Raw genomic sequence first — 57,671 nt, forward strand, 5'->3', positions numbered from 1 at the left:
TCATTTAACGATGGTATGCCTCCCGTTGTGGCTGAGGAAAATCTTAAATTACTGTCCGGTATTAGTTGACCACTACAATTATATGCTGCTTATCTGCCGGTTCTTGGCGTGGTTTCAGCCACTCACTGCATCGCCAACCTGGTCCTTGGCTTGGGTCAGGTTGTTTTTGATTATCTTGATGGCACTTCCAACACTTAAAAGGAGTATACCATGGCGCGTTTTGACAACAGAATTGGTCTTATTACTGGGTCTGCCAGCGGCATCGGCAAGGAAATTGCCATTCGTTTTGCTGCCGAGGGTGGTACTCCTATCATCGCTGATCTCAACCTGGATGCCGCCAAGGCCACTGCCGAAGAGATCAAGGCCTCGGGCGCCGATGCGTTTGCGGTGGCAATGAACGTCACCGACGAAGCGCAAGTCGAAAAGGCGGTCAATGAGGTCATTGCCAAGTACGGCAAGATTGACGTCCTGGTCAGTAACGCAGGTATCCAGACCGTGCATCCGCTGGTCGACTTTCCGTTTGAGGACTGGAAAAAGCTGCTGTCCATTCATCTTGACGGCGCATTCCTTACTACGCGAGCCTGTTTAAAGCACATGTACGCCGCCAATTATGGCCGTGTAATTTATATGGGCTCGGTCCACTCCAAAGAGGCCTCTAAGCTCAAGGCGCCCTATGTCACCGCCAAGCATGGCCTGATCGGCCTTAGCAAGGTGCTGGCCAAGGAAGGAGCAGAGTACAACGTGACGTCCAACGTGGTATGTCCAGGTTTTGTGCGCACACCCTTGGTAGACAAACAGATCCCTGAGCAAGCAAAAGAGCTGGGTATCACTGAAGAGGAAGTGATCAAGAACGTCATGCTTAAAGACACCGTGGATGGGCAATTCACTACCACTGACGATGTGGCCGATGCCGTACTGTTCTTTGCGGGCGCCGAGAGCAATGTGATGACCGGTCAGTCGTTGGTAGTAAGCCACGGCTGGTTTATGCAGTAACTGCTAGTCTGCTGAAAGCGGCTTGGTGGCTGAGGCCAGGTGGGTAAGAGAGTAAAAAGCTGTGCCAATCATGCTACAAGAATGCGCCAAAGCCACCGCGCTTGCACATTCTGGACACAATGAAAGACCGGTGCATTCTATAGAGGAGGTATTGGGACAAAAATGCAGAGCTTAGAATCGAAAAAAGCCTCTGAAGAATCAGGGGCTTTTCGAGATAAGTGGCGGAGGGACAGGGACTTTCTGATAAATCACATAACTAATTGTTTTATATATAATATAAGAAGGTATTTAACCTTTTGGTTAGAACTATTGGTTAGAAATTGACTATTTTTTGAGCTAAAATATCCTGACTCAATCAGGGAATCATGAAATGGCTGACCATCTAGTTCAGAAAAACGGAATGTATCACGTAAGGCTTGACATACCCGAAGATGTAAGGAAAGCCTTCGGTGGTCGCAAAGCATTGACGAAGACCTTAAAAACTGGGAGCAAGAGAGAAGCCAACGAGAGAAAGTTGCCAATTCTCCATGCATGGCGGAAGCAGATTCGAAATGCCCGCCAAGGTCAGCCCTTGGCCGAAGCCGAGCGGAGCCAGTGGCCGAAAGCTCAGCAGAAGTACAGCACAAAGCTACCTTTCACTCCTAAACAACTTGAAAAGTTTGAGAAATATCAGAAGGAAATCAAGGAAATATCAACAAAGACCATCGATACTCAAATATCCAAAATTAAACAAATGGATGCTTATTTTAAAGAGAATGGCGACGACCTGACGTTTGGAGCAGTCCATAGGTTCTTAGAAACCCTGGAAGTCACCCCGAAAACAAAGAAGCAATATCTCTATGCTGGAAATAGTTTCCACAAATGGATGTATAAGTATAGTCGTGAGTATCGCACGAAATACAAGCAGAAGTCCCCGCCCTTTGAAGGTCACGACCTGCCATCTATCAAGAAAGGCAAGAAGAAAGAAGAAAAGCGACTCCCCTTTCCTATTGAAGATCTGCCCAAGCTTCACAGCGAAGCAGTAGCAAAAGGAAAGCTAGCACTTGCCGATATGATAAAGATAGCAAGCTATACTGGATGCCGTATTGAAGAAATATGCAAGCTTAAAAATGAGCATATCATCGAAGAAAAAGGTATAAAGTGCCTTTTCATTGAAGAAGGCAAAAATGATTCCAGCATCAGAAAAATACCAATTCATCCTAAAATCAAAAGGTTGATTGATGAGCTGGCGACCAAATCCAGCGACGGCTACTTAATAAAGAGTTCTGGCGGTAATAAGTATGGCATTCGCTCAGACTCCCACAGTAAGGCTTTTGGGAGGCTTAAAACGGGAATGGGCTATGATGCCCGCTATGTCTTCCATAGCATCAGGAAGACGGTCATAACAGCTTTACAGCACATTGATACCCCACCGCTTATCATAGCCTCCATAGTCGGTCATGAAACCGGAACCGTGACGTTTGATATTTACAGTGAAGGAGCAAGTGCTGAACAGATGTTTAAATCTCTAAAAAAGTTAAACATTCCACCCTTCAATACCTAGGTGGCGAAGCCACCGCATAGGATTAAAAACAAAATAATGCCGAAGGCTTAACGTCGTTTTCAACAAAAAATTGAGCTATTGAGTAGACCAGCAGAAAGAAGCAAAGATTTTATGTCATATATAAAGCACTTTTGCTTTATAAAAAAAATCATGGTTGAGTATTTGCTCAACTATAGTTGACCATAAGCTCAACTCTTTGAGTATATGGTCAACTTTTATGCCAAAGATTGAATATCTCTAGCTTTATTTGAAAGAAACCCCACCTTTCATCAGTGGATTATCGCTCTATCAAAATATTTTACCTTAGCCCAAACACTTCTACGTAAACTTGTCCATCCTCCGTATGCTGAGCAGTATAATCGATATTCACGCTTTCATTGTTTCGCCCTTGCAGAGATGCCCCACAAGAAATCTGACCAGTATCTTCATTTCTAGAATTAAGTCTTATATTGGCTAGGTTAAAAGCTGAAACAGTAGCCTCAGTTTCTGACACAACTCTGGCTTGAACCTCATTTGGTTCCATAGACTTATACTCATCATAAGTCATGTTGGCAGCAATCTTTGGCAATCCACCGAGCTCACTATAAAGATAAACTTTAAAAAGCTGTTCTCTTAGCTCTGAAACTGTAATATTCATAACTGTTTCTGTGATATTTTGATCACTACATGAAACATCTGCTTTTGCAGAACATCCCACCAGGAAAGACGCAGCACCAACACAAAACAATTTGGCTATATTCATACTTTTTCCCTTTTGTTTTTACAAACCTCATAAATAGCAGTATGGATGTTTTCCACCTGCTCGTTGTTAATATTTTGGCTATCTGATAAAGAAGCCTCAAGTAACTTAAAAAGAACAGGAAGAACGAGAAAATCCGGCTCTGCATACCAAAGTGAATTACCGCCTTGCGAAGGGTAGCCTATATCACTTCCTTGGCCATTCCAACGTACTCCAAGCCTTCTTAAGGCAGAGCCATCAAAGCTTCCCCATATAGCTGAGTATATTCCATCATCATATAAATCCAATATTCTAGACCACTTGGCAGGCCTGACATCTTTTCCTTTAGGCACTTAAGTTCCCTCCTGCATAAGCATAAAAAAGTTAACAAGATGAAACTTTAAGTTTCTTATTTGCTAACTTTATGTTATAATTAACATTTGCTGTATTTAATATTTTAATTTTAAAGCATATAAACAAGAGGACATTATACCATGAAGAAAAAGAAAATCAAAGTTTACTCAGCCAGCTTTTTATCTAGCTTGGAGGAACCGGGCGGGTTCAAAGGGCTGTTTAATAAGGTTATCAATCTACATGACGATATTGATAGAAAGATAAGAAATCTCAAAGGAGAAGGAATGAATGCAGAAAATAAATCACTCTATAACAAGTTAGGAAAAATGAAACTAGGTGGTTCTGATTATCTGGTCTTTTTATGCTTACTTGGGCACCTGGATTATTACAATAGGGTCACAGTAAGGCAAAAAGATATTGCAGAATTATGCCGAATGTCTCGCCCTCAAGTAAGCAGATCAATAAAAAAACTAAAAGAAATGGGTGTCTTAGAAGACACTAAAGACCTCATTGTTCACTTTGACTTGTTATTTAGAGGCCCAAGTGAAGAGTATGAAGTTAAAAAATCTGAAATACAGATGAAAAAATCCCCGTTCAACCGGATAGTAAGAGGTGATAACTGGGGAGGAGATATAACCGAAAAATACAGAGAGGAAGAGAGAAAGAAGGCAATTCAAGAATTAGACGAAGAGGAAAAAGTTAAAAAAGAATATCTGGAAAAAATTGGAGAAGGGGAATATTTATGAATCATGATGAGACGAGAAATCTAAAAATTAAAGTTTTTATAAAGAAGCTGAGTTCAAAGAGGAAATGAGAAAAACTGTATAATCCAGGTCTGCTTGCACCTTATCAAGGTGGACTCACTCCACCTAGCAAGCTAGGTCGCACTCTGTGCGATGAGCCCGCTTCGCGGGAGGGACCAATGGATGGTCCTAAAAATAACAAATAATATAGGAGGGCCAAGGAATGGCTAATTATGCAATACTAAGAACGAAAAAATTAAAGACAATTCAAGATGTAGCGGGAAGCGGGTCGCATACATTCAGGCTTCGAGATACCCCCAATGCAGACCCCTCGAGACTAAACCTCAACCAAGTTCTAGTTGGTGGTAAAACTAACCTTCTGCACCGTATGGTGGCTGACAGGATTGAGGCAGGAGCCTTCAATGCAAGAGTTCGTAAAGACAGTGTGCGAGCTATTGAGTTCATACTTACGGCTTCTCCTGAATGGTTTGAAAAAGCCACACAAGACCAGTTTAATAAGTGGCAAGAGGAAAATATTAAATGGCTTACAGAAAAGTATGGAGAAGCCAACTTAGCCAGTGCAGTTTTACATATGGATGAGTCCTCCCCCCACATACATGCTCATGTGGTTCCAATAACAAAAGATGGAAGACTTTCTGCTAAAGATTTAATTGGGGGAGACAGAAAAAATCATTCAATACTTCAAACCGATTATGCAAAAGCAATGACACAATTTGGGCTAGTTAGGGGCGAAGAAAAAAGTGTAGCAAAACATCAAGACATAAAGACCTATTACCAAGCCGTAAACGAATCTAAGCAAGAAAAGCTTAAGCTTCCAAAAATAGAAAAACCGCCATTGTTTGGCAGAGATGAATACGTCAAAAAGACAAGGGAAAGAGTAAGAAAGATGGCAAAGTCTGCCAAAATATGGAAGTTTGAATGCCAAAGGCTGAGGAAAGGATCTCAGGTTAAAGCTACGGAAGAAGCTGAGAAAAAAGCCAAAATTGCTAATGAGAAAGTTAGAAGGCTACAAGACAGAAACCAAGAGTTATTGAGGTTTAGAAATCGCATTCATGAAGAGTATGAGCGATACAAGCATGAAAAAGAAAAGGAAAATAACTTTCTCAAAAGTGAAAACGAAAGACTCTTGACAAAAAACCGAAAGTATGCAAAAGAAAATCGCAGATTAAAAGAGGGTAAGACCAAAACGTTTAGCATGAGATGACCAAAGCACTGGCTTCCCTTCTCAATCGCTCCAAAACGGCTTTGAGAGGCTTTTCTGGACAGGAGCAAGGGCTAGGCCTTGCCTAACTGAAAAAACCGGCATATGCCTGAATAGAGCCATACAGTTTTGGTTAGAAACTGTGGTTAGAATACAAAAAAACAAAGCCCGTAAGTCATTGACTTTACGGGCTTTTTAAAAAATGGCGGAGGGACAGGGATTCGAACCCTGGATAGGCTATTAACCTATGCCGGTTTTCAAGACCGGTGCATTCAACCGCTCTGCCATCCCTCCGGCTTATGGGTGCGTATAATAGCAGTATTCCCTTGGAAGTCAATACCTTCTAGCCCAATTAATACAATCGCAGGCCTACACGGGTAATCGTGCCCTTTTCCATTTCGCTGACGACCCAGTGAATACCATGCCAATCCACATCATCACCCACTACAGGATGCCCACCCACGCGCAGTGCGACGAACTCGGCGAGGGTCATACTATGCTCCCCCGGGCTTAGCGTTAAGCCATATGCTTGAGCAACGTCCTGCATAAGTGCGTCGCCCTCTAGCGTGAAAGTACCAAAGAACGCACGCTCATGCTTGAGGCCAGCGTCGCCATTGAATAAGCGGTTTAGCGCAGAAAGATCTTCTGTGCGTCCTATCACGCAGATGACATCGTCTAATTTCAGCCGGGTACTGCCCTTGGGATGCAGCATGGTGTGATTACGAAACAGCGCTGAAATCAACGCACCCGATGGGAAGCGCAGCAGCCGGATGGGCACATCTTCTAGGTCCCGATTTTCGACCACGTAAACAAACATCTCAAAATCGTTATCTGGCAAAATCCCCAGCGGCCCACGGCGGTTAGGCGTTGTGCCTACTGGCACCTCCACTTTTAATAATCGGGCTGCCAACGTGAGCGAGCCGCCTTGTATCAATAGAGACAACAACACAACCGCAAAGGCGACGTTAAAGTAAAGTGACGCATTTTCTACCCCACCAATGACGGGGAAAATGGCCAGCACAATGGGCACTGCTCCCCTTAAGCCTACCCAAGCGATAAAAAAGGTTTCACGCCAGCGAAATTTAAAAAATGGCTTAATGGTAATTAATACCGCCAAAGGGCGCGCAATGAAGATCAGTGCCAGCGCAACCAGGCTTGCGGGTAATGCAACGTCCCACAGCTGGCTGGGTGTTACCAGAAGCCCCAGCACCAGGAAAAGGCCAATCTGGCTTAACCACGCCAGGCCATCGTGCACGGGAAGAATAAAGTTGAGGTGTCGGCCAGGCTGATTGCCGATCATCAGGCCTGCCAGGTAAATCGCCAGAAAGCCACTGCCTCCCAGCACACTGGTAAGCCCGAAAACGCTAAAGCCCAGCGCCAATGCCAGCATGGCATAAAGGCCAGGCGCTAAATCCAGCCAGCGGAGCAGCTTGGCGCTTAGCCAACCACCGCCAATGCCGACAATCAAGCCAATACCAAATTGAGAAACAAAGAAGGTCAGAGTCTCAAATACCCCGCCCATATCACCGACCAAAAGCTCTACCAGCATTAAGGTCAGAAAAATCGCCATTGGGTCGTTGGTGCCCGATTCGATCTCAAGCGTTGCCCCTACCCGCTCGTTGAGGTTCACGCCACGACCGCTAAGCATTGAGAAAACGGCGGCAGCATCGGTGGAACCCACAATAGCGCCCACCAATAACCCTTGCACCAGCGTTAAATCAAACACCCACATAGCGATCATACCCACGACCGCACTGGTGATAAAAACCCCGAAAGTCGCCAGCGAAAGTGCCGGCTTAAAACCTACCCGGAACGTTTTAAGGCGCGTACGTAAACCGCCATCAAGCAGAATCATGGCAAGCGCGAGGTGGCCAATTGTGAACGCCATTGAGTAGTCGTCAAAGGCAACGCCAAGAACGCCTTCCTCCCCTGCCAGCATACCTAGCCCCAGGAAGATGAGCAGAAGTGGCACACCAACCATTGACGAGAGTCGGCTCGCCAAAATGCTCAGTGCCATTAGAGAACCACCAATTAAAAAGAAGGTGTAAATTCCGTCCATGTCTCTCCGTCTCTACATCAATGCCACACTATTATTGCATGCTACCGGTAAATTTACTGTGCGAACTCAGCAGACCAACACGTTCAAGGCTAGTCACGCACCGTTTGTCAGGGATAAACTCCGCATCTCGATATCAGGAGTTATGATTATGTCATGCTGCCTTTCTGGTTATAGGCACTTACGCTTTTTGATGGTGATTTTTTGTTTATTTTTCGCATATTCATTAGCTTATGCAGAACAAGACACGCCGAAGGAGGATCAGACACCGCTTTCTCTTGAAAGTGACATTATGATTCCTGACATGCTGTGGCTATCCGTTGACAGTGATGCTGTTGATGAAGTGCCCACTACGGCGCTAACACCTCCGGCTCCGCTTGAGCCGCCGCCATTGAAAAGCGTGCGTTTAATGCTGGACTGGTATCTTAGTCCTCAGCATGCGGCCTTGGTCGTTGCGCAAACGAGAGACCTGTTTAGCGCACAGGGGTTGGAAGTGGAGCTTCAAACACCGGCGGACCCTGCGATCGCCATAAAGCTGCTGACAGCGGGAGAAGTGGATTTAGCGTTAACGCGCCAGCCATTGCTGCATCTACTTGCCCACGAAGATGCTCCCATCACGCGCATTGCGACACTGATTGAAACGCCGCTTAACGCCGTCATTGTCACTGGCGACGCTCAACCGGAAAATGCGACGCACCTGGCCGGGCTTCATTATGGCTACAACACCCGAGAAGGTGCCAACTTGCTGGTTCCCAAGCTCGTGCCGCGCTCCGTACGCCAAACCGATACATTTTTAGCGCCCCAAAGCGTTCATTTTAATGTGGTCAATGCGTTTACTGAAGAGAGCATAGATGCCATTGCTGACGGCTTTTATCATTTTCTGCCCGAGCAATTAGCCTCAAACGGCATTGCCACGCACACCGTGCGCTATAACGAGCTGGGCATTCCACGCCATGATGGGCTAATTGTAGTGGCCAATAGCAACTCATTAGCCAAAAAAGCCGATACGTGGTCGCGTTTTTTGGTGGCGTTAGAAGAAGCCAGCAACTGGATGGTGGAAAATCCGGAGTCCGCTTGGGAAACGCTGATTGGTGCTCACCCCATTCTTGATAACGCAACCAATGCCAACGCCTGGCCGGATATTCTACGCCGGATCGCATTAAGCCCTGCTACCTTGAACGCACGCCGTTATGCAACGTTTGAAACGTATCTTTTACAGCAAGGGCTAATAGACGCTGAACTGCCCACATCACGTTTGGCCATTGACCCTTACACTCTTTAATCCGGGAGCGCTGATTGTTCAGGAGAAACTCGTAGCGGGGGCTTATCATTAAGACCTGTTAAGTGCAGGCACTGTTTTCAAGCAGCCTAGCGCTCATGGTGTTCCAAAAAGGCCTCAACGGCTTGCTGAAACGCCTCAGGCTGCTCTGCGTGAAGCCAGTGACCTGCGTTTTTAAGCGTTACTACGCGCGCCTGGGGCATCATCTCACGCAAGGCAGGCAGCATATCGTCCGTCACATAGTGCGACTGGGCGCCGCGAAGCACGAGCGTCGGGCCTTCGTAAGGGGCTTCTCCCGCAGGCAAGTCCATAATATCGTCATACCCTCGCTGAATCTCATCCAGCCCTATGCGTAGCCCCAACTCGCCTTCTTCAGTACGCGCTAAGTTGGTCGCCAGAAATAGCCGTGTAGATCGCGAATCAACGTGTTCAGCCAGCAGCTCATCGGCTTCACGACGATTTTTTGGCCGGCCTTCTCTAACACGCTTAAGGGCCGCAAAAACATCATCATGGCCATGCTCATAAACGACCGGGGCGATATCGCCTATTGTCAACGTCACTACGCGCTGGGGCGCCAGCCTTGCAAGGCTGATAGCAACTTTACCGCCCATGGAGTGGCCAAGCACATGCGCCTGAGTAATAGAGAGACTATCGAGCAGTGCAATGACGTCCTGGGCCATCGTGGCATAACGCATATCATCGCTATGCGGTGAACGACCATGGTTACGTAAATCCACGGCAATGACGCGGCGCGAACGCTGCCAGACTTTCAAATGGGAGCGCCAGTTGTCGGCACTACCCATTAAGCCATGAATCACCACAAGCGGTGTCGCATCGGGAGTTCCTTCACTCTCCATGTCCAGATAGTGAAGGTCCACCGTGGCAGCATCAGTCATGTAAACTCCCTAAGCGTTGATTAATCAGGTGATTGTCAACAAGGCCGTCATTGTTAAGCAACAACGATTAGCCGTACATTATTAAACCGTACGCGGAGATAGGTCGGTATGCCCCGTCCAAACCACTAAACGGCGCGTCAACCAGGCAAGCAGCAAGCCGTATAAGGGTAAAAAGAACAGCAGGCTGATGGCGAGCTTTATGGCATAGTCCACCGCAGCAATTTCTAGCCAGTTTGCGGCCATAAAGGCGTCAGGGCTGTTATAGAATGCGGTGGAGAAGAACGCGTAAGTGTCAGCAAGATTGCCAAGCACCGTCGAGCATACCGGCGCTACCCACCAGGCCAATTGACGCAAGCGATCAAATACCTGCACGTCCAGTAACTGCCCTATGACATACGCAAGAAAGCTTGCCAGCGCAATGCGCGCCACAAACACATTCCACTCGCCAAGTGCTTCAAACCCGGCAAAACTGCCTCGCGGAAATACGACCGACACAACATACGACACGACCAGAGCGGGCAACATCACGCGCAAGATGATGGCGCGTGCAGCATTTTTGCCGAAAAGGCGGACCGTTAAGTCAGTGGCCAGAAAGATAAATGGAAAACTAAACGCTCCCCAAGTGGTATGGAACCCAAAGAGCGTAAACGGCAGCTGAACAAGGTAGTTACTGGCAGCAATAATGCCGATATGGAAGGCGACCATTACCACGAGGCAACGGCGGTACTGCGTATCACTTAGTGCAAACATGCAAAATGACCTTTTTTTACAAGCCAAGAGGGGTTAGGGAACCCTCATAAGAAAGCGCATAGCGCTGCTGGCCGCGCATTATACGCGTTCTTAACTACATTAAAAGTCGCCACCCTGCCTGTCAGCACTTAATTGACTCAATCACTCGGCGTTGCTTTATCGGCATCGCCGATAGCGCGTTCACACATGGCGATACGCACATCCTCCAGGCTTGCCGGGTCATCAATGGTGGAGGGGATCCCAAACGCCTTCCCATCTGCAATCGTGCGCAATAGCTTTCGCAATATTTTTCCAGAGCGGGTTTTCGGCAAACGGTTGACCACCAGCACCTGCTTAAAACATGCGATAGGACCAATATACTCACGGACACGCGCGATCAGCTCATTTTCAAGCGCTATTTCATCGCCGTTAAATCCATCCTTGGGAATCACCAGGCCAAGGGGGATTTGTCCTTTCAGCATATCGTGGATGCCAATCACCGCACATTCAGCCACCGCAGGGTGCGCCCCCACCACCTCCTCCATTTCTCCGGTGGAGAGCCGATGCCCTGCCACATTGATCACGTCATCGGTGCGCCCCATAATGAACAGATAACCCTCTTCATCGAAGTAGCCGCCGTCGCCAGTTAAGTAGTAACCCGGAAACGCCGCCATATAAGCGCTGTGAAAACGCTGGGGGTCATGCCAAATGCCCACCAGGCACCCAGGCGGCATCGGTTGCTTGATAACCACACTCCCCTGCTCCATGGGTGCTGCGGGTTCGCCGTCGCGGCCTAACACCTGTACATTAAATCCAGGCACCGGCAAGGTCGCCGACCCCGCTTTAATAGGCATGGTTGCCAGGCCTGGTTGGTTAGCAGCAATCGGCCAGCCTGTCTCGGTTTGCCACCAGTGATCAATCACCGGCACATCCAGCAGATCATCCAGCCAATGAAATGTAGGCGGGTCAAGTCGCTCACCCGCTACAAACACGTACTTCAAGCTACTGATATCGTACCGGGAAAACAGCGCGGCATCCGGATCCGCTTTTTTAATTGCCCGAAAAGCCGTGGGCGCGGTAAAGAAGCTTTTGACGTTGTATTCCTCAATAATGCGCCAGAAGCTACCCGCATCGGGTGTATTGACCGGTTTGCCTTCATAAACAACGCTGGTACAGCCTCGCAGTAGCGGGGCGTAAACAATATAGGAGTGGCCTACCACCCACCCCACATCTGAGGCAGTAAAAAATACGTCGCCAGGCTCCAGGGCGTAAATTGCCTCCATCGAGTACTCAAGCGCCACCGCATAACCGCCAGTATCCCGTACCACACCTTTGGGTTTTCCCGTCGTGCCTGAGGTGTACAAGATATACAGGGGATCGGTCCCTTTTACGGGAACACATTCGGCAAAGGCGGCGCTGGCCACTAAATCCTTCCAGTCATAATCACGCTCGCCCAAGGTAGCCGGTGCTATGTCACGCTGATAAATCACACAGGCATTCGGCTGGTGAGTACTTAATGCCAGCGCCTGGTCAATGATTGGCTTATAGGGAATGACCTTATCTACCTCAACACCACAGGAGGCAGCAACCACCACGCTGGGTTCAGCATCCTCGATTCTTGCCGCAAGCTCATGAGGCGCAAAACCGCCAAAAACGACGGAATGGACGGCCCCAAGCCGCGCACAGGCATACATCGCGACCAAGGCTTCAGGAATCATGGGCATATAAATCACCACTCGATCCCCTTTTTTTACGCCAAGTTCGGAAAGCGCACCGGCAAAGTAGGCTACCTGATCACGCAGTTGCCGGTAGGTTAACGTTGCCTTGGCATGCGTTACGGGTGAATCCCAGTAAATAGCAGGCTGTTCCGCTCGGCCCTGCTCAACATGGTGGTCGAGCGCGGCATAGCAGATGTTGATCTCACCATCGCTAAACCAGCGAGCATGCTGCTGGTCATCATAGGTAAGAATCCGTGTAGGTGGCGTAAACCAGGGCAGGCGTTTGGCCTGCTCAGCCCAGAAGTGTTCGGGCTGACTGTTCGCTTGCAGGTAGGATTCTTGGTAGCGGCTCATAATGACCCTGTCTTTATTGTATTATCGAAGTAGCATTGAATAGCTCCTACTCTATAAAGTAATTGCCGTACTCACCCTCATACTATCGGCTAAAGACGGACAATGGGCCAGGGAAGACGTTAAAGAGCCAGCGTTATCATTGATTAACCGTTAAATGAAGATTTGGACAAAACTCACTAAATTACCGATTATTAAATTAATCATCGTTGCACTGCGGCGATGGCATAACAATTGATAAAAATGCATGTATAAACACTAAAAATGACCGCTTCCCGTCCAGTGTAGGCAAGGAGATTATGATGTCTGCGTCCTCAAGCGCCGCTGCATGTCTGCTCGAAAATAACTGCCAAAACCTTGTATCAGCTACGAATTTATTAAAAGCCTTGGCGAATGAAAAACGCCTACAAATACTCTGCTTACTGGCCGAGGAGGAGCTTTCGGTCACGCAGATTAATCAGCAGCTTTCACTGAGCCAATCGGCGCTTTCGCAGCATCTGGCTATTTTACGCAGGGATGAGCTGGTCAATACACGACGTGAGTCACAAACCATTTATTACTCCTTGCGTAGCGACAGCGCCAAGGCAATTTTAGACACCCTGGCGCAGCACTATACAACGTAAAAAACGCACTGTTTTTAGGGACTACCGACGCTGCCAGCCGGAGGCCTCCAGCATGCTGAGAGCCTTTAGCGCGGCGTTTTCTACACCCGCCGAGACCGCCAAGCCTATTTTGCGGCTGATAGTTTTCGGCGCTTCAAGGCGCACATGGTATACATTGGCGTCGGCCATTCGTTCAACCAGATACGCCTCACTGGTGCCCAGGCTATCGATCAACTGATTGACAACGGCTTCGCTGCCGTACCAAATTTCCCCTGTTGCCAGGGTATCGATATCCATTTCAGGGCGGTGGCTACTCACGTAGTCCTTAAACAGGCGATGAGTATTTTCCAGGTTTTCTACAAATTTTTCACGGCCTTCCTGGGTATTCTCACCAATCACCGTTAGCGTGCGCTTGTACTTACCCGCCGTAAGTAGCTCAACGTCAATATCATGACGTTTAAGAAGGCGGTGAATGTTCGGCACCTGAGCGACCACACCAATTGAGCCAATTACCGCAAACGGCGCAGCTTTAATATGCTGAGCCGTACAGGCCATCATATATCCGCCGCTGGCCGCCACCTTATCGACACACACGGTGGTAGTAAGGCCCGCGCTTTGCAGCCTATCCAGTTGTGCGGCAGCCAATCCATAGGCATGCACAAGCCCCCCAGCAGACTCCAAACGTACCACTACTTCGTCATTGGGCTCAGCGACATCAATAATGGCCGATACTTCCTGAGCGAAAAGCTCCGTTTGAGAAGCTTTGATATCACCGTGAAAATCCAGCACCCATACTCTGTTCTTTGATCGAGTAGCCTCTTTGCTTTTCGCTGTTTTTTGACGACTCTTGTCTTCCTGGCGAAACCCCTTAAGCAGCTTTTTACGCGCGCCCTGCTCAGTGGCAGCCATGCGAAGACGGCGATTACGCGACTGACGCTGCTCATTGAGTGGCTCAATATGCAACCGAAGATCACTTTCTTGAGTTGCTTTGCTGCGCAAGATCAGCAAGGCGACGCCTCCCAGCAATCCAACAACCATCGTCGCTTGCACCAGAAAGGTGCCCATTCCTGCTATCCATTCACTCACGTATACGCTCCTGCCAAGGTTTAGCACTATCGTTCAATATCCGTTCGCACGGCTTGAACTAAACGATTGTTTAAAATACTCTCATTCACATTCATCGGGTCATTGATGACCCATTTATATATTTTACCGCCTTTGGAGAGATAGTTATGTCAAACAGCACGCTTGATAAGTTGAAAGCACGCTTTAATCCGGATGCGGCTGAGGGTATGGACGAAGTATTTCAATTTCACTTTGAAGATGCGGGTGATCACTACCTTGTTATCAAGGATCGCGCTCTGGATGTTCAGGAAGGCGAACATGATGATCCTTCGGTCAGCTTGAGCATGGGCACAGATACCCTCAAGGGTATTATGACAGGTGATATCAATGGCATGACCGCCTTTATGACTGGCAAGTTAAAAGCAACCGGCAACGTAATGCTGGCCACCAAACTCACCAGCCTGTTTCCCAACTAAACGCTCGCCGTGAACTTTTTAAGCCAGGGTGTTAGTGGCTTACTCACGCCATTTAGCCAAATGCGTTTCAATCAGTTCACGTGAAATGGAGTACGGCGGCGGCAACGAAGGTAGTTGCCGCGGCGAAAACCAGGCCGCATCGCTAATCTCTACCCCATCGATATTAATACGCCGCGTGGTCGCTTCAGCAAAAAAACCAAACATCAGTGAATGGGGGAATGGCCATGCCTGACTTTGGTGGTAGCGCAGCTTATCAACATGTACACCCACTTCCTCGAACACTTCACGATGGACAGCCTCTTCGGCTGACTCACCCGGTTCAATAAAGCCTGCCAGGGTCGAGTAACGTCCTGGCGGGAAACGTGGGCTTCGTGCTAACAGCATCGCTTCACCGCTGGTGACCAGAGTGATAATACACGGTGAAATACGTGGGTAGTTGCGATGCCCACACGCATTACAGTGCATGGCGAATTCAGCTTCAAGCCTCGTGGCCGCAGCGCCACAACGTCCGCAAAAACGGTGATTCTCAAGCCATGCGCCAACCTGAAGCGCGGTAGAAATCAAGCTAAACCACCCGCTGGGAAGATCCGCCATCCATTGGCGCCCATCAATCCAGTCATCACCCGGCTCTTTATCAACCCATAGCGCTACTGGCTCGTCATTCCAGTAACACAACGGCTGCATTTGTTCAGTCCAAGGTTGATAAGGCTGAAGCGGCGTCAGCTCCTGGTCGCCCGATAGAGGGGCTGGCGCCAGTTGGCTGCGCGATAGACGAACAACGCGCCCTTCACGTACATGGTGGGGAATCTCACGCCTAAGCATTGTGATCACGTTCCTCAAACCAATTCAGCTTATGTGCCTGGCATTTTGCCTGATGAGCGGCGTGCTCTTGTGCGCTTGGACGGATGACACGCAACTGACCGGGTGTAAGCGTTAGCCGCTGAACCGATAGGCCTTCATTTGACGAATCGGCCTGCTGCTCTTCTGAAGACGTGGCAGCATCCAGCGTCAATGCCGTTTGCCCTCCCGTCATGGCCAGATAAACGTCGGCCAGAATCTCGGAGTCGAGCAACGCCCCGTGGAGCACACGGTGGCCGTTATCAATGTCATAACGCTTACACAGGGCATCCAGGCTATTACGCTGACCTGGATGCAGCTCCCGGGCCATTGTGAGCGTATCCAGAACGCGGCAGTGCTCACGCACCGGACCTAATGGCGCTCCACTGCGCTGCTTATTTAACCGGCCAAATTCATGATCCATAAAACCCACATCGAAGGGGGCATTATGAATAACCAGCTCTGCGCCTTCGATAAAAGCCCAGAACTCGTCCGCTATTTGAGCAAACACTGGCTCGTTTGCGACCTTTTCATCGTCAATGCCGTGAATTGCCACGACTTCTGCGTCGATATGCCGCTCAGGGTTGATATATTGATGATAGGTACGCCCAGTAAAACGGCGATTCACCATTTCAACGGCGCCAATCTCTACAATGCGATGGCCATCCTTGGGGTCGATACCGGTCGTTTCGGTATCCATGATAATTTGGCGCATCACGCTCTCCTCTGCTGGTGCTCATCAATGGCTTCATTGGCGAGCGCATCAGCGCGCTCATTACCTGGATGCCCGCTATGCCCTTTTACCCAGTGCCACTCTACCTTGTGTCGATGGGTCTCTTCGTGCAGCGCTTTCCACAGCTCGGCGTTCTTGACTGGCTGCTTGGCGGCGGTTTTCCAGCCGCGTTTAACCCAGTTGTGAATCCACTGAGTAATGCCTTGGCGAACATACTGAGAGTCGGTCCATAGCGCGATCTCACACGGCTTATTGAGCGTGCGCAGCGCCATAATGGCAGCCATTAATTCCATCCGGTTATTAGTGGTGTCAGCTTCATAACCTTTTAAGGTCTTTTCATGCTCGCCGCTAGACAGCACCACCCCCCAACCGCCAGGGCCAGGATTTCCCCGACATGCACCATCGGTATATACCGTGACCTGCGGTAGCTGCTCGGCCGCTTGATTACTCAATCTTTCCATCCTTTATTAACAGGTATTGGCGCTACGTATCCTGATGAGACTGGTTATGCGCCGGTTTACCTCTGCGTGTAGCACCGAGCGATGAAGAGGAAACAGGGCGTTGTAGCGCAAACTTAATGCGTTTGACGTAAGCCGACTGCTGGCGGCGATGTGCCTGGATCATGTAACTTTCCCCCCAAGGCAAATTATGCCGACGCCCCAGCGCCTCTCGCCCTTCGGGGCAAGACGCATTCAGCAAGCCTCTAAAACAGCAATAGTCTACGCGTTCGACCTCAAAATCGACAAATGCTAGCCAGTCACGCAGTCGCCCAAGCTTGTGCCACTGCCCGTTCCAAGGGAATTCGGGCCGGCGTTTACGCCACTGATGTGCCAGGCCTTTAACGCTCAGAGGATTAAAACCAAAGAGCACCAGCATTCCGTTGTCCGCCGTCACTCGTGCCGCTTCTTGTAGGGTGTGGTGAGGGTTTTCCAATTGCTCTAGCCAGTGGTGGATGATAACTACATCCATACAACGATCAGGCAACGCCAAACGGTCAGGTGGGCAAACCAGCGTTGATGGGCTGGTGGCGAACTCAAGCGTTGGAACCCAGCGGACCGCGTGCGGTATCGACGACATGGTCATCAAAGAAGGCCCCATGCTTATCTCCAGGCTATGCCTGCCCGCCCGGCTTTCAACCACGGGCCCTAGGCAAGCACGTTGCACGTCCCACAGTGATCGACCAGTATCCGTTTTCCAGTAGGCTTGGCTATTTACCAAGCGGCTGGTCATCGCCTTATCGGCCGTTGTCGAATTTGACATGGACAGCGCTTCCCTCCAAAGTAACGGCTTTTTAACGCTTTCTATGTGTCTTTTCAACGTACTTATCAGCGTAATGACAGCAGGTTTGCAACCCTTAAAAGGATCTCGCCCATGATGAGCGTGACACCGATTCCCGCCCTTAGCGACAACTATATTTGGCTATTGAGACAAGATACCAGTCAAAGCGTTTGCGTGGTGGACCCCGGTGAGGCCGATCCTGTCATCAAGCTGTTAGAGCGTGAATCGCTGACGCTGGACACCATTCTGATTACGCATCATCACCATGATCATACGGGAGGCTTGGCAACGCTCATCAAGCGCTACTCTCCCCATGTCATTGGTCCAGCGAATCCGGATATTCAGGGTATTAATCAGCATGTCGGTGACGGCGACACCGTGCGTGTGATGGGACGCCAATTTGATGTCATGGCAACCCCTGGGCACACGCTTGATCACATTAGCTTTTATACGCCGGGTATTCCGGCACTACTGTTTTGTGGAGATACGCTGTTTTGTGCAGGCTGTGGCCGTTTATTTGAAGGCACACCCGAACAAATGCACACGTCATTGAACAAACTCGCGGAACTACCTGCCGATACACTGGTCTTTGCTGCTCATGAATACACACAGGCGAATCTTGTATTTGCCCACGCAGCTGACCCAGAGAATGACGATGTGACTTATGCCTTAAGTGAGTGTGAAAAGGCTCGGGCATTAAATCGCCCCACCTTACCCAGCACAATAGGACGCGAGCTGAAAATTAATCCCTACCTGCGCGTCGGTACCCAAAGCGTACGCCAAGCGGCAGGAGAACAGGGAGCTAATGACAACGACCTCGCGACGTTCGCCACTCTACGTGAGTGGAAGAACCGATTTTAAGAACGCTCCAGAAACCAAATGAATTAAACTATGACCTATCGAACGATGCGACAGCGCTTGGTATTAAGCGCTGGCAGTACGGTAATTATGGGCTTGTTATTGGCCGCTGCCGCTAACTCACAAGCCTCAGCACTCTCATATAGCCCTTCTAATAGCGCTACTTCCTACACAGAGCACACGTCTTCAGCGCAGGCGGCTTCGACGTCTTTTCACACCAGTTTTTGGGAAGACCTGGAGCTTCAGCATCAGGATGCCTGGACAGCGCTGCGTCAAACGTTTCAGTGGCAGGAGCTAACACTGCCCCCCAGCGCTCAGGCCCGCGTTGATGAGTGGATCGAATATTATCGCGCCAGCCCCGAAAACATAGCCACAATTACTGAGCGCGCCACGCCCTGGCTTGCCTGGATCACTCAGCAGGTGAGTGATCGCGGCCTACCCGGCGAAATCGCCTTGATTCCGTTTGTCGAAAGCTCCTTCGACCCCAGCGCGCGCAGCCATCGTGGCGCAGCGGGGCTCTGGCAGTTCATGCCCAACACAGGTGATGCGTTGGGTCTGGTTCGTAACGGCAATTATGACGGGCGCCTGGACGTACTCACTTCCACCGCAGCGGCGCTTGATTACCTTGAGATGCAGGCGGATCAGTGGTATGAGGGCGGCATCATGCTTTCGTTGGCGGCTTACAACGCCGGAGCGGGCACCGTTAATCGCGCTCTACGCAAGGCACAAAATCAGGGGCTGGCGGGTGACTACTGGAATCTATCGTTACCGCATGAAACCATGCAGTACATTCCCAAACTAAAAGCGATCGCGACCATCATTAATGATCCGGAACGCTTTGATATTAACCTGCCAGACATTCACATGGACCCGGCCTTTGCCAAAGTAAAACTGGAGCAACCCTTAAGTATCGCTCAAGCCTCACAGCTTTTAGATGTAAGCCAATCAGCGCTAGCGGAGCTAAACCCTGGGCTGCTTAACGGCAGCATCGACCCCCGCAATGTACAAACGCTTTTAGTACCTGAGGAAGCCGATACACAGGTATTAGCTCAGCTTTCGCAAACCACGTCTAGCGAGCTTGCCTCGACACAAGCGCCCAACGTTCATCGTGTTGAACGTGGAGACAACCTATCCGCCATTGCCAGCCGCTACCAGGTTAACCAAAATGACTTGATACGCTGGAATGCGCTTGATCGACCTAATGCTTTACAACCAGGCCAACTCCTGACACTTTCAGGGCAATGAGTTGACAAGATCTGCTCACATGGGACGTAACCAATGCCACGTGGTGTGTTTGTAAAGACGCTGCTAATCGTTAGCTGCTTCATCATGAGTATGTCAGCCTTTGCAGAACCGACAGAGGCTGAATCTCAACCGCAGATCATGGCTGGCAATAGCCTAACGCCTGCAGATAACGTCGCAAGCAACAATACCTCTATTCAAACGGTGCATGGGCTGTCACTTTACGATAGCCCTGAGTTACCTGCCGACTTTGCCTATTTCCCTCATGTTAATCCACTGGCTCCCAAGGGCGGCACCATCACCCACACCGCCGTGGGCAGCAGCTTTGATTCCACCAACCCCTTTATCATTCGTGGCACGCCGGCCACCGGCGTAGGCCAGATATACGATACGTTAATGACCAGCAATCCAGGCGAGCCCTTCAGCGTGTATGGATTACTGGCGGAAGGCGTCCGCTTGGACCCTGAACGGGAGTGGATTGAGTTTGACCTCCGCCCCGAAGCACGTTTTCAAGATGGCGAGCCGGTAACCGCGTACGATGTGGTGTTCTCCTTTAACCTGCTGCGTGAAGAGGGTAATCCTTTTTACGCCAGTTACTATGCCGATGTTGATAACGCCATTGCGCTAAATGAACACCAGGTTCGCTTCGAATTTAGCAGTACGGAGTCTCGTGAATTACCATTAATCGTCACACAGTTACCGATCCTCCCCCGCCACTACTGGGAACCCCGTGACTTTACCGCTCCGACACTGGCAGCACACCCAGGCTCCGGCCCTTATCGCATCAGTGACGTCGACCCAGGCCGGCGCATCGTATATCAGCGGGACGACGACTACTGGGGTAAAGACCTGCCCGTTAATGTCGGCCGCTACAATATTGATCGCGTGGTTTACGACTATTACCGAGACAGGGATATTGCCTGGGAGGCATTCAAGGCGGGCTTAACCGACTTCAGGACCGATGCCCGTGCGGCGACCTGGGCCATTGGCTACGATTTCCCGGCGTATCGCGAAGGGTTGGTGAAACGCATCACGGTGCCTGATGTAAATCCTTCACTCATGCAGGCATTCGTATTCAATCTTCGTAAGGAGAAGTTCCAGGACCCGCGCGTACGCGAAGCGCTCAGCCTGGCATTCGACTTTCCCTGGCTGAATACCAATATTTTTTATAACGCCTATCAGCGTACCGAAAGTTATTTCCAGAACTCAGAGATGCAAGCTGATGGCCTGCCGTCAGAGGAAGAACTCGCCCTGCTTGAGCCTTATCGAGAGGAGCTTTTAGCCTCTCATCGCTCTGAGCGAATATTTACCGATGCACTCCCTATCGACCAGCCGACGGACCTGCGCGAACGCTTACGCCGGGCGCTCGAATTGCTGAACGAAGCGGGCTACCAGGTGGAAGACGGCGTACTGGTTCATACTGAAACAGGCAAGCCCTTACAGTTAGAAGTGCTGCTTTACGATGCGAGTCTTGAGCGTGTGGTACAGCCTATGCTGCGCAATATGGCGCGTCTCGGTGTACAGACCACCATGCGGATCGTGGACATTAACCAATATCTTAATCGCCAGCGTAGTTACGATTACGATATTGTGATCAGCCATTTCCCCCAATCCAATAACCCCGGTAACGAACAGCGCGACTTCTGGAGTAGTGAGGCCGCCAAAGCGCCGCAAAGCCGTAACCGAATGGCGCTCGCTCACCCGGCAGTGGATGCATTAATCGAGGACATTATTAGCGCAAAGAGCCGGGAGAAACTGGATACGGCGACGCGCGCACTCGACCGGGTGCTGCGCTGGGGTTTTTACACCATCCCCCACTATCACTCCGGCGAAACGCGTATTGCAGTATGGGACAAGTTCGGCTATCAAGAGCCTTTCCCGAAATACGCGATGGATTTAGATGCCTGGTGGGTCGATACCGACCGTGAAGCAGAATTACAGCGACGCCACCGGCGTCGCTGAAGGGCTAAATAATAACGATTGGAGTGCACTCTGTGGCACGTTACACCCTACGCCGACTGCTACTGATGATACCGACGCTACTCGGCATCATGCTGCTTAACTTCATGATCGTTCAAGCCGCGCCCGGCGGCCCCATTGATCAGATGCTAGCACGTTTTGAAGGCGCCAACGCCATGGCCAGCACACGTTTAGACATGGGCGGCGCAGATGTTCAAGTAAGCGATGATTCGCGGGGCGCACGGGGTATTGATCCCCGCTTTATCGAACAGCTGGAACAGCAGTTTGGGTTCGACAAGCCAGCCCATGAACGCTTTATCGGCATGATGACCGATTATCTTACGCTCGACTTCGGGACCAGCTTTTTCCGCGACCGCCCGGTGGTCGAGCTGATAATTGAGCGCCTGCCGGTATCCATTTCTCTGGGCTTGTGGACCACCCTGCTGGTCTATGTGATTTCCATTCCACTAGGTATTCGTAAAGCCTTGCGCCACGGCTCACGTTTTGATGTGTGGACCTCAGGGCTGGTGGTTGTCGGCTATGCGATACCGGGCTTTCTATTCGCCATCCTGTTGATTGTGCTGTTTGCGGGCGGCACCTATTGGGACTGGTTTCCCCTCAGAGGGCTAACCTCTCCAGATTTTGCGGACCTTTCGCTAGGCGGCAAAATAAAAGACTACTTCTGGCATATCACCTTGCCCGTCACGGCGGCCGCTATCGGCAGCTTTGCCACGCTTACCATGCTGACCAAGAACAGCTTTTTAGACGAAATTCATAAACAGTACGTGCTCACCGCTCGCGCCAAAGGGGCTAACGAACAGCGCATTTTGTACGGTCATGTTTTTCGTAACGCCATGCTCATCATTATTGCGGGATTGCCGGCCGCGATGATTGGGATTTTCTTTACCGGCGCTCTACTGATTGAGGTGATTTTCTCGCTTGATGGGCTGGGCCTTCTAGGGTTTGAAGCCGTTATGCAGCGGGATTATCCGGTCATCTTCGGCACCCTGTTTTTGTACACGGTCATCGGGCTTGTGCTAAAGCTGATATCCGATTTGACCTATGTGTGGGTTGACCCACGCATCGACTTTGCAACGAGGGAGTCGTGAAAATGAGCGGTTTTACATCACGACTATCACCCATTACGCAGCGCCGTTTAGCCGCCTTTAAAGCAAATCGTCGCGCGCGGATATCGCTTTGGTTGTTTGGCGTGCTGTTCATTATTAGCCTGTTTGCCGAGCTGATTGCCAATGACAAGCCGCTTATCCTGAACTACGACGGGCAGTGGTATACACCTTTACTGGTGGATTATCCGGAAACAGATTTCGGGGGTTTTCTTCCCACCCGTACTGACTATTTGGACCCGTTTATTCAACAGCAAATTAGCGACAACGGCTGGGCCATATGGCCGCTTATTCCGTTCTCCTATCAAACGCTGGACATGCAGATGCAGCAACCCTCGCCAGCCCCCCCGGATAGCCGCCACTGGCTGGGCACGGATGACCAAGGGCGCGATGTGCTGGCCCGCGTGATCTACGGTTTTCGGCTCTCTGTCTTTTTTGCGTTAGTGCTTACGACAGGGTCGCTGGCGTTAGGCGTTCTAGCGGGCGGTGTGCAGGGGTATTTTGGCGGCAAGGTGGACCTTATAGGCCAACGGGTCACTGAAATATGGTCGGGGCTACCGGTACTGTTTTTGCTGATTATCTTAGCAAGCTTCGTGCAACCCGGTTTTTGGTGGCTGCTGGGCATTATGCTGCTGTTTTCATGGCTAGGCCTGGTCGATATTGTGCGGGCCGAGTTTTTACGAGCACGCAATTTGGAATACGTGCGAGCAGCAAAAGCCATGGGATTGCCGTCTCGGCTGATTATGTGGCGCCATGTCCTGCCGAATGCCATGGTGGCTACTCTAACGTTTATCCCCTTTCTGTTTACTGGGGCGATTGGTACGTTAACAGCACTCGACTTTTTGGGCTTTGGCCTGCCGCCAGGTTCCCCATCCCTGGGGGAGCTTGCCGCTCAGGGTAAAAATAATCTGCACGCGCCATGGCTGGGTATTACCGCCTTCATGACGCTTGCCGTGATGCTCTCCTTGCTTGTCTTTATTGGTGAAGGGCTGCGCGATGCCTTCGACCCACGCCACATTAATCAGCGCCAAACGCCTGCGCAGGACACCCAACATGCCTAAACCACTACTTCGGCTAACGGATTTCACGATTGCCTTTGATGATAATGTAGTGGTAGATGCGCTTTCATTAACGGTCAATGCAGGCGAAACTCTGGCGATTGTGGGTGAATCCGGCTCGGGCAAGTCCGTTTCAGCACTGGGGGCTATCAACCTTTTACCCCGTAATGCCATGATAAGCGGCGAGCGCTGGCTAGAGGAGACTGACCTCAATCAACTTGGCAAGCGCGATTGGAACAGCGTGCGTGGCAACCGCGTAGGGTTTGTGTTTCAAGAACCCATGACATCACTCAACCCTTTACACCGTATCAGTAAGCAAATTGGGGAAACCCTGCGCCTGCATCAAGGGTTAAGTGGGCAAGCGGCGCGAGCGCGGGCCAGAGAACTGCTTGAACAAGTGAAACTGCCCCGCGTTGATGAGCTGTTGGATGCCTGGCCTCATCAACTCTCCGGTGGTCAGCGTCAGCGCGTCATGATTGCCATGGCCATTGCCAATAACCCAGCACTACTAATCGCCGATGAGCCGACGACCGCGCTGGATGTCACCGTCCAGCAAAACATACTCGGCCTTTTAAAAGAGCTTCGCGATCAGCATGGCATGGGCATGCTGTTTATCAGCCACGACTTGAATCTTGTAAGCCGCTATGCCGAGCGGGTTTGTGTGATGTATCGCGGTAAGATTCAGGAAATGGGGCCAGTTGAAGAGGTTTTTCAAAACCCACAAAGTGATTACACCAAAGCACTGTTAGCAGCGGAGCCGGAAGGCCGCCCGGCAGCGCCGGCCAATACGGCGCCCTTATTAACCGCTCGCCAGCTAAGCGTTAGTTTTCAGCGCCCCAAAACCGGGCTATTCAAACGCCAGCCTCTCCCCTTTGAAGCGCTTAAAGCAACCGACTTGAGTATTTCGCCCGGTGAAACGCTGGGCATTGTCGGCGAATCAGGCTCAGGTAAAACGACGCTGGCATCCGCGATTATGCGCTTGGTGCACAGTCAGGGAGACGTTATCTTGGGTGATGCTACCTTGAGCCAGCTTACGGGCAATGCGCTACGGCACCAGCGTCATCGATTACAAATGGTATTTCAGGACCCATACGGTGCGCTTTCACCGCGTATGCCGGTGTTTGATATCGTGAGTGAGGGGCTACGTTTTCACTATCCCGCGCTTTCACTCGATGAAGTTACCCGGCGTGTGCAACAAACGCTGCTTGAGGTGGGGTTACCTGAAGGCTGTGCGGCACGCTATCCCCATGAGTTCTCCGGCGGACAGCGCCAGCGAATAGCCGTGGCCCGAGCCATTATTTTAGAGCCTGAACTTCTCGTGTTGGACGAGCCTACCTCAGCGCTGGACCGTACCGTACAAAAGCAGCTTGTGACGCTACTTCGTCAGTTACAGGAGCGTCGTCAGCTTAGCTATCTATTTATTAGCCACGACTTAGCCGTAGTACGTGCCATGGCGCACCGTATTATGGTGCTAAAGGATGGTGAAGTGGTCGAACAGGGCCCCTGCCTTGACGTGCTGTCCTCGCCTCAGCATGCATATACTCAATCGCTGATTGCCGCCGCCCATTTGCCACGTTTTTCTGCCTAGCGTTTCTTTGAAAAATGTAAGCAGATGACTCTGATAGTAGGCGTTGTTTAAAGAAGCAAGATAACGGTATAAGTCGAGTATTGAATACGCACTTGACCTACTGCCGTTTGGCCAAGTGCGCTTAGCGGCTGAGTTTAGAAGCTGTCGATTTCTTCCTGCGTTAACTCGCGCCACTCCCCGGGGCCCAAATCATCCGTTAATACAACATCACCAATAGATTGACGGTGCAGCGCGTTAACATGGTTACCCAACGCGGCAAACATACGCTTAACCTGATGATAGCGCCCTTCAGTCAGGGTAAGCTCCGCTTGTAGAGGCGTTATAAACCGGAGTAACGCAGGCTGCGTTGGCGTCTCTTCATCATCCAGCAGAATGCCCTGGGCTACCTGATTGATTGCCCACTCCGCATCGTTGCCTTCCATAGGCTCAGCCAAGTCGGCGATATAGACCTTGGCGCAACGATGACGCGGTGAAGTAACACGATGTGACCACTGGCCATCATCAGTCATCAGTATAAGGCCAGTGGTATCAACATCCAGCCGCCCTACTGGTTGAAGACGCTCTACTTTGGGCAAATCAATCAAATCAATTACCCGTGGGTACAGCCCGCGCCTGGCAGTGCACTCAACATCCGTTGGCTTGTGCATGATTACATAGCGAAGCCCGACCAGCGAAAGCGTTTCGCCGTTGAATTTCACCTCATCCTGCTCGGTATCAATCTGGGTGGCTGACTGCTTAATAGGCTCACCATTAAGCGTGACGTCGCCATTTTTAAGCGCTCGTTTTGCCAAACTACGCGTTAGCGGTGTGGTTTCACTTAAAAATCGATCAAGGCGCATTATTGGCCCACTCCTGGCAGTAACGAAAAGTGGTCGGCATCTTGCCAGGCAGGAAATTTTTCACGAAAAGCATTTAACTCCGTTTTATCAAGCGTCCCCGTTTCAATAAACGGCGTATTTTCAGGGTGGTCGATGAGCGGTTCGCCCTTGAAATCGACCAGCATGGAGTCGCCACTGTAAGCAAGACCCTTGGCATCTTCACCAACGCGATTAACCCCCACGACATACGCAAGGTTTTCCACCGCCCGAGCCTGAAGCAGTGTTCGCCAAGGCTGCCGACGCGGTGCTGGCCAGTTGGCAACACACAGTAGCGCATCATACTCGAAGTGCTCTTGCGCTGCTGGCTGTTGACGCAACCAAACAGGAAAACGCAGGTCATAGCAAACGCTTAACAGTAGCTTAAACCCCTTGAGCTCGACTATTTCACGCTGGCTGCCCATACCATAGCGTTCATGCTCGCCCGCCATACGAAACAAGTGGCGTTTATCGTAATGGCGGATATCACCCTCGGGCGTGGCCCATATCATACGGTTGTAATACTGGCCGTCATCAACGATGGCCACACTCCCGGTTATGACACAGTTACGCGCTTTAGCTTGCGCTTGCAGCCAGGCGACGCTTTGACTTTGCGCCATGGGCTGGGCCATTTCGCGCGAGTTCATGGTAAAACCCGTTGCAAACATCTCGGGTAATACGATGAGATCGGTGTCACGGCTGTCCAGATCGCCCAGCAAACGGACTAAATGATCATGGTTGGCCTGTGGGTCTTCCCAGCGCAAATCGCACTGTACCAGGCTCGTTCTTAGCTGACTCATGTCACGTCTCCTTTGCCAGTATGTTTTCGCAATTATGTGGTAGATTAGCATTTTTAAATAATGAGGCTGCTATGCATTCCCCTCCAGCGCGTGATCCACAGGCCATCAAAGGCGTCACATTTGGGTTAGCAGCCTATATAATGTGGGGGTGTTTCCCGCTTTTTTTCGCGCTGTTTGACGGTATTCCAGCGTTTGAAATTCTTATCCACCGCATAGTGTGGTCGTGTGTTTTTCTTGTGGTACTCATCACGATGTTAAGCCGTTGGTCCCCCGTGATAACGGCGTTGAGCCAGCCTCGCCGTTTAGGCCGTGTACTGATTTGCGCCGTGTTAATCGGCTTCAATTGGGGGCTTTATATTTACGCGGTGGAAAGCAATCAGGTGTTGCAAGCAAGCCTTGGCTATTTTTTAACGCCACTCGTTAACGTGGCACTGGGCGTGCTGGTGCTGCGTGAAGTGATGGCACGTCTTCAGTTAGTGGCGTTAGGCCTTGCAGGCTTGGCCATTGCCATCCAATTTGCACTACTGGGTGAATTGCCCTGGATCAGCCTGATGCTAGCACTCAGCTTTGGTAGCTATGGGCTTTTTCGAAAGCAGGTGCCGCTGGACGGTTTATCAGGACTGTTTGTAGAAACTCTCCTGCTGTTCCCGCTGGCTCTGCTCGCCCTGACATGGCTTAGCTGGCAGGGTAATTCACACTTCATGATTGATGTACCAACGAGCGTTTTACTGGCGGTAAGCGGCGTAATAACCGCTTTACCGCTGATGGCTTTCGCGGGTGCGGCTCGACGCTTACGGCTCTCGACGTTGGGCTTTTTGATGTACATCAACCCTACAATTCAGTTTTTGATCGCCTTAACCATTTTTGGTGAACCGCTGGGCACCATACAGCTCGCCACTTTTATTATGATCTGGTTTGGGCTTGCGCTCTATTCCTGGTCATCCTGGCAATCACGCCCGCACTAGGCCGCTATCCGCTAACGCTTCTTGCCCTGAATGCGATAATGTCAGGGCAGAGCTCGCCTCTTCTACCCCCTCTGGCTGATAGCCAACCCGGAAACCACCCCAGTGTTTGCCATGGATAAAAATCGGTACCGATAGATCATGCATGATCTCGCCCGTATCGCGTTTATAGGTTTGAAGCAATAATGGGTGTTGATGAGCACCACATCGACTTCCCGTCGCGTCATCAAAAATACGCTTGCTGCGGCAGTACTTTAAATCATGTTCCATATCGCCCGTGGGCTGTCGGCTAACCGCCTCATTGTGAGTAGGCACATAGCCATCACGATTACAGGCAATCGCATAGCTCAAGCTATATTCCGTCAGCAGAGGCTCTTGCACACTTGGTAAATATTGATCGGTAAAGTTGTCGAACCCTGTGCGATAGAGCGTTGGCCGAGTGTCCGGAAGTGCCTGATAATCTGGCTGAAAAAGGGCTGATTCTACGAGCTCTCCGCGGGAAATGGCCTTTTCCAATAGCTTGCCAATGCGGTCAGCCGTTTGGCGAGCCGCTTTAAATACCTGTTGATGCCGCCCCTGAAGGCGCTGCTGAGCCAGCTCACCATCCACCCCTTCAGCCGCTTCCATTAACGAACGCGCCTGCGCAGCCAAATCATGCATATTGTGATTACCTTCATCTACGTCGCTCTCTAATTGACGCAGACTCTCGGCAACGGTCTGGCTATGGGTTTTGGTGCTCTCCATGGCGGTGGCGACGCTTGTGGTCTCATGCTGAACCTGATCAAACTCTTGGGTAATGGTGGCCAGACGTTTGCCTACCTGTTGCAGCCCTTCGGAGCGCTCTCGAATACGCACCATTATCGCGCCCATCGTAGAGACAACTCCCTGGCCGCTTTGATGCATATCCTTAACCAGCGTTTCTACGTTCTGCGTCGCGGTTGAGGTCTTAAGCGCCAAGCTCCGTACCTCTTCGGCCACCACGGCAAACCCACTGCCATGCTCACCCGCCCGGGCCGCTTCAATCGACGCATTAAGTGATAACAAATGGGTTTGCTCGGCAATGCCTTCAATCATTTCGGTGACATTGCGTACCCGCTCTATTTTGTCATTAAGCGCAGTCAACATTTCTAACGCCTGATCTGAGCGCTCGGCCACATGGCTCATATCGCTGACAATATCCGTCAGCTCGTCATGATTCTGATGGCTGGCATCGCGCGCCTTTTCTGCCAATGTGGCCACGTGAGTCGCGCTCGTACTTACTTGCAAAATAGCGGTATTGATTTCGTTCATGCTTGAGGATGCTTCATGCGCCATCGCTTCCTGCCTGATAAGACGTTGGTCCATAAGATCGGCATAGTGAGAGACCTCCGCCGAAGCAATGGCCGTTTTGCTTGCCCGTTTCATTAAGCGATACGCCATCGCACGAAGCGACGCGTAATCCTTGAGCGGTTTTGGCCCACGAACAGGCTGGGCAAGACGCTGCTGGTCGGCCATAAAAACACTGAGCAGCGCATTAGCGACCAGCCCCGCCCCCGCTAACGCGGCGCAAATAAGTGCCAGGTATTTAAAGGTACCCGCTAGGGCAACCAACCAAACCGATAATCCGAGCAATATCAATGGTGTCAGCACACGAAGTAGGCGCATAGAGGGACTCTTTTGTAATTAAGGTTATCGAGCTGCGTTTGTCGGCGTTTTTGTGGACAGCGGTAAGCAAAACGCCAAGAGGCGCCCAATTTTCTTAACGAGCTTAACGGGTTATGCTGATGAAATAAGTAACACTTTGGGGGAAGAGAGGTGGCTTATTTAAGAAGCCGAGCCGTAATTACTGGCATAACGCGTTAATATAAGGATTAATAAAAGAACCAACGGTTCTTAAAAACCATTGATGCCTGATGGCCCGGAGCCCATGTTTAAGCGTTATTTACCTATTCTCACTTGGCTGCCGCACTATCATAGACGCCTGCTGGGTGCTGATGTGCTTGCTGGGATCATTGTGACCATCATGGTCATTCCGCAATCGCTTGCTTATGCATTACTAGCGGGACTGCCAGCCGTTGTCGGATTATATGCCAGTATCCTGCCGCAGCTTCTATACACCCTAATGGGGACAAGCCGTACGCTCGCCGTAGGCCCCGTTGCCATTATCGCGCTGATGACTGGCGCAGCGCTCGCTTCCGTAGCGCAGCCAGGCACTGATGCCTACTTACAGGCAGCCTTGGTACTTTCATTACTTTCTGGCGCTATATTAGTCGCGATGGGCGCGCTACGGATGGGCTTTTTAAGTAACTTTTTAAGTCATCCGGTCATTTCTGGCTTTTTAACCGCTTCAGGAATACTCATTGCAGCAAGCCAGTTAGGGAGTCTCTTAGGCGTCTCCAGTAGCGGCTTCACGCTAACTGAGCGTGTGATGACGCTACTCCCCAACCTGCCTCAATTTAACCCCTACACATTTGCGATTGGCGCAGGCACGTTGGTATTTCTTATTGCCATGCGTCGCTATGGGAAGCAAACGCTTAGCGCACTGGGCCTTCCTGCCGCGCTTGCTGACTTAATCACCAAGGCGGGGCCTGTTTTTGCCGTCGTTACAACTACGTTTATTACCTGGCATTGGCAACTCACAGAGGCAGGCGTTAAGGTCGTAGGCGCTATTCCAAGCGGCTTGCCAGCGCTTAGCTTTCCGTGGGAGGACGCCTCCTTATGGCGAGCATTGTTAATTCCGGCGCTGCTGATTAGCCTGGTAGGTTTTGTCGAGTCCGTGTCCATGGGCCAAATGCTGGCGGCAAAACGGCGCCAGCGCATCTCACCGAACCAGGAACTGATCGGCTTGGGAGCCGCCAATCTGGCAGCGGGTGTTACCAGCGGAATGCCGGTAACAGGGGGGCTTTCAAGGACGGTGATCAACTATGACGCCGGAGCCCAAACCCCAGCGGCCGGGGCGTTTGCGGCTCTGGGCATTGCACTTATCACCTTATCATTTACCGGCTGGCTTTATTACCTGCCGATTGCCACCCTGGCCGCCACCATTACGGTGGCTATTTTAACGCTGGTAGATATTTCCATGCTGCGTCAAACCTGGTGTTATTCGCGCAGCGATTTTGCCGCAATGGCCGTGACCATTTTATTGACGCTGGTCGAGGGAGTTGAAGCCGGTATTATGAGCGGTGTTGCATTATCGATAGCGCTATTTCTTTACCGTACCAGTCGCCCACACAGTGCACTGGTTGGCCGGGTACCGGATACCGAACATTTTCGTAATACCCACCGCCATAATGTAGAAACCATTAGCCATGTGGCACTGCTACGTATCGATGAAAGCCTCTACTTTGCCAATGCTCGCTACCTGGAAGATACTGTTTATAATCTGGTGGCCAGTCATCCTGAACTTGAGCATGTGGTACTGATTTGTTCAGCGGTTAACCTAATTGATGCCTCTGCGCTGGAAAGCCTTGATGCCATCAATGCGCGACTCAAAGATTCCAACGTCAAACTTCATTTATCGGAAGTGAAAGGTCCTGTCATGGACAAGCTTAAAAAGAGCGCCTTTCTGGACGCTCTAACAGGTCGGGTTTTTTTGAGCACTTATGCAGCTTGGCGAGATTTTTCGTAGATAAGATGGATAACATGCGTATAACTGGCTACTCTAAACGGCGATTAATCAGCTACAGTATAATTACGAAGGAGTAAGTAATACGTTGTTTTGAGAGGGCTTCTCTAGATGGTTCGATTAAAGTAATGTGAATATTTTAGCGAGCCAACGGCGTTTAGGAGCAAAAATGCCAAGTGAGTGGATTATAAAGCGGGACGAAAAATTAGTATTACAGGGCGAATGGACGCTTTCTAATTACAAGCAGCTAAAAAATGCGGCTCAAAACTATTCCCAACCAAACGATATATCCCTTACCGGTATTGAGCGACTGGATACCGCAGGAGCCGCTGTCATTGTTGGCATGATCGGTATTGAAAAGTCTCGCGCAATAAGCGATTGGGCAGGCGAGCTCCCTCTGGAACAACAAGCGCTTTTAAAGCGTATCGCTGAAGCGATGGATGCCCCGATCGAAGCAGTGCAGCATAGTTCCAACCGTCTCACGGATGCGCTGGCAAGTATCGGGGAGCACATGGCGGGGTTATGGTCGCAGCAACGCCAGTTGCTGGCCTTCATCGGACTCGTCATCGCAACACTGGTACAGGTCGCTTTTAAACCAAAACGTTGGCGAATAACGGCCACCGTCGCCCAAATACAGCAAAGCGGCCTTAATGCCGTTCCCATTGTTGCTTTGTTAACCTTCATGGTGGGTGCGGTCGTTGCGTTTCTGGGCGCCACTGTTCTCGAACAATTTGGCGCGACTGTTTACACCATTGACCTGGTGGCATTTTCATTTCTACGTGAATTTGGCGTTTTGTTGGCAGCAATTTTATTGGCAGGCCGAACTGCCAGTGCATTTACGGCTCAGTTGGGGTCGATGAAATCCAATGAAGAAATTGACGCGCTACAGACGCAGGGGCTAGATCCTATTGAGTTATTAGTGCTGCCACGGATCATAGCGCTTCTCGTTAGTCTGCCTCTACTTACCTTTATAGGAATGATGTGTGGCTTAATGGGAGGCGCGCTTGTCGCAGTGCTCTCTTTGGATATATCAACGGGGCAATTTCTTTACATACTGCAAAAAGATGTTGCGTTGAATAATTTCCTGGTAGGGATGAGCAAGGCCCCCATATTCGCCTTTGTTATTGCCGTCATTGGCTGTCTGGAAGGCTTCAAGGTTAGTGGTAGTGCACAATCAGTAGGTTCTCATACCACATCCAGTGTCGTGCAATGCATTTTCATGGTTATTTTGATTGATGCACTTGCCGCTCTGTTCTTTATGGAGATGGGCTGGTGAGCGAATCTACTGACTCCTCAAACCAATCACCCAGCCACTCGTCTGGACGACCGGTGATTGAAGTTCGCGGCCTAGAAAACCGCTTTGGTAACCACATCGTTCATGAATCGCTGGACCTTGATCTACTCGACGGTGAGATTCTCGGAATCGTGGGCGGATCAGGTACGGGGAAATCTGTTCTTTTGCGCAGTATCGTGGGGTTAAAACGCCCCAATGCAGGCAAAATTAATGTGTTGGGTAATGATCTTAACCAGCTAAGCAGCAAGGAGCGCAGCCAAGTTGAGCGACGCTTTGGCGTGCTTTTTCAACAAGGCGCCCTGTTTAGCTCGCTTAGCTTACAAGAGAATGTGGCGCTACCCATTATTGAGCATGCCAAATTACCACGAGAAGATGCGGAATATCTGGCGCGGGTAAAACTCTCGCTGGTGGGGCTTGAGCCCGAAGCTGCATTGCAGTATCCAGAGTCGCTCTCTGGGGGCATGATTAAGCGTGCCGCCTTGGCTCGCGCACTAGCGTTAGACCCTGACATTCTGTTTCTTGATGAACCTACTGCAGGCTTGGACCCTATTGGCGCCGCTGCGTTTGACCAATTGCTGGTCACGTTGCGTAATGCGCTCGGCTTTAGCGTTTTCCTGGTAACACACGACTTGGATACACTTTATGCCGCTTGCGATAGAGTGGCCGTACTTTCTCAGAAACGTGTTTTAGTAACGGATACCATTCAAAATGTTGCCCGGACGGATGATGAATGGGTCCAGAACTACTTTAACGGGCCTCGTGGCAGAGCCGCCAACAAGACCGCCCACTCAAATGATCGTCAGCTAAGGAGTGAGTAGCACATGGAAACACGCGCTCATCACGTTCTAATTGGTTTATTTACAGTAATAACGGCGGCAGCGGCTCTGCTATTTACGCTCTGGATCAGCCATGCAGCGGGTCAGCGCGACTATCAAACGTACCGTGTCTTGTTTGAACGCAGCGTTAGCGGGCTGACAGTAGGAAGTGCAGTGCAATATAACGGCATCAGAGTAGGCGATGTAACAACGCTGAATCTCAACCCTGCAGATCCTCGTCAGGTTATTGCCAAAATTCGTGTCGAAAAAGATACCCCCGTCAAAGAAGATACCCACGCGCAGCTAGCGTTTGCGAGTATTACTGGCAGCATGTCGATACAGCTCTACGGTGGAACACCGGATAGTCCTGCATTAATTGACCATGCGGGTGATGAAATACCTGTTATTCATGCAGACCCCTCCCCGCTCTCCACTTTTTTAGAAGAGGGTAAAGAAGTGGTTGATAACATTAACTCAATTTTGGCCAATGTGAATAACCTCTTCGATGATAGTAATCGTCAGAATGCAAGTAACGTACTGACGAATATAGAACAAATTACCGAAATGATAGCGTCACAGCGTGAAGCATTTGAAGAAAACTTAGCCCTATTAGGCACTGCATCACGCCAAGCGACCACCACGATGGCCAGTATTAATGTACTGAGCGAGCAAGTTACCCAGCTGCTCGAACAAGATGGACAAAACGTTATGCAAAATGCTGCCAATGCCAGCCAGGATATCGCCCGCGCAGCGCAGCGGATGGAGCAGCTAATAGAGCAAAATGCTGGCGCAGTTGATAGTACGTTGCAAGGCACTCGCGATATTGGTCCTGCGCTTTCTTCATTGCGTTCAACGCTTAACTCATTGGATCGTATCGCCCGTGAGCTGGATGAAAATCCAATTGAATTCTTGTTGGGCCGGGACCAGATAAAGGAATTTAGCCCATGAACTTACGCCCTGTTTTTGCCGTACTCACTGTATCCGTACTCTTGTTGAGCGCTGGGTGCTCCATCGTCCCTAAAAACGACCCGGCGACGCTTTATCGCCTACCCTCCACTAACGTGCCTGACATAAACATGCCCTCCAATGCGGCGACTGAAACATTGGGCATTGCTACGCCAGAAGCCGGATATCTGCTGAGCGGTAATCGCATAGTGGTCTATCCGGAAAAAAATATCGTTAATGTGTATGAAGGCGCTCGCTGGTATGAAGATACCCCCGCTCTCGTTCAATCACGGTTAATAGAAGGTTTGCAGCAAAGTCAGCTCTTTGGCAATGTCGGGACCGATCAACTGCCCTCTCAGCTGCAGCTACTTAGCTCACTGCGTAGTTTTCAAAGTGAGTATGAAAATGGGCGCCCTAATGCCGTTATTCAGCTCGATGTCCAGCTTGTAAACACCCATGACCGAATGCCTATTGCTTACCGCACGTTTACCACGACCAGCCAGGCAACCGATGTTGATATATCTTCAGTGGTCGACGCCTTTGGCCGCGCAAGCGACACACTGGTTGAACAGCTGATCACATGGCTGCAAGCCAACAGGTCTTCTTTTTAGACCACTGTCTGACGCCACTTTATGCCTGCTGATGTCTATCCGTAAGAGATCAGCAGGCTTTTATGTTTTTAACGTGTTCTCGTGGATTTTGTGGGTAGTAGCGCTCGGGCTGCCGCTCCAGATGGGTAAAAAAGCGGGTGTCTTTATAGGGCATCTTCATAAAACCAGAAACGCCCAACCCCTGGATCTGGTTAACCGCGCTTAAAATATGGGTAAGCAATGTTTGAAACTCGCGCTCCCTTGCGGGGTCAAGCAGTCGGTAATAACTGTGTATTTTAAGATGCTGAGGGAGCGCCTCGAAAATAATCATTCCGGTATGATGAATATCGTTAAGTTGCTGCAGGATCGTCATAATCTCGGCGGGCAATATCAACAGCTCTTCCGGATCGGGCCCATCTTCAAAATAACTATGCTGGCGGCTCCGATCCTCCAGCTCTGGCACCGCGCTCATTTCGTAGTTAATCGCCATATCAGGCTGGCAGTAAAACGGCTCACGCTCCGTTTCCCGCTCTATATGCAGCGTTTGGCGCGCATTAAATAAGCAGCTTTTGAAAACACCTTGGCGATGAATGGCACGCGCCAAGTGAACCGTATTATTAACAGCTTCAATAAAGGCGGGCTTCACGTCAGAGTCATGCAAGTTGAGGGAAGAATCAATATATACCCCTTCGCGCTCCCAACGTACGGCCAGCCCTCCTACTACCGGATATTTACCCAGCCGACTTACCGAGGCTAAAAACGCTTTTTCTGTCTCCCCCATCCCCTGCATAAACTGCTTATAGTAACGGTCCAGCTGTACATCGTTAACCTCGTTGAGCGTTTCCTCAACGCTGGCTTCTCGCAGAAACGCCTTGCGAGAGCTATACACCACGGTATCAATTTCCTGCTGCACAGGGCGAACCCATACGGGCACAAGAGGCGCCTCGGGGCTGGGGGGAAAATCAAGCATTACCACGTTTGCCATGCGCGTCATTGTGTCGATAAAGTAACTGCCGGCGGTAAGGCGAACCTGCGGGTCGGGGTCCAGCATACCATCCAATGTACGGGCAAATTCCATAGGCAACCCCAGGGAGCTTGCGGGAATAGCGCGATGGCCAAACCGGCACGACTGTGCTGATGCCAGCGCATACAACGTGCCCGCCACGCCCTGTTCATCAAAACGTGGCGAAGAGAGCGCACCGTTTAGCTGCTCTTCACCAATAAAATAGACGTCACCCAAACGTGCATTGGTTTGCTGCAGGTTATCGGACATCAGCTCCATCACATTCGCCCCAACGAACTGTAGTTGAGCATCCAATTGAGCAAAAACAGACGATCCCCAATCAATCAGTGCAATAGACTCCGTGTCAGGGTCGAAGACCAGGTTGGAGGGTTTGATATCGCCATGTACCACTGGCCGGCCATGGGGCCCAGCGTCGCGGCGAAGCGCGATTAAAATATCAACAAGTTGACGCGCTATACGCATAATCAAGCGTGGTGACAAACGTCCTCTTTTGAGGGATATCTGCTCCAGATTCCAACCGGGTGCGCGCTCCATGACTAAAATCGACTGACCTCTTGCGCGCTGGTAGGTGATTAACTTGGGAATGCGAGCATGGGACACTTGATCCAGCATAAACGCCTCTTCTTCGAGACGTTCCTGTAAGTGTGTAGGCAGCGTAATGCGAGAAAATTTAAACACGTAGTGCGCCAGCGTATCGCCACTGGGCACGCTGCCAGAAAACACAAAACCGTAGGCGCCTTTGCCAATCAGCTCAATTCCTTGATACCCAAGCTGACTAAGCTGGGCCTGGCAGAGCGCTACCCAGTCTTTAAGCTTTTGCGCATCATTATGGCTCAGCAGATAGACCGACTGCTCTTCAGGTATATAAAATTGCTGTAACGGCGCCTGCGGCATCTTGTGTCCTAAGCGTGCGTTTATCCCAAATAAAGCAGCATGGTTTCAGGCGCTTCCAAAAAGCCTTTCCATGTATTACAAAAGCGCGCAATGGTGCCGCCATCAATGAACCGATGATCTCCTGCCCAGGTAATTGTCATAATGGCGCGGCGCTGAACGGCGCCTTGCTCATCAAAACGCGGCAGCCACTGCGTTTTGCCTATCGCAACAATAGCCGCTTCAGGGGCATTAATAATAGGCGTAGCATAAGTCCCCCCTAGGGCACCGATATTGGAAATACTGATCGTCCCTCCCTTTAGGTCAGCCTGGTCGACACGGCCTTCACGTGCAGCAACGGTCAAGCGGCCCACTTCACGAGCGATACCAAGCAACGTCAAACGCTCAACGCCTTTAACATTGGGCACTAATAATCCGGTTTTGCTATCTACCGCCATACCAATATTGCACTGAGGATAGTAGTGAAGCTCGTCACCGGCTTCATTGAGTTGCGCATTAAGTATCGGCGTTTCGGCCAAGGCGAGTGCTAACGCCTTCATAAAAAAGGGCATCAGCGTAAGGCGCTGCCCTTGAGCATCTGCCTGAGGCTTCAGCCGCTCGCGTAGCGCCAATAGCTCAGTAACATCAAGCTCTTCGCCATAGTGAAAATGCGGAATAGTCGTTGCAGAGGCAACCATGCGTTTTGCCATCACGGCACGCACGCCGCGTAAGGGCTCTATACGTGGCGCGTCCTGCTCTGGGTTGTGCGCCTCGTTGATAGTAGGCGCTGGCTTGGCTATCGATGGCTCTACCTCGTTGTGGTGAATATGCGCCAGCACGTCTTCCTTAAGCACTCGACCCTCTTTGCCACTACCAGCCACCTCGGTAATTGTTAACCCATGCTCTCGTACTAGCCGCCTTACCGCGGGGCTCGCGGGCACTTTGCCATAAGCTCCCTGTGCAGTTGGGTTACTGGGCGGCGTAGCGACGGGTAACTCAACAGCGTCATCCGGCAGCTTGCTTATTGACGATGCATGATGCGAAACAGAGCGGCCTCCTTCCCCTTCGTTCTCATCCAAGCCCTGGTAGGCGTAGAGTGGAGCATGCACTTTGGCAATTTGCCCTTGTGGCACATAAAGCCGTGTTACCACACCCGCTTCAGGGGCGGTGATTTCCACCAGCGCCTTGTCGGTCATTACCTCAACGATGGGCTGGTCTTCCTCGATATGATCACCTTCCGCAACCCGCCACTCCACGACTTCACACTCAACGATGCCTTCGCCAATATCTGGCAATTTAAAATCGCTCATTGCTCTTCTCCTTGGGCGCTAGAAATTAACGCTTTCACGAATCGCTTCAAAAATCTTCAAATGATCGGGAAAATACTCTTTTTCCAGCACCAAAGGGAAAGGAGTATCCAGCCCGGTCACCCGCTTTATCGGCGATTCGAGATAGAGAAAACAACGCTCTTGAATGGTCGCCGCTATTTCGCCGGCAAAACCTCCGGTTAGCGGTGCTTCATGGCTGACGACGAGCCGACCTGTTTTTAGTACAGACTCAGCAACGGTATCGGCATCCCAGGGAAGCAGGGAGCGCAGGTCAATCACTTCGCAGGCAATGCCTTGCGCTTCAGCAAGCTCTACTGCTTTCTCAATTACCTCCATCTGAGCGCCCCATCCTACCAGGGTAATATCGCTGCCCTCTTTGATGATGTCTGCTTCACCTATCTGCAGCTGATAATCCTCTTCCGGCACCTCGCCCACTGAAGCGCGGTAAAGACGCTTGGGTTCTAAAAAAAGCACCGGATCTGGATCGCGGATGGAAGCCAGCAACAGGCCTTTTGCCTGGTAGGGATTACGCGGCACCACCACTTTTATCCCAGGCGTATGGGTAAAGTAGGCTTCTGGAGACTGAGAGTGATAAAGCCCACCGGATATCCCCCCACCGTACGGGGTACGAATCGTTAGTCCGCCGACGTTAAACAAGTCGCCTGAACGATAACGATACTTGGCCGTTTCGTTAACAATCTGGTCAAACGCGGGAAAGATATAGTCGGCAAACTGGATTTCGGCGACAGGCACCGAACCCTGTGCTGCCAAACCGTTGGCAAAGCCAATAATGCCTTGCTCTACCAGGGGCGTATTAAAACACCGCGCTTTACCGTATTTTTCCTGTAGATGGCTGGTGGCGCGAAACACACCACCGAAAATGCCGACGTCCTCGCCAAAGCAAATGACCTTTTCATCCTCCGCCATGGCAATATCCAGCGCATTGTTAATGGCCTGCAACATGTTCATCGTGGGCATGTTACGCCTCCCCTTTAGAGTCAGTGGGCGCCTGCACGGTCAAGTCTAACGACCGAGCGCCTTGGGGGTACGCCTCAGGGTAGCGACGAATATGGCTTTTAAGTTGGTCGAATTGACGTTGAAGCGCTGGGGTTACATCGGCATAAACATCACTTACCAGGCTATCCAATGAGGGTGGAGGCCGCTTTTCAGCACGCTTCATGGTTTCAAGCACATCACGGCGCAGTGATTCCTGCTGCTGGGTTTCCTCCTCTTCGCTCCACCAACCTTTTTTCAACATCCATTTTTGCATTCGCAGCACGGGGTCCTTGAGGCGCCATGTCTCTTCTTCGCTTTTTAAGCGATAGCCAGAAGGATCATCAGAGGATGAGTGGGCGGCAAGGCGATACGTCATCGCCTCAATCAGCACCGGGTGATTATGCTCAACCGCCAGCTTGCGCGCTTGCCGAGTGGCTTCGTATACGGCAAGTACATCGTTGCCATCTACACGAATAACGTGCATGTGATAACCAAACGCACGTGGTGCAATGCCATCCGCGGCAAACTGCTCAACGGCAGGAGTGGAAATGGCATAGCCATTATTACGGCAGAAAAAGATGACAGGCACTTTATGGACAGAGGCCATATTAAGCGCCGCATGAAAGTCACCCTCTGACGCTGCGCCTTCGCCAAAAAAGGTCAACGTACACTGCTCATCGCCTGCGAGTTTTTGACCGTAGGCATAGCCGGTTGCCTGGGGGATTTGGGTAGCCAAGGGTGACGAAATCGTCATGTAGTGAAGTTTACGCGAACCGTAGTGAACCGGCATTTGGCGGCCCTTGCCATAATCCAGCTCATTGCCGAATAGCTGGTTCATAAACTCATCAATAGAAAAACCGCGATACATCAGCGCACCCTGCTCACGGTATTGCGCCATGATCATATCCGCATCGTCCAGGGCGGCGGTGGCGCCCACCACCGCCGCTTCTTCTCCTACGCACTGCATGTAGAAGCTAAGCCGCCCCTGGCGCTGTGCGGCCATCATACGTTCGTCAAGAATACGAGTGGATAGCATGGCCTGGTAGAGCCTGCGTGCATGTTCACGCTCTAGCGCAGGCGCTTCGGCACCGCTATAAAGTTCGCCTTCAGGGTCGAGCAAGCTGAAGGTGGAGATGGAAAGCTCATCGCCCGTCAGAAACGTCGGCTGGTGTACGTAGCGAATCATCATTATTGTCCTTGTTATGCCTCTTTTGAAGGCAGTATTGTCGGAGATGACTGTTTATGCCAGTGGATTTATCTGGTTTCAGTCAACGCAACGACTACGACAGTAACGCAGCACAAGGACTTTAGGCATACCACTTAAGACGAAGAGACCAACGACGACAAGATATTCTGGAGCGGTTCAAGGAGATGGCGGTTTAGAAGCAAGGCGTTAGGAAGAAGAGAGTCGTAAGCGCAGCCTGGTTTGAAGTGCATCAAACATGCTATCAACCGTAAGCGCCAGAAGCGCAATCACCAAGGCACCCTGAAGGACGTAAGCCATATTGTTATTAATAATGCCGGCAATGATCGGGTCCCCCAGGTTACTGGCGCCCACCGTGGCACCGAGTGCAGCGGTCGCAATATTGATAGTCACCGAGGTACGAATACCCGCCAATATGACGGGCGCAGCCAAGGGCAGCTCTACCTGGTAAAGCACCTGGAGGGGTGTTAGCCCCACCGCACGGGCTGCGGTTTTAATATCTTTATCAACATCCTGAAGCCCTGCCAGGGTATTGCGTACAATCGGCAGCAGGCCATAAAGCATCAACGCTACAATAATGGGCAAGGTGCCAAAACCCAGTACCGGCACGGCTAATGCCAATACCGCCACGGGGGGAAACGTTTGTCCAAGTGATGCAAGTTGCGACACTAACGGTAAAAAATCCTGCCCTTTTCGACGCGTTACCGCAATACCTGCGCCAACCCCCAGGCTAATAGTGACAATCGCGGCAACTCCAACGACCAGCACATGGCGCTCAAGCAACACATAAAAAGGTGTACGTTGATAGATAACCTGCCGAACATCCGGCTCTATCCATTGAAAGATACCTTGGGCGTGCGGTATTCCCACGATACAGACAGCCAACAGCGTGCCCCATAAGAATGGCCACAACCAGACCGTCTTTGCGGTGACTTGGGTCGAACGCATCACACGCTTCACATCAGGCTTCACGCATGCTTCCTTTTTCCAACTGGGCCTCTTTTACTATCTTGCGCAGAGAAAGCTCGCCAATTGGAACATCCTGCTGATCGACTACAGCAAGACGATCCGTATGGTCGCGCAGCATCATGGAAAGCGCTTGGCGCAACGAAAAGTCAGCGGGTATACGAAATTGCGAGGGTAATGTTGGACCCATCGAAGACATGTGGTCCTTGACTCGCGTTAAGGCCGCTTGCTTTAAACCACGCTCAAGCCCACCCAAAAGCGATTCAACAAAAGGGTCCTTGGGGTGCTGTAATAGTGAAAGCGGTGTCCCCTGCTGCACGATATGGCCATCGCGCATAACGACAAGATGATTAGCCAACTTAAGCGCTTCATCCATATCATGTGTGACAAACACAACGGTTTTATGTAACCGCGCCTGAAGGCCTGCCAGCTCATCCTGCAACTTGACGCGCGTGATAGGATCCAGCGCGCCAAAAGGCTCATCCATTAATAAAATATCCGGATCAGCCGCCAGGGCGCGAGCAACACCTACGCGCTGAGCCTGCCCACCAGAAAGCTGATGCGGATATTTATGTGCGAACTCAGCAACCGGCAAGCCAAGCAAGCCCATTAGCTCCTCAACCCGCGCCTGAATATCTTTCGCAGGCCATTTCAGTAGGCGTGGTACCAGCCCAATATTGCGAGCAACCGTCCAGTGAGGGAATAGGCCCGTGCTTTGAATCACATATCCGATCCGGCGGCGCAGCTTGACCGGGTCATACGCTTCAATGGCCTGGCCATCCAGAGTAATCTCACCATCACTTTTTTCGATTAAGCGATTGATCATGCGCAACGTGGTCGATTTGCCACAGCCAGAGGTACCTACCAGCGCACAAAACTGGCCTTTTTCCACTTTTAGATTAATGGCATCAACTGCCGTTTCAGCACCGAAACGCTTTGAGACGTGTGAAAGTTTGATCATTGGACGCCTCCTGGGCGCAGTGCTTCTGCCAAGGCACCCAGGCCCGCATCCACTAACAAAGCTAATATCAAAATGGGCAGTGCACCCAGCAGCACCATGTCCATGGCGGCCTGGCCTAGCCCTTGAAAGATGAAGGTACCTAAGCCCCCTGCGCCAATCAAAGCCGCTACTGCCGTGAGCCCAATGGCTTGAACCGTCGTAATACGCACACCCTCCAACAGCACAGGCAGAGCCAAGGGCAGGCGAACCTGCCAAAACCGCTGAATACGGTGCATGCCCATGGCGCTTGCGGCTTCCAGAGTATCCGGACTGACCTCTTCCAAGGCAGTGTAGGTATTACGCACCATGGGCAGCAGGCTATAAGCCACCAGCGCAATCAGCGCGGGCGTATTACCAATTCCACTCACCCCAACCTTAGCCAGGAAAGGCACATTGGCGGCAAGCCACGCCAGCGGCGCCAGCAAAAGGCCAAAGAGTGCCAGGCTAGGGATGGTTTGGAGGAAATTAAGCAGCGCAAAAGCAACCTTTTGCAGCCTGGCAAAGCGACGCATCAACAGGGCAAGCAGCGTGCCCATTACCACACTCATACTCACAGCGGTGCTCACCAGGAAAATATGCTGCCTGATCGCCTGTATAAATTGATGATCCCGCGCTTTAAATTCCTGAACCAGAGCCAAGTCGCTTAACCAGAGCCACGCGCAAAGCCACCAAATCAGTCCAACGCCTGACAATATGAGAACCGGCCATAAACGTTTTAAACCAAGCCGCAGGCGTAGTTCAACGATACCTAACAATGAGATAAACAAGACAACCCAATAACCGCCCCCGATGCCTAATCGCGCTTGAGGAAGCTCTGGGTCTATTAAAAAGTGGCTGGCGACCATTAATCCAAACGGCATCAGCGTCAGTAGTAATACCACTACGCCCAAGGCCGCCCAATAGTGGGTACGGCTGGGCTGATACGCCAGGCTTCCCAACGCAATGACCAGTAATGAGACAAGCACAGCACCGGGCCAGCCGAAGGCGCCCTGAACGTTAACACTCTCTCCTTGCACAATTCGGTTAGGTGCAACGCTGACGGTATCCACCCCCCAAACCGCTGCCAGCATCACCACACTTAAACTGATTAAAACAGCATTAGGGTAACCACCACGCCCCAAACGAGGCGTGGGCAGCGCATCCAAAAGCGACATTTATTAGTTATCCAAACGGTCGAGATAGTCGTTAGCGACCTGACTTGCCGATAAACCGTTAACGGCTACATCCGCGTTAAGCGCTTGCAGCGTTACCTCGTCCAGGGTTGTAAATACATCATGAAGCAGCGGCTCGATATCCGGATAGGCTTCAAGAATACTTTCTCGTACGACCGGTGCGGGCTGATAGACAGGTTGAACGCCTTTCGAATCTTCCAATACCACCAGGCCCAGGGCACTTAAGCCGCCATCCGTTCCATAGGTCATCGCTGCGTTAACGCCACTGGTTTGTTGAGCCGCGGCACGCATTGTAGCCGCTGTATTACCGCCTGAAAGCACCAGCAGTTGTTCATCCGTTAACTCAAATCCGTACGCCTCTTGAAAAGCGGGTAACGCCTGAGCGGATTCAACGAACTCTGCACTAGCCGCAAATTTGAAATCGCCGCCATCGGCAATATAAGCAGTAAGATCATCCAGTGTTTTCAAATTATGCTCATCTGCAACATCCTGACGAATACTCATGGCCCAGGTATTATTCGCGCTCGCAGGCGTTAGCCATACCAACCCATTTTGCGCATCCAATTCACGTACGGTTTGATGTGCCTGGTCAGCATCTTTCCATACATCGCTATCCGCCATATCGAAAAAGAAAGCACCGTTTCCGGTGTATTCAGGATATAGATCAATTTCTCCAGCAGTTAGCGCGGTACGCACCACATTCGTAGCACCCAGTTGAAGGCGGTCTTGCGTTGGTATGCCGTTGCGCTCTAGCGTCTGAATGATTAACTCACCCAGCACCGCCCCTTCCGTGTCGATTTTGGAGGCAACGACAACGGGCTCATTGGCATTCGCTTGGCTTAATGTTGTCAACGACAGGGCAGCGACAGATAGCAGAGATTTGATAGTAAAGCGCATCTTGGCAATCCTTTAGTAGACGTCTTTTAGTGAGGGGAGGCATTACTAGTATAAGTGGCATTTGAGTGGCTGCCAGACGCCGCTATAGCGACGCCTGGCACACCGGCTCTTGCTAAGGAGATTCAATGACCCACGTAGTTCCTTCACGTGAGTCTTTTAACACGATACCTAGCGCCGCCAACTCATCACGAACGGCATCTGCCTGAGCAAAATCCTTGCTCGCTTTCGCTGCCTGACGCTGGGCAATTTTTTCCTGGATAGCCGTTTCGCTAAGCGCTACCCCTTGCGACTGAGAGCCTTTTAAAAACGCGGCAGGCGTTTGCGTGAGAAGCCCCAACACACCAGCGAGCTGTTTTAATTCACCAGCCAGCCCCACGGCCTTTTCAGGTGTATCGCTTTTGGCACGATTAACCTCTCGCGCCAACTCAAATAGTACAGCGAGCGCCTCCGGGGTATTGAAGTCATCGTCCATGACCTGGGTGAAGCGGTCACGATAAGGACTAGCGGCTTCATCCATTTGGGCCGCAGTGTCGACGCCATCCAGCGCGGTATAAAGGCGCGTTAACGATTTACGCGCCTCTACGAGGGAATCAACCGAGTAGTTAATCGCACTCCGGTAATGGCTGGCGACCAACAGGTAACGCACCACTTCCGGATCATGCTCGGCCAATACGTCTCGGATGGTGAAGAAGTTGCCTAGCGACTTCGACATTTTTTCCTGATCCACACGGACAGCGCCCGCATGCATCCAGGTGTTAACGTAAGTTTTCCCCGTCGCGGCTTCTGACTGAGCAATTTCGTTTTCGTGGTGCGGGAAGGTCAAATCGGGCCCGCCACCGTGAATATCAAAGGTATCCCCCAAACAGCAGGTCGACATGGCCGAGCACTCGATATGCCAGCCAGGACGGCCATCGCCCCAAGGTGATGACCAGTGCGCCTCACCCGGTTTTGCCGCTTTCCAAAGCACAAAATCAAGCGGATCTTCTTTATGAACATCCACATCAACCCGCGCACCTGAACGCATATCGTCTAGCTGACGGTTATTGAGCTTGCCGTACGTGGCGAATTTGCGCACCCGGTAATACACATCGCCATTTCCGGCAGGATAGGCAAAACCTTTTCCGATCAACGTTTCGATCATGCCGACGATATCCCCAATATGCCCCGTTGCACGAGGCTCTTGGCTGGGTGGCAGCACGTTCAGCCGCGCTTCGTCTTCATGCATGGCATCAATCATGCGCTCGGTTAGCGCCGTAATGCTTTCACCATTCTCCTCAGCACGCTTAAGGATTTTATCGTCGATATCGGTGATGTTACGCACGTAGGTAACGTCATAGCCACGGTGGCGCAAATAGCGAGTAATGACATCAAATGCGACCATGACGCGGGCGTGGCCAAGGTGACAATAGTCATACACCGTCATGCCGCAGACATACATGCTTACCTTACCCGCGACCAGCGGCGTAAATGGCTCCTTGCGACGCGTCAGCGTATTGTAAATTTGCATATGACGATCCTTAACCTTTCTGTTTGATTTTCGCCCAGCTATCTTTCAACCCTACGGTACGGTTAAACACCAGTTGCCCCGGCTTGGAGAGATGACGGTCAGCGCAGAAGTAACCCATGCGTTCAAACTGGAAACGATCTTCCGGCACGGCTTTGGCCAGACTTGGCTCGCCGATTGCCTGGCAGATGACCAATGATTCTGGGTTCAGGTGCTCAAGGAAATCGACATCCTTGTCACGGTCCGGTTGCTCGACCATGAACAGATTGTCATACAGACGCACTTCCATGGGCACACCGTGAGTGGCGCTGACCCAGTGAACCACGCCTTTCACCTTGCGCCCTTCCGGATTTTTGCCGAGCGTGTCGAAGTCCACCGAACAGCGCAACTCAACCACTTCACCGGCGTCGTTCTTGATCACCTCGTCACACCGGATGACGTAGCTGTTGCGCAAGCGAACTTCCTTGCCTGGCGCCAAGCGGAAGAACTTCTTGGGTGCATCTTCCATGAAGTCATCCTGGTCGATGTACAGCTCGCGACCAAACGGTACCTTACGCGTCGGCATGTCGTCACGCGCGGGGTGCCCCGGCACGTCGTACACTTCCTCGTGGTTTTCTGCCACATTAGTCAGTACGACCTTGAGCGGTTTCAGCACGCACATGGCACGCGGCGCGTTATCTTCAAGGTCCGAGCGAATAGCGTGGGTCAGCATGGCGATATCGACAAGCCCGCCATCGGCACGCGTCACGCCGATCATTTCGCAGAATTTACGAATAGAGGCGGCGGTATAACCACGGCGGCGCATGCCGGAAATCGTCGGCATCCGTGGGTCATCCCAGCCGTCTACGATCTGCTCGTCCACTAACAGCTTCAATTTGCGTTTAGAGGTCAGCGTATAATCCAGGTTTAAGCGCGCAAACTCAATCTGACGTGGTTGGGCGGGAACCGGGAGATTATTCAGGAACCACTCATATAGCGGACGGTGGTCTTCAAATTCCAGCGTACAGATTGAGTGAGTGATGCCTTCGATCGCATCCGACTGCCCATGAGTGAAGTCGTAGGAAGGATAAATCTTCCATTTATCGCCGGTTTGGTGATGATTCGCATGACGAATGCGATACAAGATGGGATCGCGCAAGTTGATGTTAGGCGATGCCATATCGATTTTGGCACGTAGCACTTTTTCACTTTCACCGAATTCGCCAACACGCATACGCTCGAGTAAATCCAGGTTCTCCTCAACGCTACGTTCGCGGTAAGGGCTTGGCTTGCCAGGAGCGGTTAGCGTACCGCGATACTCACGGATCTCATCGGGCGAGAGATCATCCACGTAGGCTTTGCCTTCGCGAATTAAATGCTGTGCCCAGGCATAAAGCTGGTCAAAGTAGTCAGAAGCAAAGCGAACCGGGCCCGCCCAGCTAAAACCTAACCAACTGACGTCTTCTTTGATGGCGTCAATATAAGCCTGCTCTTCTTTCGCCGGGTTGGTGTCGTCAAAACGCAGATGACACTCACCACCCATTTGCTCCGCCAATCCGAAATTTAAGCAGATCGACTTTGCGTGGCCGATGTGCAGAAAACCGTTCGGCTCTGGGGGAAAACGCGTCACGATTTTTGTGACCTGGCCGCCCTCGATCTCGTCGCGTACTTGGTTGCGAATGAAGTTCGGCGCTGGGGTGGTCTCGTTGGTCATGGTGGTGTTGAAAACCTCGTGGTGGATGGCGTGCCAGGCAACCTCTGCCTACGCTATTAGGTTAGCGCTTCGCGGTGCCAAGCAAAACCGCTATTATAGCGTGACGCCGATGCACAGCGCCAAGGCGAACGTCTTCATTGAACAGGAATTTATTCATGATCGTATTACAGACAAACCACGGTGACATCACTATCGCGCTTAATCATGAAAAAGCGCCGGTAACAGCGGCTAACTTCGAGCAGTATGTTCGTGATGGATTTTACGATGGCACACTGTTTCACCGCGTCATTGACGAGTTTATGGTGCAAGGCGGTGGCTTTGATCAGGATTTCAACCAGAAGCCGACACGTGATTCGATCGAGAATGAAGCGGATAATGGCTTAAAGAACACTATCGGCACGCTTGCCATGGCTCGAACGCAAGACCCCCATTCGGCGACTGGCCAGTTTTTCATTAATGTTGGCGACAACGGCTTTTTGGATCACAGCGGAAAAAGCCTTCAAGGTTGGGGTTACGCCGTTTTTGGTGAAGTAGTTGATGGTATGGACGTGGTCAACGCCATTAAGGGTGTGAGCACAACACGCCGTGGCATGCATGCGGATGTGCCTGCGGAAGATGTGATCATTGAGCGTGCTTATGTAAAAGAAGCAGAATAACTCTTCGGGAGCATCATGCGCACACTGCTTGTAGCTGACATGCACTTAAGCAGCGACACCCCTGAGATCAATCAGGGGTTTTATCGCTATCTGGAACAAACGGCCCAGGGCGCAAGCGCCCTTTATATTTTGGGTGATCTTTTTGATGCGTGGATGGGTGATGACTTACTCGACACTCAGCATCCCCTTGGCGCCGTGGCGCTTAAAGTCATCCAGCGCTTACGCAAGCTGAGCGATGACGGTACGGCTATTTATCTGTCTCATGGCAACCGTGACTTTCTGCTGGGCGAACGGTTTGTTAATGCCTGCCAGGCAACACTGCTCTCCGATGTGCAGGAAGTGGAGTTGGAGGGCGTGCCGCTTGTGCTGCTGCATGGCGACAGCCTGTGCACCCAGGATGAAGCCTATATGGCGTTCAGGCAGCAGTCGCGCAATCCTGAATGGCAAGCACAGATTCTAGCGCTGCCTCTTGAGCAGCGCCTGGAGCTTGCCAAAAGCCTACGCATGCAATCAGGCGATGCCAACGCAAACAAGGCAGAAGCGATTATGGACGTGACCCATGCTGAAGTCGTACAACTGATGGAGCGTTATGGCGTTGCCACCATGATCCATGGCCATACACACCGCCCTAAGGTTCATGATCTTACGGTGGAAGACGTACCTGCTAAACGCTTTGTACTGGGTGACTGGGATGACCAGCACGGCTGGGACGTGATTATCGAGGAGTCTGACCGCCCTGAACCCAGGCTGCGTCAATTCTCCTTGGCCACGCCGCCCGCGGCGTAACTGCCTTCAGCAAACACAAAAAAGCCGATCAATCGATGATCGGCTTTTTTATTCATACCTGACAACGTTAGCGCTTGATATCCGCATCCTGATACAGGGTGTCAATCAAGCCCTGGATCACCGCTTGGGCTCTTAACTGCTCAGCCATTTGCGCGACAAAACCCGCTATTTGATCATTATCTTCGCCTGCCGATACGTCATCCAACGCGATAACCGCAACATCTTGCGACAGCGTAACAGCCCGGTACTGGCTTTCACCTTCATCCGGATTCGGCATACGGAAGACTTCCGACACCAATCCTTGAGGTAAAGAACTATTCTGCTGACGATTAACGTTAGTGGCTTCAAGCCAATTGACGTCGAGCGTCTCACCCGCATTAAGCGAAGCTGTCATTGCTTGAGCCTGCTCAAGCATGGCTTGTTGACGCTGTTGGGCGGCAACGGACTGCTCTACCTCATCGCGAACGTCATCCAGGCTTATCAGCGTCGCTTCACGGTGTTCGGCCACACGCAAGACCAAGCGTCGATCATCGTCGAGCTCAATCACTTCACTGTTATAGCCATCCGTCAGCACCTCTTCGCTGAAGGCTTCATCCAGCACGCCCGGCTCCGAAAGAACGCCTTCGCCTTCACCACGCGCGAGCCAATCGGTTTGCGTCAACGTTAAACCAATATCATCAGCGACGCTTTGCAAATCGTCCGCAGCAAAGCTCTGGTCAATCAGTTGCTGGACGTTAGCGTTAAACGTATCGTTAACTTCTCCTAACGCCACGTTTTGACGCAGAGTGTCGCGCTGCTCTTCAAACGAGGGGGCATCAACATCGGTCACTCGCAGAATGTGGAAGGCACCATCAACTTCAACGACCTGCGACGTTTCGCCTTCAGCAAGAGAGAATGCAGCCTCATCAAATGCATTGCCGAAAATACCGCGCGAAATCGTACCTAGATCGCCTCCTTCCTCGGCACTTGCTGTGTCATCAGAGTAGCGGAGTACCGTATCAGCAAAGGATTCGCCATCTTCCAGGTCATCATAAGCAGTGTCAGCAATGCTGCGTGCTTCTTCACGGGAACGTTCATCACCAAAGGTCACCATGATATGTGAAATGCGTCGATCCGCATTTTGATTCTGTTCACGCCACGCCTGGCGAAGCGTCTCTTCATCAATTTCACTTTCAGCGGCCATGGCTTGGCGATCAATCAGCACATACTCAACGCGTACCTGCTCAGGCCGCTCGAAACGCTCCTGATGGGCATCATAGTAAGCCTGTACCTGCTCGTCGGTGACATTGATATCAACATCTACGTCGTCGTTGTTCATCAGCACATAACGAAAACTGCGCTGCTGATTTTGTAACTCGGCCAAACGAGCCTGTTCGCTGGGCAGGCTAAAATCGCTGAATGCCAAGCCTTGCTGCAAATGCTGACGCTTAATGTCGACGCGCAAGTCCTGACGAAACGAGACAGGTGAATAACCTGCACCCGCTAGCCGGTTACGGAAAATGTCGGCCGAGAAATGACCATTTTGATCATGAAACTCGGGGAGGCCTACAATAATTTGGTCTAACTGTGCATCGGAGACGTAGAACCCACCGTCATCAGCGTACTGAGTAAGCAGTTGCTGGGTGATCAACTGGTCCAGCATATCATTGCGCAACGCACGCTCTTGTTCCGGCGGGACCTGGCCTGACCGAAGCGCTCGTTGCACCTCCAGCTCAACCTGCTGACGCATGATGGGCTGGCCATTGACACTTGCGACTTCATTGGGATCGCTGCCAAACACACTAAACAGTGATTCCACCCCAAACAGCGCCATGGCAGCCACCATGAGACCGATAATAATTTTGGCGCCCCAGCTTCTGGAGCCATTTCGAATACTTTGCAGCATGCTAGCCTCAGATAAACACAGCCATATAAATAAACCTTCACGTTGCCCGAAATCGTTTTCGGATAACCCCTTAAATACCAGGCCAAAAAATAACATGGGCGCATCGCGGATGCGATGCGCCCATTAGATTACATAAACACAGAACAATTAATTAACGGCGTCTTTCAGCGCCTTGCCTGCTTTGAAGCCAGGTACTTTCGCCGCTTTAATTTCGATAGGCTGGCCCGTCTGCGGGTTACGGCCAGTACGTGCAGCACGCTCTTTAATAGCGAAGGTACCAAAACCTACCAGTGAAACGCTTTCACCTTTTTTGAGGCTATCGGTGACAGACTCCACCATGGCATCCAATGCGCGGGTTGCCGCTGCTTTAGGAATATCGGCAGACGCGGCAATGGCTTCAATCAGCTCGGACTTATTCACACTTCACCCCTTAACTGTTTCAAAAAAATGGCTCTGTACGGCATGGCCACCAGAAGGTACAACCTCAAAGCATAGCTGCGTTTTATAGCAATGCCTTGAAACACCTGTCAAGCAAACACACCGTGGTATGCCCGCTGCACAAGGCTTTGGGCAAATTCTTTAAGTAAACATTAAAGACCAATGGCTTTAATATTAGTGTGTATTGGCTACGGTGGAGGAAGTAAACGATGTTTTAGCACCCTTTTCAGCACTTTTTAAAGACGTGCCCTCATCGTTTTCATCGCTCACTAGCGCCACCGCCAATACATCATCTATCCAGCGTACCGGACGAATATCAAGTGCACCCTTGATATTTTCCGGTACTTCCTTGAGATCACGACGATTTTCTTCAGGAATCAAGACGGTCTTTATACCACCGCGACGGGCTGCCAGCAATTTCTCCTTCAGGCCGCCTATCGGCAACACCTCGCCCCGAAGGTTAACTTCACCGGTCATCGCTACATCACAGCGCACTGCACGCTGCGTATAAGCCGACACCATAGCCGTTACCATCGCGACACCAGCGCTGGGGCCATCTTTAGGCGTAGCCCCTTCTGGCACATGGATATGCAGGTCTTCATTCTCAAAACGCGCAGGGTCAATACCGAACCCGTGAGCACGCGCCTTCACAACGGTTTGTGCGGCACTAACGGACTCTTTCATTACATCGCCGAGCGAGCCCGTTTTGTTAATTCGCCCTTTACCTGGCGTCACCACAGACTCAATGCTGAGAAGCTCTCCACCGACTGATGTCCAAGCAAGCCCTGTTACACGGCCAATCTGGTCGTCCTGCTCAGCCAGCCCGTAGCTGTAACGTCGTACGCCGGCATAGGCTTCAATTTGCTCAGCAGAAAGGGTTTGCGTCTCTTCGAGGTCTTTACGCTCCAAGCGCTCGCGAAGCACTTTACGGCAGACTTTAGCAATCTGGCGTTCAAGTTCACGCACCCCCGCTTCACGCGAGTAGTAGCGAATAAGCTCCAGCAGCGCATCATCCTGAAGTGCCAGCTCATCTGTCTTCAGTCCATTGGCAGCGAGCTGCTTCGGCAACAGATAACGCTTGGCGATCGCCAGCTTTTCATCTTCGGTATAGCCTGGCAGACGAATAATTTCCATACGGTCCAAAAGCGGGCCAGGAATATTCATCGAATTGGCCGTACAGATGAACAGCGTCTCTGAAAGGTCGTAATCCAGTTCCAGATAGTGATCGCTGAAGCTGTTGTTTTGCTCAGGATCCAACACTTCCAAAAGCGCTGAGGCTGGGTCGCCACGATGATCCATGCCGAGCTTATCCACTTCATCCAGCAGGAACAGTGGATTCTTGACACCTGCACGGCTCATGCGCTGCATTAGCTTACCGGGCAATGAACCAATATAAGTGCGTCGATGGCCACGAATCTCCGACTCATCCCGCACTCCGCCCAATGCCAAGCGTACATACTTACGATTGGTCGCCCGCGCGATGGACTGACCCAGCGAGGTCTTACCCACCCCAGGTGGGCCTACCAGGCACAGCACAGGGCCTTTCATCTTGCGTACGCGCTTTTGTACAGCCAAGTACTCAAGGATACGTGCTTTTACCTCTTCGAGGCCGTAATGGTCCTCATCAAGCACTTCTTGCGCTTTCACAAGATCATGCTTCACGCGCGTACGCTTTTTCCAAGGGACCGCTATCAGCCAATCCAGATAGGAGCGCACGACGGTCGATTCTGCAGAGTTAGCAGCCATCATTTTCAGCTTGTTCAGCTCTTGAGTCGCTTTATCGGCAGCCTCTTGTGGCATGCCCGACTCTTTGATCGCTTTCTCGTACTTTTCGGCTTCATTTGGTACGTTGTCGAGCTCGCCCATCTCTTTCTGAATGGCTTTCATCTGCTCGTTTAAGTAGTACTCGCGCTGGGTCTTTTCCATCTGCTCTTTAACACGTGAGCGGATGCGCTTTTCTACTTGAAGCAGATCAATTTCAGATTCGATTAAGGCCATCAGGTGCTCAATACGATCGCGCACCCTATCCATCTCTAAAAGCTCCTGTTTATCGCCAATTTTTAGCGATAAATGAGCACAGATGGTGTCCACTAGCCGGCTTGGATCTTCAATCCCGGAAAGCGAGTTAAGCACCTCATTGGGCACTTTTTTCGACAGTTTAACGTACTGCTCGAACTGATTAAGCAGCACGCGTACCAGCGCTTCCTGTTCGCGGCTGGTTAAGGGCTCGCTCTCTCGAGGAGAAAGATGGGCTTGCGTATAGCCCGCTTCGTTCTCTTCGATGTCCAGTACATCCGCGCGAAAGCTGCCTTCAATCAACACTTTTACAGTGCCATCGGGAAGCTTGAGCAGCTGCATAATGTCCGCCACTGTGCCCATGGCATAGAGGTCGGCATTGTCCGGCTCATCCTGGGCTGCTTCTCGCTGAGCCACTAGCAATACGCGCTTATCAGCTTCCATCGCAGCTTCAAGCGCCTGAATCGACTTTTCACGCCCTACAAACAGAGGGATAACCATTTGCGGATACACGACGACGTCCCGCAACGGCAATAAAGGTAGACATTGAGTCTGTTCGGCGTTCTGCTGCATCGCAGACGTTCCTCAACAAATCGGAAGAGTACTTGATGGAACACCAAGGCAAGTACATCACTGTATGAAAAGTACTACGCAGTGTAGAGCAAACTACGCAGTGACACCCATGAACAACAAGGGGCCGCCTAGGCGACCCCTTGGTTTAGCGCAAGCGGCTGAAGTCACGCCGTTGGCCTATTACTAGCCATCCGTGCCATCAACGCGAGCATCTTCCTGCTTTGAATACATCAAGAGCGGCTCGCTTTCACCTGCGATTACCGATGCATCGATAACCACCTTGCTGACATTTTCCAGTGATGGAATTTCATACATGGTGTCAAGCAATACCGACTCAAGGATAGAGCGCAGGCCGCGTGCACCTGTCTTCCGCTCCATCGCCTTCGCAGCAACCGCTCGTAACGCTTCGTCTCTAAACTCAAGCGTCACGCCTTCCATTTCGAAGAGCTTTCCATACTGCTTGATGAGCGAGTTTTTGGGCTCTGTCAAAATCTGGATCAGCGCGTCTTCGGTAAGCTCCGTTAACGTAGCAATGACCGGTAGACGTCCAACAAACTCTGGAATCAAACCGAACTTCACCAGGTCTTCCGGCTCAACGTCTGCAAGCAGTTCACCGACACCACGTGCTGACTCTTTGCTCTTAACGCTGGCGTTAAAACCGATTCCGCCCTTTTCAGCCCGGTCACGTATAACCTTGTCCAGACCCGCGAAAGCGCCGCCCACAATAAACAGTATGTTACCGGTATTTACCTGAACAAACTCTTGCTGCGGATGCTTGCGGCCACCCTGAGGCGGTACAGAAGCCGTCGTGCCTTCGATTAGTTTGAGCAACGCCTGCTGTACACCTTCACCCGATACATCACGCGTGATAGACGGGTTGTCGGACTTACGAGAAATTTTGTCAATTTCATCGATATATACAATGCCGCGCTCGGCCTTCTCTACATCGTAGTCACACTTTTGAAGCAGCTTCTGGATGATGTTTTCAACATCTTCACCCACATAACCCGCTTCGGTCAGCGTTGTTGCATCCGCAATGGTGAAAGGTACGTTTAATAAACGTGCCATGGTCTCCGCTAGCAATGTTTTACCACTACCAGTGGGGCCGATGAGCAGAATATTGGATTTACCTAATTCAACATCGCCTTCACGTACGTCCGGTCTCAGACGCTTGTAGTGGTTATAAACCGCTACGGACAGCACCATTTTGGCGCGGTCTTGTCCAATGACGTAATCGTCCAGGGTATGACGTATTTCGCGAGGCGTAGGTAAACGCTCCTCATCGCTCTCGGCATCGGCTTCGAGAACTTCCTCGCGAATGATGTCATTACACAAGTCGACACACTCATCGCAGATATATACGGACGGGCCAGCAATCAGTTTACGTACTTCGTTCTGGTTTTTTCCACAGAACGAGCAGTAAAGTAATTTACCACCTTCATCCTTGCCTTTGCCGTCGGCCATTAGCGTACCTCTGTCACTGCGGCGGCTTGCACCGCCATAAAAGCTCGTTAGAAAAGCAAAACCTCATCACGCTATCAGGATGTAGGCCGCTTATCCAGCACTGCGTCAATCAAGCCATACTCTTGAGCTTTATTGGCGCTCATGAAATTGTCACGGTCGGTATCACGGGCAACCGCTTCCAGATCCTGACCAGTATGATGCGCAAGAATCTGATTCAACTTTTCGCGGATTCCCAGAATCTCACGGGTATGGATTTCAATGTCAGATGCCTGACCCTGATAACCCCCCAGCGGCTGATGAATCATGACCCGTGAATTAGGCAAGCAGTAACGCTTACCGGCTGCGCCTGCTGTTAAAAGCAGCGCGCCCATACTGGCCGCTTGACCAATACATACGGTTGATACATCGGGCTTAATAAACTGCATGGTGTCATAAATCGACATGCCTGCCGTTACCGAGCCACCCGGCGAGTTGATATAAAGATGGATATCCTTGTCGGGGTTTTCCGACTCAAGGAACAACATCTGAGCGACCACAAGGTTAGCCATGTAGTCTTCAACAGGGCCTACCAGGAAAATGACACGCTCTTTTAGCAGACGCGAGTAAATATCGTAGGCTCTTTCCCCTTTGGCGCTCTGCTCAACCACCATGGGCACTAAACCGCCGGCGTTTTGAATATCAAATCCACTCATTTGGGTGATTCCTTGCGTCCGATAAGGGAAAGGCGCACCGAGAACAGTGCGCCGCGCTGATGGGATTGCTTAGGCGTCTGCTTTCTCGCCTTCTTCAGCACCCTCGTCTTGTGCAGCCTGCTGCTGAGCGGCAGCTAATGCTTGCTGATAAGACATTTCAACGTCTTTAACGTTCGTTTGCTCAAGCAGTTTATCGACCGCTTTCTCTTCGAGAATGGCAGACTTAACCTGCGTTTTCAGCTGGTCGTTGCTCATGTAGTACTCAACAACCTCAGAAGGGTCCTGGTACTGCTCGGCCAGCTCTTCAACTTTTGCTTTAATCGCAGCATCGTCAGCGTCAAGCTCATTGACCTTGATCACTTCAGCCAGCAAAAGACCTACTTGAACGCGGCCCTTGGCCTGCTCTTCAAAAAGCTCATTGGGCAGCTGGCTAACATCAAAGTCTTCGCCAAGGCCAAACTGTTGAGCAGCCTGACGCTTCATTGCATCCGTTTCTTGCTGAACTAACGAGCTTGGCACCAGAATGTCGTTGGCTTCTTTAAGCGCGTCCAGCACCTGCTGCTTAACACGATTATCAACGGCCTGAGTCGCCTCACGCGTCATGTTCTTTTTGATTTCAGCGCGGAATTTATCCTGGTCGCCATCGTCTACGCCAAAGCGCTCAATGAAAGCAGCGTCAATTTCAGGCAGCTTCTGCGTGCTGACTTTATGCACCGTTACATTGAAGGTGGCTTCCTTACCTGCCAGATGCTCGGCCTGGTAATCTTCCGGGAAAGTAACCTTGATGGTTTTCTCTTCGCCAGCCTTGGCACCGATTAACTGCTCTTCAAAGCCTGGGATAAAGCTGTTGGAGCCAATCACTAGCGCGTGACCTTCAGCACTACCGCCTTCAAACGGCTCATCGCCCAGGAAACCTTTAAAATCAATCGTTACCTGATCGCCATCTGCTGCCGGTGTGTCCGCATCTTGCCAATCGGCATTTTGTTTACGCAGCGTCTCGATCATTTCATCAACGTCAGCATCGCTTACGCTAACCACCGGGCGCTCAACGTCAGTGCCTTCGATAGAGGTCAACTCGATCTGCGGATAAATTTCCATGATCGCTACGAATTCAAGATCTTTACCGGCTTCATTAATTTGCGGCTCAATCTGAGGGTAGCCAGCCGGGTTAAGGCCTTCTTCAGTGATGGCACGTACGTAACGCTCACGCATTACCTCGCC

At 51.2% G+C, this 57,671-nt stretch carries 51 protein-coding genes and 1 tRNA gene (1 of these 52 running past the window's edge); 21 read left to right on the top strand and 31 right to left on the bottom strand.

The window, feature by feature from the left end; all coding sequences use genetic code 11:
• Positions 1-210 precede the first annotated feature (210 nt).
• A complete protein-coding gene (locus INT20_RS14640) occupies positions 211-993 on the top strand; it encodes a 3-hydroxybutyrate dehydrogenase (protein WP_193057179.1) in 783 nt (260 codons plus the stop codon).
• A gap of 370 nt (positions 994-1,363) precedes the next feature.
• The gene (locus INT20_RS14645) at positions 1,364-2,536 is read left to right on the top strand and encodes a tyrosine-type recombinase/integrase (protein WP_193057180.1); all 1,173 of its coding nucleotides are present in this window, start codon (positions 1,364-1,366) and stop codon (positions 2,534-2,536) included.
• 298 nt (positions 2,537-2,834) lie between these two features.
• Here the strand turns inward: INT20_RS14645 and INT20_RS14650 are convergent, their stop codons facing one another.
• The gene (locus tag INT20_RS14650) at positions 2,835-3,278 is read right to left on the bottom strand and encodes a hypothetical protein (protein ID WP_193057181.1); all 444 of its coding nucleotides are present in this window, start codon (positions 3,276-3,278) and stop codon (positions 2,835-2,837) included.
• Positions 3,275-3,607 carry a hypothetical protein gene (locus tag INT20_RS14655; RefSeq protein ID WP_193057182.1) on the bottom strand — a complete coding sequence of 111 codons (333 nt, stop codon included), beginning with the start codon at positions 3,605-3,607 and terminating at the stop codon, positions 3,275-3,277. The genes INT20_RS14650 and INT20_RS14655 overlap by 4 nt, the downstream gene beginning before the upstream one ends.
• Before the next feature lie 141 nt (positions 3,608-3,748).
• Here INT20_RS14655 and INT20_RS14660 point away from each other — a divergent pair, with 141 nt between their 5' ends.
• Positions 3,749-4,354: a helix-turn-helix domain-containing protein gene (locus INT20_RS14660; protein WP_193057183.1), complete on the top strand. Its 606-nt coding sequence runs from the start codon at positions 3,749-3,751 to the stop codon at positions 4,352-4,354.
• A gap of 220 nt (positions 4,355-4,574) precedes the next feature.
• The gene (mobV, locus tag INT20_RS14665; protein WP_193057184.1) at positions 4,575-5,576 is read left to right on the top strand and encodes a MobV family relaxase; all 1,002 of its coding nucleotides are present in this window, start codon (positions 4,575-4,577) and stop codon (positions 5,574-5,576) included.
• Between the two features lie 200 nt (positions 5,577-5,776).
• Here mobV and INT20_RS14670 read toward each other — a convergent pair.
• Both INT20_RS14670 and INT20_RS14675 read right to left on the bottom strand, forming a co-directional pair.
• Positions 5,777-5,867, bottom strand: a tRNA-Ser gene (locus INT20_RS14670).
• Between the two features lie 58 nt (positions 5,868-5,925).
• Complete coding sequence (locus INT20_RS14675) at positions 5,926-7,632, bottom strand: potassium/proton antiporter (RefSeq protein ID WP_193057185.1); 1,707 nt, start codon at positions 7,630-7,632, stop codon at positions 5,926-5,928.
• Between the two features lie 289 nt (positions 7,633-7,921).
• Between INT20_RS14675 and INT20_RS14680 the strand changes: the two genes are divergently transcribed.
• A complete protein-coding gene (locus INT20_RS14680) occupies positions 7,922-8,911 on the top strand; it encodes an ABC transporter substrate-binding protein (RefSeq protein WP_226912193.1) in 990 nt (329 codons plus the stop codon).
• An 86-nt stretch (positions 8,912-8,997) separates the two neighbouring features.
• Here the strand turns inward: INT20_RS14680 and INT20_RS14685 are convergent, their stop codons facing one another.
• From INT20_RS14685 to INT20_RS14695, 3 genes are all read right to left on the bottom strand, one after another.
• The gene (locus tag INT20_RS14685; RefSeq protein WP_193057187.1) at positions 8,998-9,804 is read right to left on the bottom strand and encodes an alpha/beta fold hydrolase; all 807 of its coding nucleotides are present in this window, start codon (positions 9,802-9,804) and stop codon (positions 8,998-9,000) included.
• An 81-nt stretch (positions 9,805-9,885) separates the two neighbouring features.
• Positions 9,886-10,554, bottom strand: a complete 669-nt coding sequence (locus tag INT20_RS14690) for a 7-cyano-7-deazaguanine/7-aminomethyl-7-deazaguanine transporter (RefSeq protein ID WP_172118764.1) — start codon at positions 10,552-10,554, stop codon at positions 9,886-9,888.
• Positions 10,555-10,691: 137 nt separating this feature from the next.
• Positions 10,692-12,605, bottom strand: coding sequence for a propionyl-CoA synthetase (locus tag INT20_RS14695; RefSeq protein WP_193057188.1), 1,914 nt, complete (start codon positions 12,603-12,605; stop codon positions 10,692-10,694).
• A gap of 299 nt (positions 12,606-12,904) precedes the next feature.
• Between INT20_RS14695 and INT20_RS14700 the strand changes: the two genes are divergently transcribed.
• A complete protein-coding gene (locus INT20_RS14700) occupies positions 12,905-13,225 on the top strand; it encodes an ArsR/SmtB family transcription factor (RefSeq protein WP_087111368.1) in 321 nt (106 codons plus the stop codon).
• 21 nt (positions 13,226-13,246) lie between these two features.
• Here INT20_RS14700 and sohB read toward each other — a convergent pair whose 3' ends face one another.
• Positions 13,247-14,290 (bottom strand): protease SohB, encoded by a 1,044-nt coding sequence (gene sohB / locus INT20_RS14705; RefSeq protein WP_193057189.1) that lies wholly within the window; start codon positions 14,288-14,290, stop codon positions 13,247-13,249.
• A 146-nt stretch (positions 14,291-14,436) separates the two neighbouring features.
• Between sohB and INT20_RS14710 the strand changes: the two genes are divergently transcribed.
• Positions 14,437-14,745, top strand: coding sequence for an SCP2 sterol-binding domain-containing protein (locus tag INT20_RS14710; protein WP_172118767.1), 309 nt, complete (start codon positions 14,437-14,439; stop codon positions 14,743-14,745).
• 39 nt (positions 14,746-14,784) lie between these two features.
• On the opposite strand, the gene nudC is transcribed toward INT20_RS14710, so the two are convergent.
• From nudC to INT20_RS14730, 4 genes are read right to left on the bottom strand one after another with little or no spacing between them, the layout of a single operon-like run.
• Positions 14,785-15,567, bottom strand: coding sequence for an NAD(+) diphosphatase (gene nudC, locus INT20_RS14715; protein WP_172118768.1), 783 nt, complete (start codon positions 15,565-15,567; stop codon positions 14,785-14,787).
• On the bottom strand, positions 15,560-16,297 hold the full coding sequence (dnaQ, locus tag INT20_RS14720; RefSeq protein WP_172118769.1) for a DNA polymerase III subunit epsilon: 738 nt from the start codon (positions 16,295-16,297) through the stop codon (positions 15,560-15,562). Before dnaQ ends, nudC begins: the two co-directional genes overlap by 8 nt.
• Positions 16,297-16,776 (bottom strand): ribonuclease HI, encoded by a 480-nt coding sequence (gene rnhA / locus INT20_RS14725; RefSeq protein WP_406565437.1) that lies wholly within the window; start codon positions 16,774-16,776, stop codon positions 16,297-16,299. The genes dnaQ and rnhA overlap by 1 nt, the downstream gene beginning before the upstream one ends.
• A 22-nt stretch (positions 16,777-16,798) precedes the next feature.
• Positions 16,799-17,575, bottom strand: a complete 777-nt coding sequence (locus tag INT20_RS14730) for a class I SAM-dependent methyltransferase (protein ID WP_172118771.1) — start codon at positions 17,573-17,575, stop codon at positions 16,799-16,801.
• Positions 17,576-17,686: 111 nt separating this feature from the next.
• On the opposite strand from INT20_RS14730, the gene gloB reads away from it, so the two are divergent.
• The 6 genes from gloB to INT20_RS14760 are packed head-to-tail and all read left to right on the top strand — an operon-like array spanning position 17,687 to position 25,422.
• Complete coding sequence (gloB, locus tag INT20_RS14735; protein ID WP_193054592.1) at positions 17,687-18,454, top strand: hydroxyacylglutathione hydrolase; 768 nt, start codon at positions 17,687-17,689, stop codon at positions 18,452-18,454.
• Between the two features lie 30 nt (positions 18,455-18,484).
• A complete protein-coding gene (locus INT20_RS14740) occupies positions 18,485-19,696 on the top strand; it encodes a transglycosylase SLT domain-containing protein (protein ID WP_193057190.1) in 1,212 nt (403 codons plus the stop codon).
• A 33-nt stretch (positions 19,697-19,729) separates the two neighbouring features.
• Positions 19,730-21,655, top strand: a complete 1,926-nt coding sequence (locus INT20_RS14745; RefSeq protein WP_193057191.1) for an extracellular solute-binding protein — start codon at positions 19,730-19,732, stop codon at positions 21,653-21,655.
• 32 nt (positions 21,656-21,687) lie between these two features.
• Complete coding sequence (locus tag INT20_RS14750) at positions 21,688-22,761, top strand: microcin C ABC transporter permease YejB (protein ID WP_172118774.1); 1,074 nt, start codon at positions 21,688-21,690, stop codon at positions 22,759-22,761.
• 2 nt (positions 22,762-22,763) lie between these two features.
• On the top strand, positions 22,764-23,837 hold the full coding sequence (locus tag INT20_RS14755) for an ABC transporter permease (protein WP_172118775.1): 1,074 nt from the start codon (positions 22,764-22,766) through the stop codon (positions 23,835-23,837).
• Positions 23,830-25,422 carry an ABC transporter ATP-binding protein gene (locus INT20_RS14760; protein ID WP_264299235.1) on the top strand — a complete coding sequence of 531 codons (1,593 nt, stop codon included), beginning with the start codon at positions 23,830-23,832 and terminating at the stop codon, positions 25,420-25,422. The genes INT20_RS14755 and INT20_RS14760 overlap by 8 nt, the downstream gene beginning before the upstream one ends.
• A 134-nt stretch (positions 25,423-25,556) precedes the next feature.
• Here INT20_RS14760 and INT20_RS14765 read toward each other — a convergent pair whose 3' ends face one another.
• Complete coding sequence (locus INT20_RS14765) at positions 25,557-26,261, bottom strand: pseudouridine synthase (RefSeq protein ID WP_193057193.1); 705 nt, start codon at positions 26,259-26,261, stop codon at positions 25,557-25,559.
• A complete protein-coding gene (locus INT20_RS14770; protein ID WP_193057194.1) occupies positions 26,261-27,076 on the bottom strand; it encodes an amidohydrolase in 816 nt (271 codons plus the stop codon). The genes INT20_RS14765 and INT20_RS14770 overlap by 1 nt, the downstream gene beginning before the upstream one ends.
• A gap of 71 nt (positions 27,077-27,147) precedes the next feature.
• Here INT20_RS14770 and rarD point away from each other — a divergent pair, with 71 nt between their 5' ends.
• Entirely contained in the window at positions 27,148-28,041 is an 894-nt protein-coding gene (gene rarD, locus INT20_RS14775) for an EamA family transporter RarD (protein WP_172118779.1), read from the top strand.
• On the opposite strand, the gene INT20_RS14780 is transcribed toward rarD, so the two are convergent.
• Positions 28,027-29,682, bottom strand: a complete 1,656-nt coding sequence (locus INT20_RS14780; protein WP_193057195.1) for a methyl-accepting chemotaxis protein — start codon at positions 29,680-29,682, stop codon at positions 28,027-28,029. The two genes, rarD and INT20_RS14780, sit on opposite strands and share 15 nt — an antisense overlap.
• Before the next feature lie 262 nt (positions 29,683-29,944).
• Here INT20_RS14780 and INT20_RS14785 point away from each other — a divergent pair, with 262 nt between their 5' ends.
• The 5 genes from INT20_RS14785 (at position 29,945) to INT20_RS14805 (ending at position 35,307) form a co-directional block, all read left to right on the top strand.
• The gene (locus INT20_RS14785) at positions 29,945-31,645 is read left to right on the top strand and encodes a SulP family inorganic anion transporter (RefSeq protein WP_193057196.1); all 1,701 of its coding nucleotides are present in this window, start codon (positions 29,945-29,947) and stop codon (positions 31,643-31,645) included.
• 166 nt (positions 31,646-31,811) lie between these two features.
• Complete coding sequence (locus tag INT20_RS14790; RefSeq protein ID WP_193054601.1) at positions 31,812-32,918, top strand: MlaE family ABC transporter permease; 1,107 nt, start codon at positions 31,812-31,814, stop codon at positions 32,916-32,918.
• Positions 32,915-33,754, top strand: a complete 840-nt coding sequence (locus INT20_RS14795; protein ID WP_193057197.1) for an ABC transporter ATP-binding protein — start codon at positions 32,915-32,917, stop codon at positions 33,752-33,754. Before INT20_RS14790 ends, INT20_RS14795 begins: the two co-directional genes overlap by 4 nt.
• 3 nt (positions 33,755-33,757) lie before the next feature.
• Positions 33,758-34,699 carry an MlaD family protein gene (locus INT20_RS14800; RefSeq protein ID WP_193057198.1) on the top strand — a complete coding sequence of 314 codons (942 nt, stop codon included), beginning with the start codon at positions 33,758-33,760 and terminating at the stop codon, positions 34,697-34,699.
• Complete coding sequence (locus tag INT20_RS14805; protein ID WP_193054603.1) at positions 34,696-35,307, top strand: ABC-type transport auxiliary lipoprotein family protein; 612 nt, start codon at positions 34,696-34,698, stop codon at positions 35,305-35,307. Before INT20_RS14800 ends, INT20_RS14805 begins: the two co-directional genes overlap by 4 nt.
• 49 nt (positions 35,308-35,356) lie before the next feature.
• Here the strand turns inward: INT20_RS14805 and INT20_RS14810 are convergent, their stop codons facing one another.
• The 10 genes from INT20_RS14810 to INT20_RS14855 all read right to left on the bottom strand — a co-directional run bounded on the left by INT20_RS14810 (position 35,357) and on the right by INT20_RS14855 (position 47,940).
• Positions 35,357-37,204, bottom strand: coding sequence for a protein kinase domain-containing protein (locus INT20_RS14810; RefSeq protein ID WP_193057199.1), 1,848 nt, complete (start codon positions 37,202-37,204; stop codon positions 35,357-35,359).
• Positions 37,205-37,224: 20 nt separating this feature from the next.
• The gene (locus INT20_RS14815) at positions 37,225-38,490 is read right to left on the bottom strand and encodes a 2-oxo acid dehydrogenase subunit E2 (RefSeq protein ID WP_193057200.1); all 1,266 of its coding nucleotides are present in this window, start codon (positions 38,488-38,490) and stop codon (positions 37,225-37,227) included.
• 18 nt (positions 38,491-38,508) lie between these two features.
• On the bottom strand, positions 38,509-39,486 hold the full coding sequence (locus INT20_RS14820; RefSeq protein WP_087111445.1) for an alpha-ketoacid dehydrogenase subunit beta: 978 nt from the start codon (positions 39,484-39,486) through the stop codon (positions 38,509-38,511).
• A 1-nt stretch (position 39,487) separates the two neighbouring features.
• Positions 39,488-40,690 (bottom strand): thiamine pyrophosphate-dependent dehydrogenase E1 component subunit alpha, encoded by a 1,203-nt coding sequence (locus tag INT20_RS14825; RefSeq protein ID WP_193054612.1) that lies wholly within the window; start codon positions 40,688-40,690, stop codon positions 39,488-39,490.
• A 207-nt stretch (positions 40,691-40,897) separates the two neighbouring features.
• Positions 40,898-41,656 carry an ABC transporter permease gene (locus tag INT20_RS14830; RefSeq protein WP_193054613.1) on the bottom strand — a complete coding sequence of 253 codons (759 nt, stop codon included), beginning with the start codon at positions 41,654-41,656 and terminating at the stop codon, positions 40,898-40,900.
• A 13-nt stretch (positions 41,657-41,669) separates the two neighbouring features.
• Positions 41,670-42,635: an ABC transporter ATP-binding protein gene (locus INT20_RS14835; protein WP_172118790.1), complete on the bottom strand. Its 966-nt coding sequence runs from the start codon at positions 42,633-42,635 to the stop codon at positions 41,670-41,672.
• A complete protein-coding gene (locus tag INT20_RS14840; RefSeq protein WP_172118791.1) occupies positions 42,632-43,828 on the bottom strand; it encodes an ABC transporter permease in 1,197 nt (398 codons plus the stop codon). Before INT20_RS14840 ends, INT20_RS14835 begins: the two co-directional genes overlap by 4 nt.
• 3 nt (positions 43,829-43,831) lie before the next feature.
• Positions 43,832-44,743: a glycine betaine ABC transporter substrate-binding protein OsmF gene (osmF, locus tag INT20_RS14845; RefSeq protein WP_193054606.1), complete on the bottom strand. Its 912-nt coding sequence runs from the start codon at positions 44,741-44,743 to the stop codon at positions 43,832-43,834.
• A gap of 112 nt (positions 44,744-44,855) precedes the next feature.
• Positions 44,856-46,250 (bottom strand): cysteine--tRNA ligase, encoded by a 1,395-nt coding sequence (cysS, locus tag INT20_RS14850; protein WP_193057201.1) that lies wholly within the window; start codon positions 46,248-46,250, stop codon positions 44,856-44,858.
• A 10-nt stretch (positions 46,251-46,260) separates the two neighbouring features.
• Positions 46,261-47,940, bottom strand: a complete 1,680-nt coding sequence (locus INT20_RS14855) for a glutamine--tRNA ligase/YqeY domain fusion protein (RefSeq protein ID WP_172118794.1) — start codon at positions 47,938-47,940, stop codon at positions 46,261-46,263.
• A 155-nt stretch (positions 47,941-48,095) separates the two neighbouring features.
• On the opposite strand from INT20_RS14855, the gene INT20_RS14860 reads away from it, so the two are divergent.
• Together INT20_RS14860 and INT20_RS14865 are read left to right on the top strand one after the other, a co-directional pair.
• On the top strand, positions 48,096-48,596 hold the full coding sequence (locus INT20_RS14860) for a peptidylprolyl isomerase (RefSeq protein ID WP_172118795.1): 501 nt from the start codon (positions 48,096-48,098) through the stop codon (positions 48,594-48,596).
• A gap of 15 nt (positions 48,597-48,611) precedes the next feature.
• Positions 48,612-49,382: a UDP-2,3-diacylglucosamine diphosphatase gene (locus INT20_RS14865; protein ID WP_193057202.1), complete on the top strand. Its 771-nt coding sequence runs from the start codon at positions 48,612-48,614 to the stop codon at positions 49,380-49,382.
• Positions 49,383-49,449: 67 nt separating this feature from the next.
• Here INT20_RS14865 and INT20_RS14870 read toward each other — a convergent pair whose 3' ends face one another.
• From INT20_RS14870 to tig, 6 genes are all read right to left on the bottom strand, one after another.
• Positions 49,450-51,267: a SurA N-terminal domain-containing protein gene (locus tag INT20_RS14870; protein WP_193054610.1), complete on the bottom strand. Its 1,818-nt coding sequence runs from the start codon at positions 51,265-51,267 to the stop codon at positions 49,450-49,452.
• 147 nt (positions 51,268-51,414) lie between these two features.
• Positions 51,415-51,687, bottom strand: coding sequence for an HU family DNA-binding protein (locus tag INT20_RS14875; RefSeq protein ID WP_087111465.1), 273 nt, complete (start codon positions 51,685-51,687; stop codon positions 51,415-51,417).
• Between the two features lie 192 nt (positions 51,688-51,879).
• Positions 51,880-54,294: an endopeptidase La gene (gene lon, locus INT20_RS14880; protein ID WP_172118798.1), complete on the bottom strand. Its 2,415-nt coding sequence runs from the start codon at positions 54,292-54,294 to the stop codon at positions 51,880-51,882.
• 183 nt (positions 54,295-54,477) lie between these two features.
• Complete coding sequence (gene clpX / locus INT20_RS14885; protein WP_172118799.1) at positions 54,478-55,758, bottom strand: ATP-dependent Clp protease ATP-binding subunit ClpX; 1,281 nt, start codon at positions 55,756-55,758, stop codon at positions 54,478-54,480.
• A gap of 74 nt (positions 55,759-55,832) precedes the next feature.
• Entirely contained in the window at positions 55,833-56,450 is a 618-nt protein-coding gene (clpP, locus tag INT20_RS14890) for an ATP-dependent Clp endopeptidase proteolytic subunit ClpP (protein WP_193057203.1), read from the bottom strand.
• Positions 56,451-56,519: 69 nt separating this feature from the next.
• Positions 56,520-57,671, bottom strand: partial view of a trigger factor gene (tig, locus tag INT20_RS14895; RefSeq protein WP_193057204.1) — the 3' portion only. Its footprint extends 201 nt past the window's final position; the window shows 1,152 of its 1,353 coding nt (coding positions 202-1,353); its start codon lies beyond the right edge, outside the window — the gene reads right to left on this strand; its stop codon occupies positions 56,520-56,522.

Source organism: Halomonas citrativorans (assembly GCF_014898005.1).
GTDB lineage: Bacteria > Pseudomonadota > Gammaproteobacteria > Pseudomonadales > Halomonadaceae > Vreelandella > Vreelandella citrativorans.

Excerpts from the sequence above, each read along its gene's own strand:
- INT20_RS14685 (WP_193057187.1), bottom strand. The coding sequence starts at position 9,804 with ATGACTGATGCTGCCACGGTGGACCTTCACTATCTGGACATGGAGAGT.
- clpP (WP_193057203.1), bottom strand. The coding sequence starts at position 56,450 with ATGAGTGGATTTGATATTCAAAACGCCGGCGGTTTAGTGCCCATGGTG.
- INT20_RS14855 (WP_172118794.1), bottom strand. The coding sequence starts at position 47,940 with ATGACCAACGAGACCACCCCAGCGCCGAACTTCATTCGCAACCAAGTA.
- INT20_RS14740 (WP_193057190.1), top strand. The coding sequence starts at position 18,485 with ATGACCTATCGAACGATGCGACAGCGCTTGGTATTAAGCGCTGGCAGT.
- INT20_RS14760 (WP_264299235.1), top strand. The coding sequence starts at position 23,830 with ATGCCTAAACCACTACTTCGGCTAACGGATTTCACGATTGCCTTTGAT.
- nudC (WP_172118768.1), bottom strand. The coding sequence starts at position 15,567 with ATGCTTAGGCGTGAGATTCCCCACCATGTACGTGAAGGGCGCGTTGTT.
- INT20_RS14870 (WP_193054610.1), bottom strand. The coding sequence starts at position 51,267 with ATGCTGCAAAGTATTCGAAATGGCTCCAGAAGCTGGGGCGCCAAAATT.
- INT20_RS14675 (WP_193057185.1), bottom strand. The coding sequence starts at position 7,632 with ATGGACGGAATTTACACCTTCTTTTTAATTGGTGGTTCTCTAATGGCA.
- lon (WP_172118798.1), bottom strand. The coding sequence starts at position 54,294 with ATGCAGCAGAACGCCGAACAGACTCAATGTCTACCTTTATTGCCGTTG.
- INT20_RS14810 (WP_193057199.1), bottom strand. The coding sequence starts at position 37,204 with ATGCCGCAGGCGCCGTTACAGCAATTTTATATACCTGAAGAGCAGTCG.
- clpX (WP_172118799.1), bottom strand. The coding sequence starts at position 55,758 with ATGGCCGACGGCAAAGGCAAGGATGAAGGTGGTAAATTACTTTACTGC.
- INT20_RS14830 (WP_193054613.1), bottom strand. The coding sequence starts at position 41,656 with ATGCGTTCGACCCAAGTCACCGCAAAGACGGTCTGGTTGTGGCCATTC.
- INT20_RS14860 (WP_172118795.1), top strand. The coding sequence starts at position 48,096 with ATGATCGTATTACAGACAAACCACGGTGACATCACTATCGCGCTTAAT.
- INT20_RS14755 (WP_172118775.1), top strand. The coding sequence starts at position 22,764 with ATGAGCGGTTTTACATCACGACTATCACCCATTACGCAGCGCCGTTTA.
- INT20_RS14765 (WP_193057193.1), bottom strand. The coding sequence starts at position 26,261 with ATGCGCCTTGATCGATTTTTAAGTGAAACCACACCGCTAACGCGTAGT.
- INT20_RS14800 (WP_193057198.1), top strand. The coding sequence starts at position 33,758 with ATGGAAACACGCGCTCATCACGTTCTAATTGGTTTATTTACAGTAATA.
- INT20_RS14815 (WP_193057200.1), bottom strand. The coding sequence starts at position 38,490 with ATGAGCGATTTTAAATTGCCAGATATTGGCGAAGGCATCGTTGAGTGT.
- INT20_RS14730 (WP_172118771.1), bottom strand. The coding sequence starts at position 17,575 with ATGTCAAATTCGACAACGGCCGATAAGGCGATGACCAGCCGCTTGGTA.
- INT20_RS14700 (WP_087111368.1), top strand. The coding sequence starts at position 12,905 with ATGTCTGCGTCCTCAAGCGCCGCTGCATGTCTGCTCGAAAATAACTGC.
- INT20_RS14790 (WP_193054601.1), top strand. The coding sequence starts at position 31,812 with ATGCCAAGTGAGTGGATTATAAAGCGGGACGAAAAATTAGTATTACAG.
- INT20_RS14640 (WP_193057179.1), top strand. The coding sequence starts at position 211 with ATGGCGCGTTTTGACAACAGAATTGGTCTTATTACTGGGTCTGCCAGC.
- INT20_RS14825 (WP_193054612.1), bottom strand. The coding sequence starts at position 40,690 with ATGATTCGCTACGTACACCAGCCGACGTTTCTGACGGGCGATGAGCTT.
- INT20_RS14690 (WP_172118764.1), bottom strand. The coding sequence starts at position 10,554 with ATGTTTGCACTAAGTGATACGCAGTACCGCCGTTGCCTCGTGGTAATG.
- gloB (WP_193054592.1), top strand. The coding sequence starts at position 17,687 with ATGATGAGCGTGACACCGATTCCCGCCCTTAGCGACAACTATATTTGG.
- INT20_RS14865 (WP_193057202.1), top strand. The coding sequence starts at position 48,612 with ATGCGCACACTGCTTGTAGCTGACATGCACTTAAGCAGCGACACCCCT.
- INT20_RS14785 (WP_193057196.1), top strand. The coding sequence starts at position 29,945 with ATGTTTAAGCGTTATTTACCTATTCTCACTTGGCTGCCGCACTATCAT.
- INT20_RS14660 (WP_193057183.1), top strand. The coding sequence starts at position 3,749 with ATGAAGAAAAAGAAAATCAAAGTTTACTCAGCCAGCTTTTTATCTAGC.
- INT20_RS14780 (WP_193057195.1), bottom strand. The coding sequence starts at position 29,682 with ATGCGCCTACTTCGTGTGCTGACACCATTGATATTGCTCGGATTATCG.
- INT20_RS14745 (WP_193057191.1), top strand. The coding sequence starts at position 19,730 with ATGCCACGTGGTGTGTTTGTAAAGACGCTGCTAATCGTTAGCTGCTTC.
- rarD (WP_172118779.1), top strand. The coding sequence starts at position 27,148 with ATGCATTCCCCTCCAGCGCGTGATCCACAGGCCATCAAAGGCGTCACA.
- mobV (WP_193057184.1), top strand. The coding sequence starts at position 4,575 with ATGGCTAATTATGCAATACTAAGAACGAAAAAATTAAAGACAATTCAA.
- INT20_RS14645 (WP_193057180.1), top strand. The coding sequence starts at position 1,364 with ATGGCTGACCATCTAGTTCAGAAAAACGGAATGTATCACGTAAGGCTT.
- INT20_RS14650 (WP_193057181.1), bottom strand. The coding sequence starts at position 3,278 with ATGAATATAGCCAAATTGTTTTGTGTTGGTGCTGCGTCTTTCCTGGTG.
- INT20_RS14820 (WP_087111445.1), bottom strand. The coding sequence starts at position 39,486 with ATGCCCACGATGAACATGTTGCAGGCCATTAACAATGCGCTGGATATT.
- rnhA (WP_406565437.1), bottom strand. The coding sequence starts at position 16,776 with ATGGAAAGATTGAGTAATCAAGCGGCCGAGCAGCTACCGCAGGTCACG.
- osmF (WP_193054606.1), bottom strand. The coding sequence starts at position 44,743 with ATGCGCTTTACTATCAAATCTCTGCTATCTGTCGCTGCCCTGTCGTTG.
- INT20_RS14770 (WP_193057194.1), bottom strand. The coding sequence starts at position 27,076 with ATGAGTCAGCTAAGAACGAGCCTGGTACAGTGCGATTTGCGCTGGGAA.
- INT20_RS14695 (WP_193057188.1), bottom strand. The coding sequence starts at position 12,605 with ATGAGCCGCTACCAAGAATCCTACCTGCAAGCGAACAGTCAGCCCGAA.
- cysS (WP_193057201.1), bottom strand. The coding sequence starts at position 46,250 with ATGCAAATTTACAATACGCTGACGCGTCGCAAGGAGCCATTTACGCCG.
- INT20_RS14680 (WP_226912193.1), top strand. The coding sequence starts at position 7,922 with ATGATTCCTGACATGCTGTGGCTATCCGTTGACAGTGATGCTGTTGAT.
- INT20_RS14710 (WP_172118767.1), top strand. The coding sequence starts at position 14,437 with ATGTCAAACAGCACGCTTGATAAGTTGAAAGCACGCTTTAATCCGGAT.
- INT20_RS14805 (WP_193054603.1), top strand. The coding sequence starts at position 34,696 with ATGAACTTACGCCCTGTTTTTGCCGTACTCACTGTATCCGTACTCTTG.
- dnaQ (WP_172118769.1), bottom strand. The coding sequence starts at position 16,297 with ATGCGCCAAATTATCATGGATACCGAAACGACCGGTATCGACCCCAAG.
- INT20_RS14840 (WP_172118791.1), bottom strand. The coding sequence starts at position 43,828 with ATGTCGCTTTTGGATGCGCTGCCCACGCCTCGTTTGGGGCGTGGTGGT.
- INT20_RS14835 (WP_172118790.1), bottom strand. The coding sequence starts at position 42,635 with ATGATCAAACTTTCACACGTCTCAAAGCGTTTCGGTGCTGAAACGGCA.